The following is a 57,671-nucleotide window of genomic DNA, read 5'->3' as shown; positions in this document are numbered from 1 at the left end:
ATCTTTAAAGACCTGTTTTGGAAGAATATGCCCAGAGCGACTCGTTGGGTAATCAAGCAGCCCTATTTTTTTGTCTAAAAAATAAGACTTTGAAATAATTGGTTTTTCTTTTGAAGATATAAAAAATGCAGTGTAATCAGAAAAACCAACAACGGGCATATAATCATAGGTAGATTCAGCTTTAAAAGCCGCCATAATGTTGTTTTTTGCGAGTATAAGGTCTGCAATTCCTTTACCTACAAACTCTAAACTGTCTGATGTTTTATACCCCCAATACCCTACAACCACCCCGTACTGTTTAGCAACGACATTATCATCACACAACTTCTGTGTAAGTTGCACTGCAATATTTTTAGAGGGTGTAAATACAATAAGCTCACTGTCGTTTGCGGTCGCTGTTGTACGACATGTTGTTGATGTTTCAATAAGTACAGGAAAAGCGAGTTCATCGTCATTTACAATTAATTGACCACACACCCAAGCAAAAACTATTACTATAAACAAAAATGTAACAATTGAAGTTTTTTCCAATACCGTATTTTTAATATTCAAGCTAAAGACATCCTAAAATACATTACTTATCCATTTGAACAATTTTAATTACTTATTACAACAAGTAATTTTACCTATAGATGCTAAAGCACTGATTTATAACAAATATGAATAAGAAATTATGAATTTTATTGAGTCCTTCCTAATTTCAACAAAAGTAAGGACAATTGACCTTATTACAACGCAGCAACACCACTCCAAATTAATTAGGGAACCTTAATGCGTATCAATGTAAAATATTCGATAACGTCAGCGCTTTTAATAGGTGCCATTTTTACAAGTAGCGATTCACTTGCTTGGGGCCAAAACGGTCACCGGGTTGTAGGTAAAATTGCTGAATCTCATATAACAGACACCACAAAGTCAGCTATTAAACCATTCTTAGCGGGTGAATCACTTGCACAGGTTTCAACTTGGCCTGACGAGATGCGCTCAAACCCGGGGAAATTTTGGCAAAAGCAATCTTCTCGCTGGCACTACATTAACGCCTCACCTAACAAGTCCTTCACAATCAATCACGACCATACAAACAACAAAGAGTCGGTTAGCAACATTCTAGAAGGCATCCACTATTCTATAAAAACACTCAAAGATAAAAACAGCAGCCTAGATGCAAAGCAATTTAGTTTACGTTTTTTAGTTCATTTGGTTGGTGATAGCCATCAACCCTTCCATGCAGGAAGAAGCGAAGATAGAGGCGGAAACCGTATTAAAGTGTCGTTTTTTGGTCAAGATACAAACTTACACAGCTTGTGGGATACTAAATTAGTTGAAAACGAAAACTTATCATTTACTGAGTACGCGCAGTTTATAAATACTAATAACAGTGAACTAATTGCAGAATATTTAGAAAGTACACCAACTACTTGGATTGAAGAATCTCATAATTTAGCAAATGCACTTTATAAATCTACAAATGAAGAAGTTGGCTACAGCTATGTTTATAAAAATACACCTATCGTAAAAACACGTCTGCTACAAGCAGGTGTTCGATTGGCTGGTTTGTTAAACGCTATGTTTGACCCTTCAGCTAAAGAGCTAGAAACAGCGTTAAAAAAAGTATCTATGTAATTTGTGACACATAAAACCTACACACGGGGATTTTTTGTAAAAGCTTGTTTTACATTTCACAAGTTTGTCATAAAACATCGGTAGTATGAGCTCGCTAATAGAGTGATTACTCAAAAAAAGGTAAAAATAGTCAAAATTTGTACTATTTATTAAAAAAACATTGCAGTTGTATTTTATTTGTAACAAACAATTGGGGTACAATAGCGATGGTTTTTAAAATATAAACCTGCATTTAGTTTATTTTTTGAAAACCAAAAAATAAAAATATAAAAATTTAATTATTAACTACACGGGAAAATTAAATGAAAACTCAAATACGCAAAACGGCCCTATCACTTGCTATCGCAGCATGTGTTGGTGTTAGTGGCGCTGCAATTGCAAATGAAACAACATCTGCAATTAAAGGTCAAATCACTGGTCCTAACGGCAACCCTGCTGCTGGCACTAAAATTACAATTTTACACGTTCCTTCAGGCTCAGTTAAAACAACTGAAACTAATGATGCTGGTTACTTTACAGCTAAAGGCCTGCGTGTTGGTGGTCCATACAGAGTAGTTGTAGATTCTGACACTTATGCAGACCAAGAGTTCAATAACATTATTCTTAACATTGGTAACGATTACCCGGTAAATGCTTCTTTAGAGAATATCTCTAACATCGAGCAAATTGTAGTTACGGGTGCTCCTATCAGTGCTATGTCTGGTGGTACAGGTCCTGCGTCTACTTTTACGCTAACAGATCTTGAAAACCAACCAGCCATCAACCGTGATTTAAAAGATATCATCCGTATTGACCCACGTATCACAATTGATGATAGCCGTGGTTCAATCAACTGTGGTGGTGGTAACCCACGTTACAACAGCTTAACGCTTGACGGCGTTCGCATGAACGATAACTTCGGCTTAAGCTCAAACGGTTACCCTACTATCCGTGCCCCTTTCTCTTTCGACTCTATTGAACAAGTTTCAGCTGAACTAGCACCTTTTGACGTTCAATACGGTGGCTTTACATCGTGTAATATTAACGCTGTAACTAAATCTGGTGGCAACGACGTTCACGGTGGTGTTTTCTTCGATTACACAAACGATTCAATGAAAGGCGACGAAATTGAAGGTAATGAAGTTGATAACGGTAACTACACTGAAAAACGTTACGGTTTCAACGTAGGCCTTCCGCTTGTTGAAGATACATTATTCTTGTTCACTTCATACGAAAAACTTGAAGGTGTTCGCCAGTTTAATTACGACGGCCTTAGCAGTGGTAGTGTTACAGCTGATGACGTATCTCGCATTCAGAGTATTTCTCAATCAGTTTACGGCTACGATGCAGGCGGTATGCCATCAAGCATGCCTGTTGAAGATGAAAAAATCTTAGTAAAACTAGATTGGAACATCAACGAAGATCACCGTGCAAACTTAATTTATAACTACAACGACGGTAACACAATTTCTCAGTCTGATACTGGTTCTAGCCGCGTTTCTTTATCAAACCACTTCTACAATCAAAGTGCTGAGTTTACATCAATCATTGGTTCTGTATATTCTGATTGGTCAGACGATTTTTCTACTGAAATTCGTTTAGGTAAATCAGAGCTAGATGCAACGGTTCAGTCATTAGATGCTGCAAGCAGCTTTGGTGAAATGCAAATCCGCACTGATAATGGCGGTACTGTATTCATTGGTCCAGATGATTCTCGTCAATCAAACGATCTAGATTACGACACAACTACATTTAAAGTTGCTGGTACTTATTACCTAGATCAACACACAATTACTGCTGGTTACGAGTTTGAAGAGCTATCTGTTTTTAACTTGTTCGTACAGCAAACAGAAGGTGAGTGGCGCTTTGACTCAATTGACGACTTTGAAGCAGGTCAAGCAGCGCGTATCTACTACAACAATGCTGCAGGTACTAATAACCCGAATGATGCGGCTGCAAGCTTTAAATATGCGCAGCATACATTCTATGTCCAAGATGAATACGCATTCACTGACTTAGATGCAACCATTCAGTTTGGTTTACGTTACGACAAGTACACAAGTGATGACGTTCCTAACTTTAACCAAAACTTCACTAACCGTTACGGTTTCAGCAACCAGTCTACATTCGACGGTATTGACTTACTGCAGCCACGTGTTGGATTCCAATGGTATGCAACTGACGAACTTGAAGTGCGCGCTGGCTTAGGCTTGTTCTCTGGTGGTAACCCGAACGTATGGCTGTCTAACTCTTACTCTAACGATGGTATTACAAACATTAGTACGCAGTTCCGTGGTGTAGATTTATTCAATACAGCTAACGTAAACGGCGGTACACCTGGTTTTGACGTACCACAAGGTATGTTTGACATTGTTGCAAATACAGAAATTGGTGTAGGCGATGCAACAGTTAATGCTGTAGACCCAGATTTTGAAATCCCTTCAGAGTGGAAATACTCTCTTGGTGCTACATACACAACTGAAGACGAATACGTAATCTCTGTAGACTACCTATACTCGAAGAAGAAAGATGCTGCATTGATGCGTGATATTGCACTTCAAGATAGCGGCGAAACTACGTTTGATGGTCGTCCTATTTACGAGTCAATCGAAGGTCGTAGTAATGAGTATTTATTAACAAATGTTAGTGGCGATAGCGGTGATTCTTCAGTTATCTCTGCAGCAGTTAGCAAAATGTTCGATAACGGCATCAACTTTAGCTTTGGTTATGCATACACAGATGCAGACGATGTAAACCCAATGACTAGCTCTGTAGCTGGTTCTAACTATGGTAACATCGCACTTACTAACCCAGGTAACCCAGGTGTTGCGTCTTCAGATTATGAAATTCCGCATCGTTTTACTATGACGCTTGGTTACAAATATGAGTTTGTAGATGGCTTTGAAACACGCTTTAACCTTTACGGTGAAGCATACAAAGGCCTACCTTACAGCTTCACGTTTGACGGAAGTGACCGTAATGTATGGGGCGATAACAACTGGAATGGTAACCGTCAGTTATTATACGTTCCACTTGAAAACGATCCTAACGTTGTATACGACATGTCTGCAGCTGAAATCAATGAGTTCAACGACTTCATTGCATCTGAAGGGCTTAAACGTGGTGAAATCGCAGGTCGTAACCAACAAAATGCTGACTGGTTTGTTAAGTTTAACTTTAAAGTTACACAAGAATTACCAGGCTTTATGGAAGGTCATAAAGGTGAAGCATTCTTTGTAATCGACAACCTTACAAACATGCTAAATGATGACTGGGGCGTTCTTAAGAAAGGTCCTTTCGTAGGTGCAAGCATGATCTCAACATCTTTAGATGACCAAGGTCGTTACGTTTATTCAGGCTTTAACGGTAATAACGCTAATACTTCAGTACAAACTGGTGCTTCAGTATGGGAAATGCGTGTAGGTGTACGTTACACTTTCTAATCTAAATTGTCAGATTAGTTAAAATTATAAAAGCCCATCATTTGATGGGCTTTTTTATGCCTGTAATTTATTTTTTAGCTTATTAAGTACACTTATTAATAAACCTTGTTCATGTGTGTTTAACGAAGCCAATAGTTCTTTTTCCCACTTTAACGCCTCGGGTACTATTTTTTTATACATATCTTTTCCAGCTTCACTTAATGAAAGTATGGCTGCGCGCTTATCCTCTGAATTAATTTGAGTCATTAGCAACTTTTTTTCTACTAATATTTTTATTGCACGCGACACGGTCGATTTATCCATATTTGCCTGCGTACATAAATTTTTGGCATTACTTTGACCAAATTGCGCTAAATTCGCCAAAATTCGCCATTGAGGTATCGTTAAGTCAAATTTGCTCTGGTATACCTTAGCAAGGTCATTACTTACCAAACTTGCTACATTAATTAGTTGATATGCTAAAAAAGTGTCTAAATCCAGTTTCATTGTTATCCCGTTAAATAGGTTTACTAGCTGTTCATTTATATTTACATACACATTCATTGAGCAATTTGAAATTACTCTCGCTTGAGAGTATCTTAACTTAAATAAATAAAACATAAAACTAGCCTTCTCTCACAGGAGTCAGTAATGGCAGAACAGTTAAAGTACATGACCGGTTTTGGTAATGAATTTGAAACCGAAGCGCTACCCGGTGCCTTGCCTATAGGGCAATTTACTCCTCAAAAAGTTAAGTACGATCTTTACACTGAACAATTTAGCTCTACAGCATTTACCGCGCCTAGAGCAGCTAACCGCAGAACATGGCTGTATCGGTTACGCCCTTCGGTAGTGCAAGGTGATTACACCGCTGTTGATAACGGCTTGATTCGAACTGCGCCTATAACTGAAGCCGTAACACCTCCGACTATGCTTCGCTGGAACCCCGTTGAAATTCCTACAAAGCCAACTGATTTTCTAGATGGACTCATAACAATGGCTGCTAACGGCAGTGCTAATGGGCAATCTGGCATCGGTATTCATGTTTATGTTGCTAACAAGTCTATGGTTGACCGCTACTTTTACAACGCTGACGGTGAAATGCTATTTGTACCCCAACAAGGCGAGCTACTCCTGCATACAGAATGCGGTAAGCTCTGTGTAAAACCAGGTGAAGTTGCAGTTATACCCCGAGGAATGAAGTTTTCTGTTGATTTAATACAATCAACGGCCCGTGGTTATATCTGCGAAAACTATGGTCATGCTTTGGAGCTTGCAGAGCGAGGCCCGGTTGGTGCAAACGGCTATGCCAACGACCGTGACTTTCAATACCCAGTTGCGGCTTTTGAAGATAAAGAAGGTGATTTTGAACTAGTGTCAAAATTTAATGGCAACTTATTCAGCTGTGAGATTAAGCATTCCCCGTTCGATGTTGTTGCATGGACAGGTAATAGCGCGCCTTATAAATACGATTTATCGCGATTTAATGTAATGAATACAGTAAGCTTTGACCATCCGGATCCGTCTATATTTACCGTTTTAACCTCGCCATCAGCTACTGAAGGGATGGCTAATGTTGATTTTGTCATTTTTCCACCGCGTTGGATGGTTGCTGAAAACACGTTTCGTCCGCCCTACTATCATCGTAATATCATGAGTGAATTTATGGGGTTAATTGAAGGTGTATATGATGCAAAAGAGCAAGGCTTTGTGCCAGGTGGCGCAAGTTTACATAATTGTATGTCTCCGCATGGACCTGAAGCGGATGTGTTTGAAAAAGCATCTAATGCGGAACTGGTTCCACAAAAATACGAAAATACCTTAGCGTTTATGTTTGAATCTCGCTACATCATTTCACCGACTAAATACGCATTAGAAGGTAAAGAGCGCCAACCAAATTACACAGATTGTTGGCGAACAATTAAAAAACACTATTCAGCCAACAAGGATTAATTATGAAGCTATACAGTTATTTTCGCTCATCAGCTGCATACCGAGTGCGTATTGCGTTAAACCTAAAAAAAATTGACCATGAGTTGGCAATTGTAAATCTTTTAAAATCAGAGCAGCTTGAGGAGGATTACTTAGCGCTAAACCCACAAGGGCTTTTACCAGCCCTTGAAACAGATGAAGGTGTACTTGGTCAATCATTAGCTATTTTAGAATGGCTTGATGAAACATACCCACAGTCACCATTAATTAGCGGCTCTGCTTGGCAAAAAGCCCAAATAAGAAACTTAAGTTTTGCAATAGCGTGTGATATTCACCCAGTGAATAATTTGCGAGTACTTAAGTATTTATCGAATGAATTAAAAGTAGACGATGATGCTAAAAACACTTGGTACAAACATTGGGTTGAAGTAGGTTTTGATAAAATAGAAATACTACTTGGAGACGACGATTACTGTGTTGGAAACAAGCCAAGCCTTGCTGATGTTTGCTTGGTACCTCAGGTATTTAATGCTATTCGTTTTAATGTAGATATGAGTCGTTATCCAAAAATTGCAGCCATTTATGAACGATGTAATAAATTAGCTGCGTTTAATGATGCCGCACCGCAAAATCAACCCGATGCGACCTAAATACTGCCGAGCTTAATTTTTGAGCGCGCTATGAATAATCGTAACGTGCTCAATTAAATCTAAACCCAAATCCGTTAAGTAACCGCCATCAGGGCTATCTATAACACCTTTATCAAATAATCGTTGTGCTGCTTCTATCAAGCTTGCTTCTGCGTCAGAATGTAATTTGATACCCTGCATTTTGCTATCAAGCGGAAACTTTGCAAGTAATGTGAATTCATCTATCATCAGCTGGTTAAATTTCATGTGTGTGTACCTTTTATTGTTCTGTTTATTTCTTAGTGTGTAATATTACACTAGCATGTTTTTTAGCATTACGTACTATTTTTAAAGTCAATTTTAGGAGAATGTTATGCGCCCATTAATAATTCTATCCGCCTGTTTTTTAAGCTTATCACTCTCGTTATTTTGTAATGCCGAGCCGCATAACAGCCGCACTTTTGTGAACGCAAGTCAGTTAACTCAGCACCAAACAATGTGTTGGTACGACGACAAACGCTATAGTGAAGGCGCATTAATTAGCGTTGATACGTTCAATTTACTGTGCGGTGCCAAAAACCCCAACCAAACCAATAGCGCATTAATGTGGCTTAAGCTCAATGAGCAAGGGAAAGTTATTTACCCAAATCGACCTAAAAAGATTACAGTGAAATAGCCTGCTTATTGTATTTAAGCTACAATAAGCATAGTTTAAATAAGCAGTATGGCTATGGATAATCAACCTAAAAACCCACTACATGGGATCACACTAGAACAAATATTGGTCGAGTTAGAGCAGCGACTTGGCTGGAAAACGCTGGGGGAACAAGTAAAAATTAAGTGTTTTACGGATGCACCAAGCATAAAATCTAGCTTAAAATTTTTACGCAAAACCCCTTGGGCCAGAGACAAAGTTGAAGCGTTATATATCCATACAATAAATAACAAACCACTTCGCAAACCAAAAAGCGCACCTCGTAAAACAACAAACAAGGCTCCAGATACAACTGACTTTGTTTGGCCATCAATAAAAAAGTAAAATATAAATAAAGGCGCAGTTTATTGCGCCTTTATATTTTAGATTCGCTAAATTTCTTTACTGATCACGTTAAGCGATGCTGGCAGTATTTCAATCACAAGCCTATTAGCCGTTTTCACCTCGCCATCGATGACATATTTAATCCCATTATCTGAAGATATTTCGACTTTTTTAGCATTTGTGTGTTGAGAGTTAATGGCTAAATGACTTTGCGTTATACTGCTAAACATAAGCTCGGCAATACTCAGTACCGTAGTGGAATTTTCTTTATTGGGTATAAGCCAATTTATATCAAGTAGCCCATCACTGTGATTAGGCTGCCCTCCCCCTTGAGCAAGTAGCGTTGTAAACGGTGCTGCATTAGCAACAACAAAACTGCTTGTTGTGATCATCATTGGGTCGTTATCGTCCAATTTTACGTTGAGCTGTTGCGATTTTTGTTCCGAAAACGCCTGAAGAAATCCTGTTAAATAAGCGAGTTGCCCAAATTTATTTTTAAATTCGCGGTCAGCTTTTTCAATCATTGCATGTTCAAAACCTATCCCGGCTAAAAGTAGCATTAAATCGTCATTACAATATGCTGTATCTATTAACGTAGATTGACCATCAATAATTAAATCACACGCTTGCTCTACAGGTATAAATTTTGAACTTATTCCCATTAAAACGTGAGCAAGCGCATTAGCAGTCCCGAGCGGAATAATACCTAACTTACAGGGTGTATTAACTAATACGCTCGCAACTTCCGCTACTGTTCCATCGCCACCGCAAGCAATAACAATATCAGGATTTTCACCAAGCGCTTGTTTGGCAAGCTCTATACCATTAATGTCTGGGCTTGTGGTCCTTACGGTTAAATCGTAATAAGTTGACAAGCGTGCAATGATAAATTGCTCTTTTTCTTGCCATATTTTTGTACCCGATACGGGATTTGCAATTAAAAATGCACGATTTTTAATTACTAGTTCGCCACTTTTATGTCGCTTTGCTAGGTGGCGCAGTTGGCGTTTATTTAGATTAGCGGTTTCACGTGTTTCTTTAATTTGGGCAAGCACATCATGCACGTCGGCGTGTTTATTTTGACTAAGTAAGTAAGCAGCCATTACAAACACTGAACGTCCGCGGCCCAACGCACAATGCACAACCACTTTATTGTTTTTTTGGATTTGATGATGAATCCAATTTATTGCCTGGTTAAGCTGAGAGCGTGTTGGCACGCTATGGTCAAGTACTGGAATATTTAAATAGTTAATACGCTCTTGTGTCGAGCTCCACTCTAAACCGTCAAACTCACAAGTAACATCTAATATAGCGGTAATATTATTGCTTTTTAACGTGTCTATATCCGAGGGAAATAAGCGGCATGCTAAAAAAAGGTTATCGTTAATTTGCTGAATTGGTGGCACTTTATCATGCTTACGCGACCATGCGTTGTACACTTGCGCCCCCAATAAAAAAGGAATAAACGCCCAGCGTATGTAAAATGGAATAACGCCGTTTTCTCGCTTTCTGAAAATTTTACCTATATTAAAAATGTATGCCCCACTGACCAATGACAGTGATAGCGCGGTCCAGTAAAAAAATAACGAAAAGTAAATTGAATTTATTTCCCACCCTATAAAAATAAGTACACACGCTAATATCAAATAACTAATTGCAGCCCACATAAAATCTCCATTTATATTTATTGCTATTCATTAATTAACAAACAGCTTTTATAATTGTGTTTGCAATTTACAAGCCACAAAACAGTAAAACGTACGGCACCACTTTTTTACTTATATTATTGATATTTAATAGCTATTTAAATACCGTATTTTTGGGGTTGTATGGACTTTGCTCTTTTTACACAATGGGTGTGTTAATTTTTCACACGTATCACAGTAGAAACTCACTAAGTCTTAGCTCCATATTAGTAAATCTGACTCACCAAGCTAATTTATTTTAAGTGTAACTTAGCGTGGCGACTCTGCTATAAACAAAAATCGGCTCAACCATTACAGATGCTTTTCTCTAATATAGTTTTTGAACTCACAGAATTATACCTAATAATAAACACAGATAGTCATTGCAAAAAAGAGCGAAAAGTATACTGTTGCAAGCTACTTAACTTTTTTGCATCCAAGTTCTAGCCTCAACCGTTTTTAAAAAGAGAATAAAAATAAATAGGATATTTATGGAAAACGATAATTTACTGTCTCTGTTATACGATACATCACAGGGTGATAAGCATGCATTTTCAACCTTGTATCAACAAACAAGCGGAAAGCTTTTTGCCATTAGCTTAAATATGCTTTCTAACAGAGCGCACGCCGAAGAAGTGTTGCAAGACGCATTCATTAAAATATGGCATAACGCTTCAGAATACAATGCTTCTAAAGGCACTGTCATAAGCTGGATGATAAGTATAGTAAGGTATAGAAGTCTGGATGCGTTGCGTTACAACAAAGTAAGAAAAGAGCAAACAATGGGAGATGATGACTTTGATATTCAGAGCGTAGATGTCAACTATGACGAAAATACTAAATTAGTAAACTGTATAGAGCAGCTTGAACCCCAGCAAAAGCAGGCCATTCATTTAGCTTACTATAAGGGGTTTAGTCACAGCGAGCTAGTAGACCATATAGAGTCGCCATTAGGCACAGTTAAAAGCTGGATCAGACGCGGGCTTACACAACTTCAGAGGTGTTTAACATTATGAATTATACAAAACCCGAGCTGTTAGACGCGCTAGCAGGACAATATGTACTTGGCACACTCAAGGGGCTGGCACGAAAACGTTTTCAGCGCTTGTTACTTAGCTCAAGCAAAGCACGTGAGGCAATTTTTATGTGGGAGCAAAACCTTAATAATCTAGCAAGTGCAATTACACCACAAGCACCTAGCGATTCTGTTTGGGAAAACATTTTGCAAGGTATTGAGTCAAAAACAGTGCCTAGTCAAACAGTGGTGCAAACTAAGCCGTCGATTTGGCAGACATGGTCGTTTATAGCCACCGCCGCGTGTATTGTGTTGGCATTTTTAGTCATTCAACCGGCCAAAGAAGTGTCGCAATATCAGCAAATTGCACTCGTGCAAAACCAAGATAAACAGTCGTTATGGTTTATTGAAGTAAACGAAGAAGCATTAACTATTAAAGCCAGTAGTCAATTAGTTGCCCAAAGAGATAAAGATTATCAACTATGGATGATTTTAAAAGGGCAAGATTTACCTGTTTCGTTGGGTATATTACCTAAACAAGGCGGTAAATTTTTGCTAAAAGATAAACGCTTTAACGCTGACGATATCTCACTACTAGCAGTCAGTTTAGAGCCTTTAGGTGGTTCGCCAAACGGCTTACCTACCGAGGTACTTTATACAACCGAACTCGTGCTTCTTTAATCCCTTGTATGGCTGCTTATATAAGCAGCCATTTTTTATTTAAATAAAATTTAACTTTTTTGCATCCAATCTAAATTCCCCCCCGTTATTAGCTATGACTTCTATTTAAAACTAAAGGAAAAAGTCATGAAAGCTTTAACACCATCAATACTCGCAGTAGTAATATGTAGCACTTTTATTAGCGCACCAAGTAACGCATCAAGTCACCGAGAAGCGCCAAATATTAGTCGCTTTCCGACCTTAGATTCTACCGACTTTTATGTATTTAATAGCTATGAACAAGGAAAAGAAGAGTACGTCACACTAATTGCAAACTATATTCCATTACAGGATGCCTACGGCGGCCCTAATTATTTTGCAATGGACCCAGATGCAACTTACAGCATACACATAGATAACGATGGCGATGCCGTTGAAGACATTACTTTTGCATTTGATTTCCAAAGCATGCTACCAAACGATAATCAAGGTGTGCAATTAGCTGTAGGCCCAGAAGGCAACCAGCGTACTGTTTCTGTGCCACTTAAAAATGTGGGTGGTGTATCAGCCGGTGATAATAGCGCAACTAATTTCAGTGAATCATATACTCTGAGTATGATTAATGGGCCGCAGCGCACAGGTGTTGCAACCTCATTAAATAATACCACTACGGGCACATCTACATTCAGTAAGCCACTTGATTATATTGGTAATAAAACATTTACCTCTAAAGCTGACTATCAAACTTACGCAGATCAATTTGTATATAATGTGTCAATCCCAGGTTGTGAAAGCATGGCACAAGTATTTGTTGGCCAAAGAAAAGATGCGTTTGTCGTTAACCTTGGTAAAACGTTCGATTTAGTAAACTACGTACCGGTAGAGGGCGACAGCGCTCCGGGTGCTGGTGATGCAGGTGGCTTCCCTGGAGGTATTACCCAATCGGCTGACAATGACGACCTTGCAGATAAAAACGTGACATCAATTGCTATTGAAGTACCAAAAAGCTGTATTGTAGGCGAAGGTAATGGCGTTATTGGTTCGTGGACCACTGCAAGTTTACCTCAAGCTCGCATACTAAACCCGAATGCTAAATTCGCTAATAATGCAGTTAATGGTGGTGCTCTTACTCAAGTATCACGTTTGGGTAATCCACTTGTTAATGAGCTTGTTATTGGCATAAAGGATAAGGATACTTTCTCGACAGCACACCCTAAAGACGATGGACAGTTTTTAGATTATGTATCTCATCCAGCCCTTCCTGAACTTTTAAATATTTTATTCAAGGATGCAGTTAATACGACACTTGGCGCTAACCTCGAAACATTAGCCCCAACAAACTTTCCTCGTACCGATTTAATTACTGCATTTTTAACTGGTTTTGCTGGTGTTAACCAACAAGCAACCGTCACTCCCTCTGAAATGCTTCGTTTAAACACAAACATCGCGGCAACAGCGCAAAGTGAGCAGTCTGCATTTGGTGTTGCAGGAAACGATTTAGCTGGCTTTCCAAACGGCCGACGCCCTGGCGATGATGTTGTTGATATTGCTCTGCGCGTAGTAATGGGTCGTTTATGTCATCCTATTCCTGTTGCAGGCGTAGATACTGACCTAGGCTTGTGTACTCCCGAAGATGCAAGCGTTGGTACAGTACCATTTACCGATGGCGCACCTGTTGATGCAACAATGATGGACTCAACCTTTCCGTACTTAGCTACCCCACTTGCGGGCTCTAAATAAGGAGTAAACTAATGCAACACTTAAAAATAACGCATATAGGTATTCTGCTTAGCGCATTAACGCTAGGAGCGTGTAGCAATGATGACGACAATAAAAAGCCGTTGCCTGAGGTTAATACAGCACCCTCAGTTAGCGACATCATGTTAACAACGCAAACGGAGGTGAATATTACCGACTCACTGACAGCCATAGATAAAGAAGGTGATTCACTTACTTATTCATTGGTCAGTGAGCCTTCATTAGGCATGGTAAATATTGACGCTGATGGCAACTTTACTTACACACCAAATAAAGAGGTTACGGGCACAGATAGCTTTACTTTTGGCGTATCTGATGGCGTTAACAGCCAAGTAAGTGCAATGGTTAATATCACTATTGAAGCTTTGCAAATCGACTTTGCTCAGTTTACTAGCGATGCATTTAACCAAGCACCGAATGCAGAGCCACTCTCTGTAAATGGAAGAGAGTTTACAAATAAAGACACAGATATTAATAATTTAATTAGTAATCAGTAAATAAGCTGACTGGCCATGGATGGCTATTTTAAGGATACAAATATGAAATCACCTCTAGTAAACCTGATGATTACATTAAGCTTAGTGTGCTCATTTGAGCTTTTTGCAGCGGCTTATACACCTAATGACAACGACGTAATAGCAGTCACTAAATCGGATTTAACTGCCTCACTATCGATAAATGAAATAGAAAATCTAGTCAATAAAAGTCAATTCGTTGGACAAACGGAGCATATGCAAGGGGTACTCAAAAACAGGCTCGCAGAAATATACTTAAATGAGCCAACGCCACAGGTAGGCTATTTATATGCACGCGTTTTACAAAAAGAGCATTTGTTTAATGATGCGATAACCATTGCTAATAGTGTTTTAAAAATAACGCCTGATCACAGCAACACTCATCTATTGCTGGCTAATTTGTACATGACACAAGGCCAGTTTGAACTTGCTAAACAGCATTGCTTAGCACTAATAACAAGGGTAAGCACATTAACGGCCAGTACTTGTGTATTAGATGTGCAAAGTCAGTACGGTAATTTATTAAGAAGTTATCAATCTTTAGTAAAGCTAACGAACAATAAGCCTATTGGACTCAATACAAAACATGTCCTAGCTGAAATGAGCTTTAGATTACAAAACTACACAAACGCATTAAAGCACCTTGAAAATATAAATTTAGTAAACTCTCCAGTAAGCCTAATTGCTTTATGGGCAGACATACAACTGGGCTTAAACAAGCCACAGCAAGTGATAACCAAATTAAGTAATTTATTAAAAGAATCGCACGATCTAGAAGATGCGCTTTTGCTGCGCTTAGCCATCGCAGAAAAAAACTAAACACAACACAATACAAATGGCAAAACGCCATGAAGCAACGAGTAGAGCTCAGAGAAATTCGCCACGACAGCTTTCACGCAAGTGACCTCGCCAACTATTATATTCACGTGCAGCCAAACAAATCTAAAGCCTTGTATTGGGCCAATATTAACTGGCAACAAGCTAAAATGAATATCGACCAAGCGCTGATTGTTCAAGCAAAAAGGATGTAAATGTTATGAGAATATTAATACGCGTATTTTCTATTATTTTGTTAAGCTTATTATTTTCAACAGCAGCTTTTGCGCACCAGTTAAGCACCGGCTACATTACGCTTAATAGCAACAATACAGCTCAATACAGCGGGAATTGGGAAATCAATGTTGCAGATTTAGAGCACGTTATAGCACTCGACTTAGACCAAAACGCCAACATTACCTGGTCTGAAATAAAAGCAAAACGCGACTCAATTAACGCATTTATAAAAAACAATCTTATCGCAGAACAAACTTGCGCACTCACTGTAAATAACAATTACCAGCTAAGTGAGCACTTTAATCAGCCTTACTTGGTATTACCTGTGTCATTTTCGTGTTTAACAAATAACGAGATTACGCTTAAGTATTCAGCCTTTTTTCAAGATGACGCAAATCACAAGGTCATTGTTAATGTGAATAACATAGCACGTGTGTTTAGTATAAATGAGCCTAGCCAAACCTTTAATACTAAGCAGTCGAGCTATTTAGATACCTTTACAGAATATGTGTATCAGGGCGTATTACACATTTGGATAGGCATCGATCATATTTTATTTTTAATTGCGCTATTACTAACTTGTGTTTTAACCCGTGATAAAAACACCTGGCAGCCCATTAGCTCTAAAAAACACATTATCAAACACACTGCCTGGATTGTTACAGCATTTACACTTGCTCATTCTATAACGCTTACAGCAACAGCGCTTGATTTAGTATCTCTCAATACTCGCTGGGTTGAACTAATTATTGCAATTTCTGTATTGTTTGCAGCCCTTAATAATGTTTGGCCCGTTGTTTTGCGTTTAGGCTGGCTGACATTTGCTTTTGGGTTACTTCACGGAATGGGATTTGCGAGTGTACTTGGTGAATTAGGTTTGTCGAGTAACTATCAATTAATGAGCATATTGGCATTTAATTTAGGGGTAGAGATAGGCCAACTAAGTATTTTATTAGTAGCGTTGCCTTTATTAATTGCATTTAGAAAAACCGCCTGGTACGTAAAATGGTTAATGCCAGCAGGGTCTATAGGTATTGCTGTTGTGGCTCTAAACTGGTCTATTGAACGCTTTTGAACATAACTACACCTATTCGATTACTTAAATGATCTATTTTGAAGATGGAAAAACGTCTTGATAGCTAGGAAAAGAATTCGCTATTTAGTTGTTATCGGCAATTGCTCCTGCATTGCTCTACCTTCTGCATTCATGCGGTCTTAAATGAGAGTTTTTTAACGTAAATAGCGAGACATTTAGCCCCACAAAATGATTAAGTATTATTGCGGGTTGGTATTACTTTAAACGGTTGTTAATACTATAAACCCGCTAATATAGCGGGCATATAGTTTATGCATTTTAATAGCACTATTTTAATCTTCAAACGGCATTAACAACGTTTTCATCGCTGGGCGAAGCGCAATTAAAACTGTCTCTTCGGTAAGTTCGGGGTAAAGCACTTTTCGCAAAAGTAAGCCTGCCATTACTGAAAAAATAACATTAATACGGCTATCTAGCTCTACCTCATCTATGTCTTTTATCACACTGCGCTCACTTATTAGCAATTGGCGCATTCTATTTCGCGCTTGCGTGTCAGCATCACGTAATAGTTTAGCTACCTTTACGTTTCTACCAGCTTCAGCGAGCATTTCTAAATCAACCGCACATTCACCGGTATCCATATGCCTTTGAACGCCGATATTTAAACCGTTCAATAATACTGTGAGCGTATCTTCTGGTTGCCCTTCAAAATGCTCAAATATAGAAAACATTTCTTCCATATCTTTTTCAATAATACTTTCTATAATGGCTTCTTTACTTTCAAAGTAGTTATAAATATGCCCGGCACTCATTCCTGCTGTTCTGGATATTTCAGCCATACCTGCAGCATGAAAGCCTTTACGACGAAAGCATTCAGCCGCCGCAGTTAAAACCTGATCACGACGCGCTTTGGCTATCGCTGGATCAGTCTGTCTTTTAGTTTTCATACAAAGCTCCACTGCCAAGTGATTAGACTCGACAATAAGGCAAATACTTAATCATTTTGAAATACGCCTTTCACTCATAAATAAGTATTTAGCCCTATATAAATCTAGTTAATTAGCTGCAAGAAGGTGTTTACAGCTAAAGCCCTTACTTAGTTGGTTTGATCGCTTTTCTCCCAGCCACCGCCCACTACTTTATAAAGGCTAATTTGGCTAGCTAACAAAGCCTGTTGACCCAAAATTTGCTGTTGCTGTGCACTGTACCAGCTGCGTTGTGCATCAAGGACTTGTAAATAGCTATCGACACCTTTATCGTAACGCGCCTTTGATAGCGAAAACGTAGACTCTCGGCTTTGTAGTAACATATCAAGTGCGCTTAATTGCGCTTGATAGCCTTCGTTGTCTGCTAACGCATCGGCGACTTCGCGAAATGCTTGCTGAATTTTTTGCTGATAAGTAACTACAGCAATTTGTTGGTCGGCCTTAGCAACATCTAGCTGAGCTTGGTTTCTGCCCATATTAAAAATAGGTAAAGTAACTGATGGAATAAAACTCCACGTACCCGAACCTGCATCAAATAAATCACTTAAATCGTTAGAGGCAGTACCCGCATTAGCGGTTAAGCTAATACTGGGATAAAAAGCAGCACGCGCTACACCAATGTTGGCATTAGCGGCCAATAACTGATGTTCTGCTGCTTTAATATCTGGGCGTTGAGTTAATAAATCAGAAGGTAAACCAACCGGTATTTTAGGCAACGCTAATAACGAGTCCAGCACCTTATTTGGCAGAAGCTCAGGACTTACTGGTTTTCCTACTAATAAATCAAGTGCGTTTTTATCGCGCTTTAATAAACGTTTATACGTTGCAATATCAACCTTTGCGCTGGCAACGGTACTTTTCAATTGCTCTAACGTAATTTTAGATGCTGCGCCTAAATCAAAACTTTTTTGAGTAAGCCCAAGCGACGCTTGTTGCGATTTTAACGTTTCCTCAGCAAGCCCAAGTAACTGTTGATCGGTTGCATAATTAAGCCACGCATTAGCCAGCTCTGCTACCAGCGACACTTGCGTACTGTATTGAGTAAGCTCAGTAGAGTATAAATTTTGCAGTGCTTGTTGAGTTTGGTTACGAACCTTACCCCATATATCTAATTCGTAAGAGGTAATACCTACAGTAGCACTGTATTGCGAGCTTATACTCGCCTCATCAGTACTTGTTAAACTTGCAGGCAGACGCTGGCGAGTGCCCGAACCATTAACATTTAAGGACGGATACAATACTGAGTTTTCTATTTGATACAACCCACGTACCCGCTGTACATTGAGCATCGCAATTTGCAGATCTTTGTTATGCTCAAGGCTTTGACCTATAAGCACCTGTAATTTTTTATCGCTAAAAAACTGCTGCCACTTTAATGTGTTAACTGTGGCTTGCTCTGTTTGAACTGAATACGTTTCGGGTACTGGCAGCGCCAAATCTTGCTGTTCAGGTGCCAACTGGCATCCACTTAAAGCAGCCAACGTAAGCACACTCAACGAAAAAGTTTTTATATGCATTATGCTGTCTCCTCGTTAGTGTTTTTTTCTTTTGCAGGGAATACACGGCGTACTAATACAAAAAACAGCGGCACAAAAACAACAACCAAAATAGAAGATGCGAGTGTTCCACCAATAATTGAAATGCCTAATGCGTTTTGCGCACCAGAGCCTGCACTTGATGCAATGGCGAGTGGAATAACACCACAAATAAAGGCCATTGAAGTCATTAAAATTGGGCGTAAACGCAGCCTTACTGCAGCCACAGCCGCTTCAACTAAATCAAGCCCTTCGTCCATTTTATGGATAGCAAATTCCACAATTAATATGGCATTTTTAGACGCTAACCCTATCGTAGTTAATAAGCCCACTTGCAAGTAAATATCGTTTGATAATCCGCTACCCAATGCAGCCATAGCAGCACCAAATATACCTAACGGAACAATCATCATAACCGCAAACGGTACCGACCAACTTTCATAAAGAGCCGCTAAACATAAAAATACAAATAACAACGACAAACCATACAATAAAGGTGCTTGGCCGCTGCTAGAGCGTTCTTGAAATGAAATACCGGTCCATTCAGACGAAATACCATTTGGCAGCTGTTTTACCAAGCGCTCCATTTCATCCATTGCTTGTCCTGTGCTGTAACCAGGTGCAGCGGTTCCTTGTATTTCCATTGCTGAAAAGCCATTGTAACGCTCTAAACGCGGCGAACCATAAGTCCAATAGGCCGTTGCAAAGGCAGAAAACGGAACCATATCCCCCTCATTATTACGTACATACCACTTATTTAAATCTTCAGGCACCATTCGAGATTCAGCATCGCCTTGCATGTATACTTTTTTAACACGCCCACGGTCAATGAAGTCATTTACATAACTACTACCCCAAGCCGTAGCAAGGGTGTTATTAATATCGGTTTGCGACACACCCAATGCTTGTGCTTTAGCTAAATCGGTATCGAGTTGTATTTCTGGCATATCTTCTTGACCATTAGGGCGTACACCAGCCAATATTGGGCTTTGGCTTGCTAAACCTAATAGTTGATTACGTGCTGCTAAAAGCGCATCGTGGCCCAAACCTACACGGTCTTGTAAAAATATATTAAAACCATTTGCTGTTCCCAGTTCTACAATTGCTGGTGGTGGAAAAGCAAACACAAACGCTTCTTTAATACTGGAAAAGTACCCCATAGCTTTACCTGCTACACCTTGTACAGATAAATCATCACGTTGGCGTTCATCCCAATGCTTAAGATTAACAAACCCTATTGCTGAGTTTTGGCCAGAACCTGCAAAGCTAAACCCGGTAACAGTAAAAATACCGTTTACTGCTTCAGATTGTTCGTTCAAGTAGTGGTTTTCTACTTTTTTAACCACTTCAAGTGTTTGCTCGGTTGTAGAACCCGCAGGTAACGAAACTTGGTTAAATAATATGCCTTGGTCTTCATCTGGTAAGAATGCGGTTGGTAAATTTGAAAACACATAAGCCATTCCACCTACAATTAAAAAGTATATAACAAGGTAGCGTTTAGCATGTTTGATCATACGGCTCACAAAGCTTTGCGCACCCGAATTTGTTTTGTCGAACCCGCGGTTAAACCCTGTAAAAAATTTACCAAATAACGACTTATCATTATGAACATGGCTAGGCTTCAAAAGCGTTGCACACAGTGCCGGCGTAAGTATAAGCGCCACAAGTACCGATAACCCCATAGCAGAAACAAGGGTAATTGAGAACTGACGATAGATTATGCCCGTCGAGCCGCTAAAAAAGGCCATCGGGATAAATACAGCAGAAAGCACCATTGCAATACCAACAAGCGCGCCTTTAATTTCGTCCATTGATTTGCGGGTTGCATCAAGCGCTGAGAGTTTTTCTTCGGTCATCAGTCGCTCTACGTTTTCTACAACAACAATGGCATCATCAACTAGTAAACCGATGGCAAGCACCATGGCAAACATGGTCAATGTATTAATTGAGTAACCAAAAGTGTATAAAATACCAAACGTACCCAGCAATACCACTGGCACTGCAATTGTTGGAATAAGCGTTGCTCTAAAGTTTTGTAAAAACAAGTACATAACAACAAACACCAACACAACCGCTTCTATAAGCGTATGAATTACTTTTTCAATTGAAAGCGCCACAAATGGTGTAGTGTCGTAAGGCACAACCGCTTCAAGTCCCTCAGGAAAAAATGGCTCTAATTCAGCAATGGCATCTTTTACACCCTGCGCAGTATCAAGCGCGTTGGCGCCACTGGCCAATTTAATCCCTAAGCCAGAAGCTGGTTTTCCGTCATAACGCGCGACAACCCGGTAGCTTTCTCCTCCTAGCTCAACACGGGCAACATCACTCAACTTTACAAAAGAGCCATCTGCATTGGTTTTAACTAAAATATCTCTAAATTGCTCAGGAGTTTGTAAGCGGCTTTGCGCAGTCACAGTCGCGTTGAGTTGCTGTCCCGCAACTGCAGGCATAGCACCTAATTGCCCAGCCGACACTTGTGCATTTTGAGCACTGATAGATGCACTTATATCTGCAGGCGTTAATTTATAGTTTTGAAGCTTAGCCGGATCTAACCAAATACGCATTGCATACTGCGAGCCAAATAACTGTACTTCACCCACACCTTCAACACGCGAAACAATGTCTTGCACGTTTGATGACACATAGTCGCCAATATCAATGTTGGTCATGCTGCCATCTTTAGACATAAACGCATAAACCATCAAAAAGTTACGGGCTGACTTTGCAACCACAACACCTTGCCTTTGCACGGCTTCAGGTAATAGTGGCGTTGCAGTAGCTAACTTGTTTTGTACTTGAACCTGAGCAATATCAGGGTCGGTTTCAGCGCTAAACGACAGTGTGAGCGTTGCTGAACCGCTAGACTCTGACGTTGACGACATGTATAACAAGCCATCTAAGCCTTTCATTTTTTGCTCTATAACTTGTGTAACAGTATCTTCGAGCGTACGCGCCGATGCACCTGGGTAGGTAGCCGTAATACTTATTGCTGGCGGCGCTATAGACGGATACTGCGCAATAGGTAAACTTTTAATTGCTAATATACCTGCTAGCATCACTACTATGGCAAGTACCCAAGCAAATATAGGTCTATCGATAAAAAATCGTGACATGTAAATTCTCCGTTATTGCGCTTTAGCAGTTTGAACTTCAGATGGGCTAACTGGTGCGCCTGGGCGAATTTTTTGCAGCCCTTCTACGATCAGTTTATCGCCTTCCATTACACCATCGGTTACAAGCCAATTAGATCCAATGGTGCGATCTGTTATCAAAACGCGGCTCTCTACAGTATTGTTTTTGCTAACAACCATTGCGGTAGGTTCACCTTTCGAATTTCGACTAACACCGCGCTGTGGAACTAAAATAGCGTCGTTTTTAACACCTTCAACAATTGAGGCGCGAGCATACATCCCTGGAAGTAGTAACTTTTCAGGGTTAGGAAATTTAGCGCGTAATGTAACCGAGCCTGTACTTGGGTCAACTGTCACCTCAGAAAACTGTAAAGTGCCTTTATGAGAATATAAAGAGCCATCTTCCATAGTGAGTTCAACATCGGTTTGACTGGTTGAATCCACACTTAGGTCGCCCGAAACAATCGCTTTTTTAAGCTTGGTTAATTCGCTACTCGACTGCGTTAAATCAATATAGATAGGATCAAGTTGTGTAACTGTTGCCAAAGAAGTGGCTTGGTTGGCACTTACTAACGCACCTACGGTGACATTCGATTTACTAATTTGCCCACTAATAGGCGAAGAGACATGACTGTATTCTAAATTAATTTTTGAGGTTTGCAGCTGCGCTTGAGCAGTAAGGAGTTCTGCTTTTGCTTGCTTGTAGGCTGCATCAGCCTCATCGTAATCTTGCTGGCTAACCGCTTTAATTTTTAATAATTCACTATAACGAGACGCTTTAGCTTTACTGCTTGCAATGCTTGCTTCAGCGCGGGCAACAGCAGCTTCACTTGCCGCTAAGTTAGCCTCAAATGTAGCAGGGTTAATTTGATAAAGCGCTTGGCCTTTTTCTACTTGAGACCCTTCGGTAAATAAACGTGATTGCACAATACCGCTTACTTGCGGGCGTATTTCTGCAATTTGAAATGCACTAATACGTCCAGGCAACTCTTGCCTTAAAGTTAGCGATTGTTTTTTAAGCGTAATAACCCCTACCGGCACAGCTTTAGGAGCAGCTGCCTGCGACTGCTCTGTCACTTGGTCACAACCAGTCAACGCAACTGAACCTAGGAGAACTGAAAATACAAATAAAGCGGTGCTAGAACGCTGCATGTTAAATACCTTTAATTTAGAATGAACGATCATTCTAAATTAAATTTTAGTGAGAATACATCTTAATAAGCCGATCTTTACACAAAATTACACTCAACTATGCGGCCTCATACTTAATCACCAAGTAATGTTAATAAGGCTTTTATAATAAACATTTACACCTACAAGCTAACTATAATGCTCAGCGCACTGTATTTTTTAAAAATAGAAAAGTGCTTACGCAAAAACCTACTTTGTTTAAATTAAAGCCTAGAAGTACATAGTGAAGAGATTTTAATATTATATTTCAGTTAATTAGAGGTATGAGTCATTTAGCCAGATACCCATTAGGCCATAGCCAAATACAATTGTTGTAACAAACAATTTGATAAACTTTTATTAAACAAAAAAGCCAAGGCGAGCTTGGCTTTTTTATTCATGACGTGGTTAAGCGTTTATAAAGTGATTAGGATGGCAAGCTTTAAACTAATCTAGATACAAGCAATTGCTCTACACGAATACCTTCAACATCAACAACTTCAAATTTAAAGCCCGCATAACTAATGTGTTCAGCGCGTTTTGGTATACGCTTCATTGTGTAAATTAAAAAGCCTGCCACCGTCTCAAAATGTATTTGCTCTGGGAACTCCTCTATATCAAGCACTTTAGCTAAATCGGTAATTGGCGTCAGTCCGTCAACTAACCACGAGCTTTTATCTCGCTCGATTATTAGTTCATCCCCTTGGTGAGTTATTAAATCTCCCATAAAGCCTTTCATTAAATCTTTTACAGTAACAATACCAACAAGCAGCGCGTATTCGTTTACTACAATAGCAAATGGTTTAGCGGCGCTTTTAAATGCATTTAACGCCTCTGATAAACTTAAGGTTTCTGGTAAGTAAAATACATCGGTATCAACTAATTCGTCATTGATGTTAGCAGCTTCACCTTTGAGCACTTGGCGTAAAATATCTTTTGATTCAACAGAGCCATGTAATTTGTCTAAGTTACCCGTCACAACTAAAAAATGATTATGCGGGTGATCAATAATTTTGGTCGCAATGTCATGGCTACTTTCGTTTAAATCAAAGTACACAATTTGATCCCGCGGCGTCATTACGCTTGATAAAAAGCGTGCTTCTAAATCAAAAACATTACCTATTAAATCATACTCTTGTTTTTGCAAACTACCATACTCAGCGCCAGCTTCCATCATAGCAACAATGTCTTCTGTGGTTACATTATCTTCACGCTCTGCGGGGACTTTAAACAGTCGCAGTACAAAGTTAGTTACGCCATTAAAAAACATCACTAAAGGCGTTAATGCAAATGTAACCCAACGCATTATGTTAACGACCTTAACGGCGACAGCTTCTGGCATGATCATCGCTAATCGCTTTGGCATTAAATCGGCGAATAAAATAAATAACGAGGTAATAGTAAAAAATGAGAATAAAAAGCTAATTTTCTCTACATATGCACCCTGATAAAATAAAACCAATACTTTTTCAACGTATGGCGATAATGCTTGTTCACCTACAATGCCACCTAATATAGCGATAGCATTAAGTGCTATTTGTATCATGGCGAAGAACGCGCCCGGATTTTCTTGCAGTTTTAATACCGCAGCTGCATTTAAACTGCCTTCGTCTGCCATTACGCGAAGTTTTATTTTTCGTGACGCTGCAATTGCTATTTCCGACATAGCAAACAACGCACTGATCAAGATCAAGAGACTAATCCCGATTAAATCACCCATTTAACGCTCCAAAAAGTTAGCGCTTTTTATATAAAAAGCAGCTGATTATAGTCGCTTTTTTAATCGCAGCAATTGATATTTTTACTTTATATTTTAGTAATTATTATTCAAATAGTTAGGCAGTTTTAAACGATTAATTTAGAGGGTTATTGAGGTCAAATGCGTGGGCTAATTTCGTAATTATTTGTGGATCCATATTTGCATTACAGGCAAAGTACAAAGGAGCTTGCGTAGTATTTAAGTCAAATACCGGTTCGAGTAAATTTAACTTCGGTTCTGTTTTAAGGCGGTAATTAAATTGTTTTTTACTAAGCACCACAAAATCAAGAATTTCACGGCGTGTGCTTATCAACTTATCTATCTTATCTAGGTTATCGATAAGTAACAAATGACGGTTTTCATTAAAGCCGCGTTCTCGTAAGTAGTGGTGGCTAAAATTGTCTTTGAGTACAGCAATTTTATAACGCTTAGCGTCATTTAATGTATTGAGTTTGATGCCACGAGATTTGAGGGCAAATATTGCTGACTCGAATGGTTCAAGCTTTGAAACCCATACAAACTTGTCTTCTCTTTGAGGTAACCGAACAATCGAAAATATACAGGTGTTTTTATCTCGCAAAGCGGCGTTGTATGACACAGTCCAATTATTAGCAGATAAAGAATAATTAATATCGGTCTTATCTAGTGCATTTTTTACTTTTTCAACAGAGCGACCGGCCAACTTATTATTTGCATCAATATACTGAAAGTCAGGAAACACCTCCGTCACTATGTTAATTTCGTGTGCTTTTACCGTCGAACACAACACGCAAAGTAAAAAAACAAATCCCTTCATTGGGTAAAAGCCTCAACTAAATTAGTGCAACTATTCAATAAATATAGTTGAGGCTTTGTAGACTGCTAGTTTTGAGTATTTAATAAAATAAGATTAAGCCAATAGCATTAGTTTTGAAGCACTTATTTATTCATCGCATTAATTAAAAACGCTGAAATTTTTGCGCCTTCTTTTAATGTTGTCTCAGAACTTGCTTGGCCCACAAGTGAACTGTCGGTAAATGGTGCTATTTCCATCATATCAGCGCCCGTAATTGGAAATTCATCGGCAATGGCTGATAAAATGTCTAGCGCGTGCTTTGGTGTTAAACCGTTATCTTCAGGTGTACCGGTTGCAGAAGCAAATTCGGCATCGAGTGCGTCAATATCAAAACTTACATACACTTCATCAACATTATCCGCTTTTAGTTGCGCGATAGTCTCTGCAGCAACAGCGGCTGCACCGCATTCAATAATTTCATGCGCCCAATGTTGCTTAACCCCAAATGTGTTTTCCCAGTGTGATTTTGGTTTTCCACTTGAACGTATACCAAATTGAATTAAGTGATGGGGTGCAGGTAAAAACTCTAAAATATGTGTACACCAAGAGCCAAAACATAAATCTATACCCAAACGCTCCACAAGCAAATCGGTGTGCGCATCAAAGTGAATAATAGCTGTGCGCTTACCTTGCTCACGCTTAGCTTTTAAATACGCTTTGGTTAATGGATAACTAATAGAGTGGTCGCCACCAATACCAAAAATACCCTTATCTTTGAACGTCGCGTAAAAGCTGTCGCACACATCTTCAGTAATTGATAACGGACTTACGTAGTAGTCGTTATTTTCGTTTCCGTATAGCGCTTTTTGGCAATTAGAAATAGTTGTGTCGTTTAGGTATTTGTCATGTAACAAATGCGGAATAACACGCACATCACCTAAGTCGAACGAATGACATTCAGGGTGCTGATCAATTAATGCTGAGCGAACAAACAAAGGCCCCCAATTGGCACCACGTAAAATACCGCCACCACAATCAGAACTAATTCCAAGCATTACCGCTTTATGGGGAGAGTGTGGCAACTCATTTAACGATTCGCGCCATAGCGTATCTACATTTTCGGTTTGACCATACAGTTTATTTCGAAGCGCCGCTTTTCGCTCTTTTGCAGTATTAACGGTAAAAACACCATCGCCAGGAGCACATAAGCAGTGCTCTACTTTACTATTAAATGCTTGAATTTCTTGACTCATAATAAATCCTTATGAATTATTCTGTGCGTATTTTAGTGATTATTTATGCAAAACGATTAAACAGGCCTAAACTTTAAATAATTAAAAAATTAAAAATTATCTTTGTCTGTATCATTAAAAACCCTTTCAAAATCAACTTAAAATAAAATAATAAGCAACTGATATTTAACAAATTTTAATTAATACAGGCAATCATCATTTATGACTAACCACTTGGTTGAGTGATACTTATAATGCCTGCGCACACAAGTCAACCGCACAAGTAAACCAGCAATCCATGAGTGTGCTTGAATATTCATAGTTAATGAATAAAATACGCCAAGGCCCTATTTTACTGGCCTAGACAAGCACTCAATTTTATTAATACGGACATACGTCCTGTACTTAAGAAAGGTTTCTAGCAATTATGCTAGATTGATAAAAATTATTTTTAAAAGGCTTAGATATGGAAAAGGTATTTCACTTAGGACTATGTATTGACGATCTACAAGGTGCAAAGCTTGCAATCGTGCCCGGTGACCCAGATCGCGCTGCACGTATTTCTCAACTCCTAGACAACCCAACCTGCCTTGCTCAAACACGTGAGTTTCATGTTTATCTAGGTCAATTAAATGGCCACTCTGTGGTTATATGCTCAACCGGTATTGGCGGCCCATCTACATCTATTGCAGTAGAGGAACTTGCTCAATTGGGCGTGCGTCAATTTTTACGTATTGGTACTACGGGTGCTATTCAGCCGCATATTAATGAAGGTGAAATTTTAATTAGCCAAGCGTCTGTACGTTTAGACGGTGCAAGCCAACACTTTGCACCACTTAGTTACCCTGCTGTGTCTGATTTTTATGCAACACAAGCCATGGTTGAAGCTTGTAAAAACTTAAACATTGACTTTCATATTGGTATTACTGCATCTAGCGATACATTTTACCCGGGCCAAGAACGCTACGACACACACTCGGGTTATGTACCAAAAGCATTCCAAGGTAGCTGTGAAGAATGGCAAAAGCTGGGCGTAATGAACTACGAAATGGAGTCGGCCACATTATTCACTATGTGTGCAGCTCTTGGCTTGCAAGCTGCCTGTGTTGCCGGTGTATTAGTTAACCGTACTCGTCAAGAAATTCCTAACGTTGACCACGGTGAAATAGAAAGAAAATCAGTGGCTGTTGTATTAGAAGCCGCTAAAGTGTTGCTAGGTTAACTTTACTTAATAAGTAAAATTGATATGTAAAAGCACAGCTTATTAGCTGTGCTTTTTTGACTCTACTTAAGCGCAGCGCTAATTATTTTTAGCTCTGGCAAATCAGTAAATCCCGATAGTACCGCCTTCGAAACACCTGCTTGATTTTCGTGCCCTTTAGTTTCTAAAAGTGTGATGCCTTTCACCGTCTCTTTATCAAAACTAAGGCCAGCTAAAAAGAACTGACTCAACGCGCTTTGCAGAGGCGATAAACTTGGGCTATAGGCTGCGTTTTCTGCATAACTGCCGTAAAAATCCCCATTATTAAATGTACTTACCTTGACCGCACTAAAATTTTGGCTGTACGGTACATACGAATTTAACGCAAAGCCAGCAAAAGCCTCTTCGATCTGTTCGTCATCAAAAACCGCAAGCTGAGGCTTTGGGTTAAACAAGCTAAATTCGTTACCCAAATCGGTTGGTCCAAACGAGTGAGGTAAGAGCTCTGCCAATTTAAAATGTTGACTTGGAAGTAAAATATCAAACTCTTTCGCATCGGCTATTTCATTCATAAATTGGCGACAGTAGCCACACGGAGCGTCGCTTATAGCAATTTTAAGGATTTTTTTAGCGCCATTTAACCAAGCGTTATTAATGGCTGACTGTTCTGCATGAACAACTAAACTCAATGCTTGGTGATCAAACTCTACATTAGCGCCAAAATAAAAATTAACTTGTTGCTGATCATCTAGAGCTTTGACAATAGCACCCACATGAAAATGTGATACTGGAGCTACTGAAAACTCAGACGCTAAAGGTACTAAACCTTGTAACAGTGAATCGACAGAAACATTAAACTCTTTGCAAAGCTGTTCAATGTTGTTTGTGTTTAATATGCCGCGCTGCGACTTTAATTGGCTACGTAAGGACGCTGTTTGCGCTACGTTTAACGTGATATGAGAATTTGTAAGGGCTGTATCTTCTTGTACAGTAAAAGTTGCTGAAGCCATAATGTATTTTAATTATTCAATGGCTAAGTAGTTTAAAAGTTTAAGACCCAAATTGCTAGGGCCTGTTGACCTTTCAGGCTTAAAACTTGTTCAAACTAGAGACGATTTAATCGTGGCGCGAGGTTTGTAACCTAGTGAGCTAAGTAGAACCGAGCAAAACTTCCTCGTCCTGCTCATGCCCCTTACCTTCACCCATGTAGGCAACAAAGAGTTAACGCACCTAGGGCGAACCTTCGGGCAACGCGTGTTTGGTATTCATATTGCGTTATCGCCTATTTATCGGGAATAAACACACTACATAGGCGCTGTCTTGCCTAAGCACCAAATACACTGCTGAAAATTTAACCGCGAAAGGTAAATAGACCTTAGGTTATTAAACACAAAAAAAGGGAACACGCCGTGTTCCCTTTCTAAATAACAAACGTTAACGATTAACCAGTATTACGCATACCCGCAGCAATACCTGTCATGGTGATCATTAATGCATTATCGATATCACCTTCATTGTGCTCCTCGTTAGAGCGAGCACGGCGAAGCAATTCAACCTGCAATACATTGAGCGGATCGGTGTACGGGTTTCGTAAACTAATCGACTCTTTTATCCAAGGCTGAGCAGCAAGTAAGCTTTTTTGCGGGCTTAACGACTGCACAAGCTCAATGGCTTCTTCAAGCTCTTTTCGCAACGTTACACCTAATGGCTTGTACATATCTTCCACCAGCGCATTATCATAGTGCTCACTTAACCAGCTATCGGCTTTACTAAATACCATTTCAAGCATTTCTAAACGAGCTCTAAAAAATGGCCAATTGAGGCTCATTTCGTTTAGTGTTTCTAAGCCATATTGGTCTAGTGCCTTTTTTAAGCCTGTTAACGCACCTAACCAAGCAGGCAACATTAACCTGTTTTGACTCCATGCAAAAATCCATGGAATAGCACGTAAACTTTCAACGCCCCCATTAGGGTTGCGTTTTGCAGGGCGAGAGCCAAGCGGAAGTTTAGAAAGCTCTAATTCTGGCGTTGCCATTCTAAAGTAAGGAACAAAGTTTTCGTCGTGGCGAACAACATTGCGGTAATGCTCACACGACTGCTCACTAATAAGCTTCATAACTTCGCGCCATTGTGGCTTAGGCTCTGGCGGTGGTAATAAGTTACTCTGCAGTACTGCCCCTGCATATATATTTAGGCTTTGTAGTGCTACATCTGGCAAACCAAATTTAAAGCGTATCATTTCGCCTTGCTCTGTTACCCGTAAACCGCCTTTAAGTGAGCCTGGCGGTTGCGAATGCAGTGCTTGTGCAGCCGGTGCACCACCTCGACCAACAGTCCCTCCTCGGCCGTGGAATAACACAAGCTCAATGCCGCGCTCGTCTGCAAGCTGCACGAGTTTATCCATTGCTTCGTATTGGGCCCAACCTGCTGCCATCATACCGGCATCTTTAGCCGAATCTGAATAACCAATCATTACATTTTGCGTATTTTGAATATGGCCGCGGTACCACACGTTATCGAGTAGCGTCGTGATCACGTCGCTACCATTATTCAAATCGTCTAATGTTTCAAATAATGGGGCAACTGGCAATTCAAAACTACAGCCGCTTTCTTTAAGAAGTAACTGTACAGCTAAAATATCGGATGCAGTGCGTGCCATTGAAATAATATACAAACCAAATGTTTTTTCATCTTGCTTTGCAATTACATCGAAGGTGTCGAGCACTTCTTGTACATCAGGGCTTGGTTGCCAATGCTTAGGGATAAGCGGACGACGCGAATTAAGCTCCGCTAGTAAAAATGCTTGCTTGTCTTGCTCTTGCCACTGGTTGTAGTCCCCTAACCCTAAATAACGCGTAAGTTCAGAAAAAACGTCGCTGTGGCGTGATGAATCTTGACGTACATCCAGTTTTGCCAAACGCAGGCCAAAACTGTTTAAACGATGCATTAAATCAAGTAGTAAGCCATCGGCAACGACTTTCATGTTACATTTTAATAATGAACGATAGCACACCTCAATTGGGTGCTTAAGCTGGTTAATATCAGTAACAAGATCTTGTGCGTCAGTGCGTTTGTGCTTAATTTTTGCACCTAGATGCGCCACTGTTTCAGACACTTCGCCTTTAAGCTTTTTAAGCACAGTGCGGTAGGGTTCAAAATCTTGGCCTGCCAACTCAATGAGTTCGTCGCTAGCGTCAGACATAGATAGCTCAGCGCATAACGTATCAATATCTCGGCTATATAAATCAAGTGCCATCCAGCGACCATGGTCAAGAACTTGCGAAGTAACCTGTGCAGTAACAAATGGGTTACCGTCTCGGTCTCCACCCATCCAAGAAGTGAATTCAATAGGACTGTAGTCAATGGGCAACTCTAGACTTAACTGCTCTTTAGCATGCTCCGAAAATTCACGTAAAAAACGCGGAACAGCATGCCAAAGACTATTTTCAATAACTGCATACCCCCATTTGGCCTCATCAACAGGCGTTGGGCGCGAACGACGAATATCGTCTGTATGCCACGCTTGGCTTATTAACTGAGCAATTCTATTTAAAATAGCTTCGCGCTCATGCTCCAAGTTATCTTTTCGCTCAAGCGATGCTAAACAATCGCTCAACTCTACGTGCTTGTTGATAATGGTACGGCGTGTAACCTCTGTGGGGTGTGCCGTTAGTACTAAATTAATGTGGAGTTTTGAGAGTGTGTCAGCAAGGTGGTTAGAGTCTAGCTGACCTTCTTGTGCTTTAGCGGCTAACGTTTTTAATGTTTGAGTGAGAGGGTTTTGCTGGCCAAGACCAGCGTCATTAAAACGCGATACAGTATGAAACTGCTCTGCCACATTGGCTAAATTTAAAAAATGATTAAATGAACGGGCAACCGGTAAAAGCTCTTCATCACTAAGCGCATGTAATACTTCAATTAACGCCTTGCGATCGTCTTCATTACCACTGCGAGAGGATTTTGATAAAGCGCGAATTTCTTCTACTTTATCTAAAATTGCTTGGCCTTGGGCATCTTTTATAGTTTGACCTAATAATTGCCCAAGTAGACCTACATTACCTCGCAAGGCGGCATATTGTTCACTCATTTCTCAGTCTCCTTTGTTTCATGGAGGACTATTAATATCATTAAGAGCGCATATTTAATAGATCCATTTGCAATGTCATGTCGTAAAAAAGTATAGATAAAATAATCACAAAGCACTGGTATGATCATTTTTTACGACGGTAACTGCCCACTTTGCAGCACTGAAATGCAACAGTTAAAACAAGCAGATAAACACAGCTTAATCACCCTTGAGGATTTAAATGCTGCTGATTTTAGCGAGCGCTACAGGCATATAAACAAAAACCAAGCACTTACATACCTGCAAGCGCAACTAAAAAATGGCGAGTTAATTTATGGGCTAGACGTAACATACCAAGCGTGGAAAACAGTTGGAAAACACCGCTGGTTGAAAATTTTTCGCTTGCCGGTTATTCGTATTTTTGCAGATTGGAGCTATATTTTTTTTGCAAAACACAGGCACTCTATAAGCAGGTTGTTAATGCCTAATACCCAGTGCAACAACGGCCAGTGCGCTATAAAATCAAAAGGAAAAAAATGAAGACAATTATTCTTTTTGGCGCTAGTAGCGCGATTGCTAAAGCCTACGTGAAGCACCTTCAAAACCAAACAATTGAATTTAACATTGTATGTGTCAGTTCAAGTAACCATGTTCCACAACACAGTAACAACATTACTTTTTACAATACTGATTACTCTACTGACAGTTTATTTGGCCTTACTCAACATTTAAAAGATGAGCAAGCCGACATACACCAAGTAATAATGTTCAACGGTAAGTTACATAACTCCGAGCACATGCCAGAAAAAAAGCTTGAAGACATCAACGCTGATTATTTTAATTTGTTACTAAACGCAAATACGCTCACCCCATTGCTCTGCTTACAAAGCGTTTTGCCTTTAATCAATCATAAAACGCACTGCACTATAACCGCGCTAAGTGCACGAGTAGGTAGTATTAACGACAACAAAATGGGAGGCTGGTACAGTTATCGAGCATCTAAATCAGCCCTTAACATGTTATTTAAAACTGCTGCAGTAGAGCTTGCTCGTCGTGCAAAGAACACCAAGCTTGTGCTATTTCATCCTGGTACAACTGACACTGACCTGTCTAAGCCTTTTCAAAAAAATGTACCCGAAGGCAAATTGTTTACACCTGAATTTGTAGCACACCAACTTTTTGACTTAACAAATAACAACCCTGATTTAGAACTAAATGGCGAGCCAGCTTATTTAGATTGGCAAGGCTCAACTATACCGTGGTAAGGATTTAAAATGCATTTTACTAAAGCGCGTATCGACGCACTTGAAAAACGTACTCGTACACATTTAATAAACTCGTTATCTGGGTTTAAAAGCGCAAACCTAATAGGCACACAAGACCTACTAGGCAACACTAATTTATCGATTGTTAGTTCGGTTATTCATTTGGGTGCTCACCCTCCCCTCGTAGGTATGATAATGCGCCCACACAGTGTACCGCGCCATACGTTTGAAAATATATTACAAACAGGTGTTTACACTATCAATCAGGTAAATAAGTCTATTTATAAACAAGCGCATCAAACCTCAGCACGCTACGACAAAGACGAATCCGAATTTGAGGAAACAGGGTTAACAGCTGAGTACTTAAATGAGTTTTCGGCCCCTTTTGTCAAAGAGAGTCGCTTAAAATACTCAGTAAAATTTGTTGAAAGTAAACATCTTGAAATTAACGGAACTGAACTAGTGATTGGTGAAATTGTCGATGTGTATTTAGATGAAACCGCTCTGCAAAGCGATGGATTTCTAGATTTACAAGCCATTGATACTGTTGCGGTTACAGGCCTTGACAGCTACCACACAGCAAATAAATTAACGCGCCTTCCCTACGCAAAAAAATAACTTTTAGGGGTGCATGTCACCCCTTTGTCATGACAAACGCACAACCCAACTTAACCCCAACGCACTAAAAACCTCAATCGATGTTGCTGATCGCAGAACATTGAATTTTAAAAATGCATTGCGCACAATAGCGAAAATTCCAAGGAGAATCCCATGAGCACAATCGGTATTGGCACGCAAACCCCAGAGCAAGCATTGGCCAGCTTAAGTAATATGACCCAATCGTTAACACCTATTCAGACTGACGAACACATTGAACGTATAGCAAAAGCACAAGCTTATATGACAGCTAATAACATTGATGCAATTTACCTAAATGCAGGGACCAACCTAACCTACTTTACGGGTATGAAGTGGTATGCGAGTGAGCGTATGGTTGGCGCAATTTTACCTGCGATTGGTGAAGTACAGTACATAGCACCTTATTTTGAAATTGGTACTCTAGATGGCTTTAAAGTGGTTGAAGGGCCAATACACGGCTGGCAAGAGCACGAAAACCCTTATGCGCTATTTGTTAGCGTATTAAAGCAACTAAACATTAGTGACGACGCCACCATCGGCATCGATGAAAGCGCACAGTTCTTTATATTCGATGGTATTAACAAAGTGCAAAAAGGCTTGAATATTATCAATGCGCAAAGTGTTACTGCACATTGCCGTATGCACAAATCGGTTAACGAATTAGCACTTATGCAGTGCGCAATGGACATGACCTTAGCCGTTCACCAAGCCACTGCGAGTATGCTTTACGAAGGTATTACCACCACAGAAGTAGAAGCCTTTATAAAAAAAGCGCATCAAAAAGTAGGTGCTCCGGGCAACTATTTTTGTATTGTACTGTTTGGCGTAGCAACGTCGTTTCCACATGGTGTTAAAGATGCGCAAGTGCTTAAAAAAGGCGATATGGTATTAATAGATACCGGTTGTAAAGTACACGATTACCTTTCAGATATAACCCGCACCTATGTATTTGGTGAACCAACACCGCGCCAGCGCATGTTTTGGGATCACGAAAAAGCAGCGCAACTGGCCGCATTTAACACCGCAAACATTGGTACTACATGCGAAGATGTTGACGCAGGTGCTCGTAACTATTTAGCGGCTCAAGGGCTGGGCCCGCAGTACCAAACACCGGGTTGCCCGCATCGAACTGGCCATGGTATTGGTTTAGATATTCACGAATGGCCATACTTAGTTGGCGGTGATAAAACCCCACTTGCCCCAGGCATGTGCTTTAGTAACGAGCCAATGCTAGTGATACCCGATGAATTTGGGGTGCGTTTAGAGGATCATTTTTATATGACCGACAACGGCCCTCATTGGTTTACAGAGCCTAGCCACAGTATCGACGACCCATTTGGGCTTAACGCTTAATTCCTTCAAGAGCAGCTGTTTAGCTGCTCTTTTTATTTTATTCGTTGATAAAGTCCAGTTCATCCCAATATCCCTTTTATACAAAAGCAATCCGCAAAAGGATGAATATGAAAAATTTTAAAATTGATATCGTGTCAGACGTAATGTGCCCATGGTGTGTAGTAGGTTATAAAAATCTTGAGACAGCACTTGGCCAACTTAAAGACGAAATGAGTGCAGATATTACATGGCATCCTTTTGAGCTAAATCCAGATATGCCAGTTGAAGGTCAAGACTTAAACGAGCATTTAATGCAAAAGTACAACCTAACTGAAGAACAAGGCGATGAAAATCGTAAAAACATGTTCGAAGCAGGAAAGCGTGCTGGATTTACGTTTAACTTTGATGGCAAACGTATCATGATCAACAGCTTTAATTTGCATCGTTTATTAATGTGGGCACGCGAAGAAGGTAAGCAAACCGAGTTAAAACTCGCCTTTTTTGAAGCGCACTTCACCGATTTAAAATACTTAAACCAAGAAGACGCTCTGCTTGATGTTGTCGAAAGTGTTGGCCTTGATAAAGAAGAAGCCCGAAATATTTTGCACTCAGATAAATACGTTCAAGCTGTACGCCAAGAGCAAAATAACTTTAAACAAATGGGTATTACCTCAGTCCCTACGTTTATCATAAACGATAAATACGCACTCACTGGCGGACAACCAAGCGACTCATTTATTCAAGCACTAAAACAAATTAGCGAAGAAGAAGCCAAGCAAGACGCTTGATATACAAATAAATTTTAAAACAAAAAAAGGCTGCACATTGCAGCCTTTCTTATATATTTATGAGTTCAAAAATAATACAAACTTGTTATTTACCTTCGTTCTCTTTTGGTGTCATTATAGAAACTAAATTTAACAAATCAATAATAGTACCTATAAAGGGATTTATAATGAAATATATAATTACAACACTAACTTCACTGTTTCTTTTAACTGCATGTTCGACAATACCTCTAGCTGATAGCCCTCACTCTACGCTTATAATGCCGAGTCCTCCGGAATATCCAATTAAAAACGCCCGTGAAAAGATAGAAGGTAGCGTGACAATGTCTTTTGATGTAGATACATCTGGTAAGCCAATTAATATTAAGGTGATCAAAGCTGAGCCTGTTAAAACTTTTGATAAAGCTGCAATTCGCTCTCTTTCTAAATGGCGTTACGCACCTAAAGTAGTTAATGGTATTGCAGTAGTTGATGAAGACTTAGAAATGACTATAGATTTTAATTTAGAAAAATAATAACTAACTAAAACAAAAAAAGGCTGCACATTGCAGCCTTATTTATATACCCAAAGATACATCTTTAATTAAAATAAACTAAGTACGATAAAGTACTTTAATAACATGCCAGCCAAATTTAGTTTTAACTAGGTGTGGCTCTAAAATAGCGCCATTAAAGGCTATTTTGTCAAACTGCGGAACCATTTGCCCGCGTCTAAATTCACCTAAGTCACCGCCTTTTTTACCCGATGGGCACGACGAATACTTTTTAGCTAAGGTTTGAAATTTTGCACCTTTACCTAATTGCTTAATAATGTCTTCTGCTATTTCTTTGTGCTTAACCAATATGTGGAGTGCGTGCGCTGTACTTGCCATTTCAAAGCCCTAGTAATTTAAAACGCGGCGATTTTAGCACAGCCCCTGTTTGAGAGCATCTAATTGATTTTATAAATAGTGAAGTTCATCACATTTAGAGGGAATACGGCAATACTGATATTTTCCAAATAAGGTATAGCGGTTTAAAGCTATTTTATCGTACAGCCAATTATTAAAGGTATTTGGTAAAACACTAAATACAGTGGCTAGTTTATAGGGGTAACCTAGCTGCTTAACCACTTCAAAAAAAGCATGACTTTGTGTGAACACTTTGCCGTTTTGTAAGTACACCATCGAGGCGTATTGGGTAGTTGAAAAACCAAAGTGAGTTAATAGCACTTCACCTTTTGGAGATTGCACGCTACATAATTTAAAAATGGCATTGGTATCGTTACTAATTATAAAATTACACCACGCACTACATAATTTACATTTTGAGTCGAATAATATAATTTTGCGATTACGCATTAGTGTGACTGCATTTTCACTCATTTATTTTCCTTAAGCGATTAGTGCTGGACCGGCTTTTTTTGTAACTTACGTTGCAATGTGCGTCTATGCATATTTAACTGCCTAGCTGTGACCGATATATTGCCATTATTACTGTGTAGCACTTGCTGAATATGCTCCCATTCTAAGCGTTCAGGCGACATAACAGCATCATCAATACTCGTTTGAAGCTCACTTTTTTCGTTATTAAGTGCTTTTAATAATGTTGCCATATCAATAGGTTTAGTTAAATAATCGTTTGCCCCTAAGCGCATTGCTTCAACCGCAGTGGCAATGCTAGCAAACCCAGTTAATAAGACTATATGTGTATTTTCTAATAAGTTGCGCAGTGGCTTTATAAGCATTAAGCCATTGTCGTCCCCGAGTCTCATGTCTAATAAAATAGAGTCGGGTACTAATTGGCGCGCACGAAGTAACGCATCACTTTGGTTATGCGCAACATCACAGGTGAAGCCTTGCTTAGTTAAACGCCTAGCAAGCGTACTGGCTAAATTTATATCATCTTCAATTATTAGTAACTTCATTATGCTGTCTGCTCGTTATTAATAATGGCTAACTTAACCTTTGCTACGGCACCGCCTTCTTTATGGTTAAATAAGGTTAGTGAGCCATTTAGTCGCTCAAACGTGACGTTAGATAACAACACGGCCAAACCCATGCCTTGTTCGCTAGGCATTACCTGCCCCCCTAGTTCAGCTAGTTGTGAGGGCGTAAACCCATCGCCAAAATCACGGATTAATAAATCTATACATTGATCTTGCTGGTCAAGCTCCCAGCTTAACTCAAGCTCTGTTTTACCTTGTTTTTGATTTGCTATAGCCGCATTTTGCAACAAATTTAATATAGCTGGTAACAACATTGCGTCACTTAAAAGAATCGCATTAATGGAAGGTGTAGACCATTTAATATGTTGACCGGGGTACTGTAATACAAAGGTATCGTTAATGGCTGTTTGTAATTGCGTTATGGTTATTTGATCTTTAGCATTGTTAACCCGTATTTGCTCCGATAGCGCTCTAAAACTATTAAGTTGCTCTCGACATTGCTCAAGTGGGGTTTGCATCTGTTTAACTATAATATTGTTTGGTTGCTCCTCTAATAGCTCTTCAAACAACAGTTGTAAGTTAGCTATCGGTGTTGCTAACTGATGAGTTATTTGTGCTGCTGCGCCATCAAGCGTTACTAGTTGCTCATTTCGTAGTTGTTTTTCTCGGGCTTTGGCAATGACGCGTTCGCGTTCTTTTAGTGCACGGCTCATGGCCCCTATCACAAGCGCTATTACACTGGTACTTAAAACAAAGTTAACCCACATGCCAACAAAGTGACCGCTCATGTTCATTTGATGCATACTGTGATTGGGCATGTTTATTAACAAAAAGCTGTATGCAGCAATGGCAAGCAAAGCTATATAGGCTAAGCCTTTTTCACGTAGCGTTACCGCTGCTATCATAATAGGCAGTAATAATAACGACACAAATGCATTAGTTGCGCCGCCACTTAAAGAAAGCAAAACAGTTAAAAACAAAACGTCAGCAGTGAGTTGCATCAGCATAACCGAGGGTTTAGCGTGGCTAACGTGTCGGTAAGCAAATAGACTGACTAATTGAAACGCAGCTTCTAAAGCAATAACACCAAGTAAGGGCAGTAATGCCAATTGGTAATCAAGTAAAAAATAAACACTTAATACTGCAATTAATTGTACTGCAATGGCGCCGCTTCGTAGCATAAGTAAACGGCTGATAGTGGGATCAGTTTGCATTAACAAAACAATGATTTTCCAATTTAATATATAAAAATGAGTTGAGGTAAAACGTTACTCGTCGTCCATTGAAATTGTAAAAGCAGCGCACGGTGTGCCTTGATGAAACACCATTTGCCATTGCTGTGCGCTATTTTTACGCCATAACGACATGCGAAGTGAATAATTAAATTCGGCACGTGCCGAACGTCTATACGCTGCTTGATAACTTATTTGCGCCACATCTATACTCAACATTCGGCCTTTAAAATGCTGATTATAAAACTGCGGCACCACCTCTGTGGGTAGGCGTGTGAGTACTTGGTATTTATTAAACGACGTGCCATTAGCAGCAATTTCGATAAACTCATCATCGAGTAAAGCGTCGAGTGCACGCTCTGATTGGCGAACTTCAGGCTCAAGTAATTGACGCTCAGCCTCAATTAAATGATTAAACAACGACGCTTTAATTTTGCTGCTCATCTGCTTCCCTATTGCTTGTAAATTTGCCCTGCTTTCATAACAAATTGCACGTTTTTAAGTACGTTTATGTCTTCAAGTGGCGAACCATTTACGCTGATAATATCTGCTTGCTTACCAACACTCAAGTCGCCTAACTGATGGCTTTGCCCTAATAATTTAGCAGCATACACTGTGGCTGACTTTATTGCATGCGCCTCACTCATTCCATTATCAACCATTAAACCAAACTCGTTTGCATTAAGACCATGACGCGATACACCCGAGTCGGTACCAAAGGCAATGTTTACCTTGTTTTTAAGCGCTAACTTAAACGATGCCTGCATTTTAGGCGTTACTTCTCGCACTTTATTCGCAATTGCCGCTGGCATATTAGGATTAGTAAGTACCTCTTCACTTACCGTGGCACCAGCAAGCAGTGTGGGAACTAAATAGGCCTGCGTTTTGTTGAATAAATCGACTGTTTTTTTATCTAAATAAGACCCGTGCTCTATTGAGTCAACCCCAGCTCTAAGCGCTGCTTTAATTCCTTCTGTCCCGTGGGCATGCGCTGTGACCTTACGCCCTAAATGATGTGCTGTATCTACAATAGCTGACAGCTCATCATCAGTAAGTTGTTGATTCACTCCCGCTGCGGTATTACTCAACACACCACCCGTTGCAGTAATTTTAATTACATCAGCACCACTTTTAATAACTTCTCTCACAGCACGGCGGCAATCGTCAGCGCCATTACAAATGCCTAATGTCGTTTTAAAAACATCGGTTATGTCTTTTCTGTAGCCATGCATATCAGCATGACCGCCGCTTGGCGATATTGTATTACCCGCTGCAAAAATACGAGGTCCTGCAATGTCTTGTCGTTCAATTGCGCGTTTTAACGGAAAAATAACTTGATAGTCGCTGCCTAAATCACGCACCGACGTAAAGCCGGCATCAAGCGTACGCTGTAAATATTTAATAGAACGAAGCGCATAATCGGCTTCATATTCTGTAGCCCAACGGTGTGGGTTTGCTTTAGCGTCACGTTCAAAAGTTACATGCACATGCATATCAATCAAACCTGGCATAACAAACTGGTTTTTTAAATTAACTATTTCAGCATCGGGTAAATTAAGTACTGACTTTGATACATAACCGTCTTTAATAGCCGTTATTTTGTCATTGGTAACAACTAAGGTTTGTTCTTTTTTTAATGCCTGCTCAGGTGCTACAAGTAAACTACCTGCGTAAATGATTTTAGATTGTGCTGCGTTTACATTATTAACGAACATTGCCAATACAATTGACGATAATGTTGTGAGTGCTGTTTTCATACATGCTCCTTTTTTATACTAGCTTTACTCTAAAAAACCTTTAATAGCGAATATTTACGATACAAAGCATGCTATAAACTAGTCTTATAAGTCGAATTTTGGTATAACTTGCCGGTAATAAATTGAAGTTATACCACCTTAAGAGAACACACTATGCCATACGCACATATCACTGGTTGGGGCAAATGCATACCACCAGCAAGTATTAGCAACGATGAAATTAGCGAAATAGTTGATACCACCGACGAGTGGATCACCACGCGTACTGGCATCAAATCTCGTCGTGTAAGCCATGTAAGCACGGCAGAGCTGGCAACTGTTGCAGCAAAACACGCACTTGCTTGCGCAGGTATTGACGCAAAAGACATTGATCTTGTCATACTTGCAACCTGTACGCCTTCAACAGTTGTTGCAAATACGGCATCCCAAGTGCAAAAAAATATTGGCGCAACAGGCGCAGCCGCCATGGATACGAATGCTGCGTGTTCTGGCTTTTTATACGCATTACAAGCTGCTACTGCGCAAATTCAAGCAGGCATGATCAAAAAAGCGGTCGTTATTGCTGCTGAACGAATGACTTGGTATGTAAACTGGGCGCGCCGCGACAGTGCTGTACTATTTGGTGATGGCGCTGGTGCTGTTGTACTGGAAGCTGCAGAAACACCGGCAGGTTTACTTGGCACTAAAACAGGGTGCGATAGTGAAGACCGCGACATTCTTCATATTACTAACTTTGGTAGTGATTTGAACAAATATGAACCCATTGGCCCGTCTGATCTGCTATTTGAAGGCAGAGAGATATTCAAACGTGCCGTAAAAGGTATGAGTGAAGCCTGTGACGACGTCCTCGAACAAGCTAATCTAAGCCTAGATGACATAAACGTACTAGTACCACATCAGGCTAATTTACGCATAATTCAGGCAATCCAGCACCGTTTAAAAGTACCTGATGAAAAAGTAATGGTTAACATTGCAGATTATGGCAACACATCAGCTGCAACCATTGCTATTGCGCTATGTGAAGCAGTTGAACAAGGGTTAATAAAGCCTCATTCAAATATTATGTCTGCGGCTTTTGGCGCGGGTTTAACATGGGCTGCAAGCTACATAAAATGGGGCGAACGTGTAACTCCAATTAGCGTTAGCGACGCACAATTAGCACCTTGCACCCAAACAGGTTTAGAGCTTGTGGCGCCAGCTGTAAAAGCATGTAAAGACGCTGAATAAGCTTGCTTTAAAAACGTATAATTAAAACGCACTTTTTAGTGCGTTTTTTATTTAAGGAAGATAAATTTATGGAGCTTTTAGGTATTCATCATGCTGCAATTATTTGCAGTAATTATCCTCGCTCTAAACATTTTTATAGTGAAATTTTAAAACTCAACATTATTAACGAGCATTATAGGGAAAAGCGTAATTCGTATAAGTTAGACTTAGCAATGCCTGATGGTAGTCAAGTTGAGTTGTTTTCGTTTGAGGGTGCGCCCTCAAGGCCTAGTTACCCGGAAGCACAAGGCTTACGCCATTTAGCGTTTAAAGTCGACAATGTAACTAAAGCAAAAGAATATTTAGAAAGTAAAAGTGTGGCAGTTGAAGAGATTAGAATTGATGAAATTACAGGTAAAAAATTTACTTTTTTTGTCCGACCCAGATGATTTACCGCTAGAGCTATATGAAGTTTAAGCTTCATATAGCGCTAATGTTTTACGGGTAATTAATGATTAAAGCGGTTTTGCAAATAGTTAAACACGGCTCTAATGCCAAGTGCTTCACCGCCAGCAGGGCGACCTGGCAGCGCACGTAAATTCCATGCCATCACATCAAAATGCACCCAAGGCGTGGTTGGCTCTACAAATTCTTTTAAGTAAAGTGCGGCGGTAATTGCGCCACCAAATGGTGTACTTGCACTATTAGCCATATCTGCGACATCACTTTTCAAAAATCCACGATACTGCTCAAATAAAGGCAACTGCCAAACAGGGTCATTCACACTGATTCCTGCATCAATTATACCATTTGCTACATCACGCTCTGTAGAAAAGAAACCAGGTAACTCAGTACCTAACGCTACACGACATGCCCCTGTTAATGTTGCAAAATCAATAATAAGCTCCGGATTATCGTTTTGTGCTTCACTTAACGCGTCACACAAAACTAAACGCCCTTCAGCATCAGTGTTATCTATTTCAACCATAATACCTTTGCGCGTTTTTACAACATCGCCCGGGCGAAATGCATTTCGCGACACCGCATTTTCAACTGCCGGTACTAATACTCTCAAACGGACAGGCAATTTAGCAGCCATAATCAGCTGAGCTAATGCAATAACATGCGCTGCACCGCCCATGTCTTTTTTCATATTACGCATACCATTGCTTGGCTTTAAGTCGAGCCCGCCAGAGTCAAAACACACACCTTTACCAACAAGCGTTATTAGTGGCGCATCATCTGCTCCCCACTTTAAATCAAGCAAACGCGGTTTATTTTCACTTGCACGGCCAACCATATGGATTGTTGGGTAGTTTTGCTCTAACAATTCATCGCCTATCCATTGTGAAAAATCACCGCCATGAGTTGAAGCCAAATCTTCCATCACTTGCGATAAATGTTGCGGCATCATATCGACGGCAGGCGTGTTTACTAAATCACGCGCTAAAAAAATAGCTTCCGCTTGCTGTTTGATACGCGTGTATAGCTGTTCATCGCCAATACACAACTCGGCCTTAACTGTCGGTTTTTCTTTGTATTCACTAAATTCGTAGCCACCAAGAACAAATCCTAATGCCACAAACTCTATAAACGTATCGTCACCTTGAATTTGATAACTACCCACTGGTAACGTATTGGCCAAATTGCCAGCAGCCCAAAAGTCGTTTGGGCTTTGCATTAAACAAATTACTTGGGACAACTCCCCGGAATTGCTATCGGGAATTAACGCTAAAGCTTGCTTTTCAAAGCCTGTATTGTTTAGCCAATTTTGAATAAATGTTGGCTGCTTTGATTGCCAATCAGAGAGTTCGCTTTTAAGAATAAATGATAAAGGAATACCAGAAGATGTATTGCGAAGTAATGCACTCATTAAATAGCTCATAATTTGTAAAAATTGTTCATACGAGCATATCAATAAGCACTATTAAAAGGTATCGCTAATTGTCGAGTTTTTAGTGTTATTTATTGTGTATATTTTTTTTAACTGATTCTTGATGCGATTGTTCTATTTCGTTATCAAGTTCTTTTATTGATTTATTAATGCTAAACGAGCTGGGCAATACATCCACCCCCACTAACCGCCCTAACTTAACAACAAGTGGAATAGTAACGGGTGAAAAAGGAAGCACAGCAAATACTCCCAATCCAAGGCCTTTTAAAATATCGACAAACTGCTCATTCGCTCGTTTAAGCTCTGCACTATTTGTTTGCCCTTGTGTGTAACGCTTGTATATGGCCAACATCTCTTTAGTTTCTTGTTTTTCTTGTGCAAGTGCAATTTTAAGCGCCACCATAGCACGACGAAAACGAAGCTGTTGACGCTTTTTACTAATTTTTACTACACGCCAAGGAGCACGGTGAATAACTTTATATAATCGCATTTCTATATTTTCACACATGCTGTTGGGTTAACAAAGAATAATTTACTTGATTATGACTATACTTTATCCTTCGCACCAAACTAGTGCCAAAAAGTATTAACTATGACTGATTTCACAACTCAAATTCCACAAAAACCTGAAAAACCAAAATCTGATGAATGTTGCGGCAGTGGCAATTGTTATTCATGTGTGTGGGATGAATATAGAGAAAAATTAGCAACATGGAAATTAACAAATTTGCAAACTAAAACAAAAAACAGGATGACATTTAAAAAGCCAACCTCGAAAACCCCTTCCCCACCTGCATTAATATTCCCAATTATATCTTAACCTGCACACAAATTGTTATAAGTAGCACTAAAATGCACCACCTTTGGATTTTTTTACCTAATTAAAGTTTTGTTATTTAATAGTTAATTAATAATTGCTCTTGTTGTTTTTTATGTATAGTCTGTATTCAGGAATTAACAGAAGGTGAGTATTTACGCTCTTTTGATTCGATATTTCAATCGCGTAAAACCACTCTGTTCGTTCCACAATTATGATTAAGGCGTGCTTTAAAGTACGACTAAAACAAAATTATTCTAACTGGGGAAATTTAGAATGAAATTAAAAAATAATACGCTAAACCAAGCGATTAAATTTGCATTAGCCACAACCACCGCCGGATTATTCATCTCGGGCTCTGCAATAGCAGCAGATGAACAAAGCGAAGTTAAAGTTAATAAGAATGTAGAGAAAATTGCTGTAGTAGGTACGCGTTCAGCTCCACGTTCAATTGGTGATTCACCCGTTCCTATTGATATCATAGGTGGCGAAGAGCTAGAAAAGTCAGGTAACACTGACATGCTAGAACTTCTTAAAGGCTCAGTTCCTTCTTTCAACGTTCATCAAAACCCTATTAGTGATGCAGCATCACTAGTTCGCCCTGCTAACCTTCGTGGTTTGCCATCAGACAGCACGTTAGTACTTTTAAACGGCAAACGTCGTCACCGTGCATCTGTAATCGCCTTTTTAGGTGGTGGTATTAACGATGGTGCACAAGGCGCCGATATTTCAGTTATTCCTAGCATTGCAATTAAACAAGTAGAAGTACTTCGTGACGGTGCAGCCGCTCAGTATGGTTCTGATGCTATTGCAGGTGTAATGAACTTCCAATTAAAAGACGCTTCAGAAGGCGGTAAGTTTGAAGTTCGTAAAGGTCAATATTTTGAAGGCGACGGCGATACAACTCAAATTTCTGGTAACGTAGGTTTACCGTTTACAGACAGTGGTTTTGCAAACTTAAGCTTCCAATACAAAACAGCAGATGCAACGAGTCGTTCAGTTCAACGCCCAGATGCAGCAGGTTTTGCAGCAGCAGGCGTACCAGATGTTTCGTCTCTTGCTCAAGTTTGGGGTGCACCAGAAGTTGATGACGATATCTCACTTTTTGGTAATGTAGGCCTAGACTTAACAAACAACTCACAATTTTACATGTTTGGTAACTACTCTGAGCGCGATGTACGTGGTGGCTTTTACTACCGTAACCCGCATACTCGCTCTGGTGTATATTCAAACGATGATGGCGCAACACTTCTTGTTGCAGACTTAACTGACGACATGAGCGCCAACTGTCCTACTATTTCAATTACAGACGGTAATGTTTTAGACGACCCTGCTTACATTAACGGTGTAGCTAACAATCCAGATTGTTTTGCATTTAACGAAATGATCCCGGGTGGTTTTACACCAAACTTTGGTGGCAACATTACTGATACCTCTTTAACCATTGGTACTAAAGGTGAATTTACAGACGGCTTCATGAAGGACGTATTGTATGACCTGAGTGGTACTGTGGGTTTAAATGAATCACGTTACTTTATTTACAACACGGTGAATGCATCTTTAGGTCCAGATACACCGCGCGACTTTAGCCCTGGTAAATATGAGCAGTTAGAGAAAAACTTTAACTTAGATCTATCTAAAGGCTACGACTTTGGCCTAGCATATGATGTGAACGTAGCCGGTGGTTTAGAATGGCATGAAGAAACATTTACAATCATCTCAGGTGATGAAGCATCATACACTGCGGGCCCATTAACAGCGCAAGGTTTTGGCATTGGTTCAAACGGCTTCCCTGGATTCAAGCCGTCGCAAGCAGGTGAGTTTACACGCCGTAACTACGCAGCATTTGTCGACGTTGAAGCACCATTTACAGAAGACTTCTTAATGGGCTTAGCGCTTCGCTTTGAAGACTACGACTCGTTTGGTAGCACAACAAACTACAAATTAATGGCTCAGTATCATGTAACTGAAGATCTAAATATTCGTGGTTCAATTAGCACAGGTTTCCGTGCACCAACCGTTGGTCAAGCAAACGTTAGTAACGTTCAAACAAACTTAAGTGACGGTGTGTTAAGAGATTCTGCATTATTACCACCAACTAACCCAGTTGCTGTTCAACTTGGTGGTACGGAGCTACAACCTGAAGAATCGCAAAGTTATACATTTGGTGCAGTTTATACAATTGGCGATTTGTTCCTAACTGTTGATTACTACAACATTCAAGTTGAAGACCGTATCAGTCAATCTGAAAAAATTACGCTTAGCCAAGCTGATAAAGATACACTTTCAGCTGCGGGTGTACCTAATGTTGAAGGTCTTGCGCAAGTTAGTTTCTTCACTAATGACTTTGATACAACAACTCAAGGTGTTGATGTTGTAGCTAATTACACAGCAGATATTTTAGGTGGCAGCTCTACATTTAGCCTTGCTTACAACTGGAATGAAACTGAAGTAACTAAGTTCAGTGATATTACGGGTGAGTTTAAAGTTAAACGCCTAGAAGAAGACTTACCTAACCACCGTGCAACACTTACGTGGGCACAACAGTGGGAGTCAATCTCTGCGTTTACTCGTCTTAACTACTATGGCGAATATCAAGGTGTTCACGTAGATTACGATGCAACAGCTAAAACAGCAGACGCATCTGTAACGCTTGATGCAGAAATTACGTACTTTGTGAACGATTCAATCAGCTTCTCTGTAGGTGCACAAAACTTACTTGACCAAGATGCTGAAAAACTTGATTTCCAAGGTGCAACGGGTATCCCAAATAATAACTGGGGTGGTAAATACTACGAAACATCTCCTTACGGTATTAACGGTGGTTTCTACTACGCTAAGGCCACGTATACTTTCTAATTTTTAGAATGAAAGCATTAAGGCGAAATGTTAAGACATTTCGCCTTTTTTATTTTATAGTAAATAAAAAATAAACTGCCCCACTATGCTACTAGATAAAGCCAACAAACTACTCGAACAAAACAAGCTCAAAGAAGCTGAATTTCATTACAAAACGATACTTGCTACTGAGCCCGAAAATGGCGAAGCCTTATTTGGTTTAGGTAAAATAGCACTAAGACTAGAAAAGTTTGATGCCGCAGTTTATTTACTACAAAAAGCCTGCGAACGTTTACCGCACATGTTAGAACCGCTTCACGCATTGGCAGACGCTTTTAATGGTGTTAATTCACCACAGGACGCACTTACCGTATTAGAATATGCAAAAAGCCTAGCAAGCCATAACCCTGAACCACATTATTACTTAGCCCAGCATTATTTAACACATGGTGATTTGGATAAAGCGCACACAACATTTGCACACGCATTGAGTATGGGCTTATACCCTGTCACAGCCTATATTTTATTTGAATTAGTACAACTTGGCCGTTTTAATAAAGAACACAATTACATTAGTAATTTGCATCACTTAGTAACTCAAACTAACAACCTACGTCTTAAAATGGTGTGTTACTACGCATTAGGCAAAAGTTACGATAAACTAAACGATACAGATCAAGCTTTTAACTATTTTGAGCTAGCAAATACGCTACAATATAAATTAAGTACGTTTACAACCAAAGAGCTTGACCCTTTTTATGATCAGATCATTAAATTCAATACTCTTGATTTATTGGCTACACGTGAAGAAGACTTTTCCGCAACAATCACGCCTGTATTTATAATTGGCATGCCAAGAAGCGGGTCAACTCTACTAGAGCAAATGCTTATAAGTCATAGCCAATGTTCAAGCCTAGGCGAAAACACGAGTATTAGTAATAATGTTGTTGCCTTTTTAGAGCAAAAAACCAAAACTCCGTATCCTCAGTGCTTAGCCAATTTAACGCCTAGCCTAATTAATCAAGCTCGTAATATTTATATTGATACACTAAAAACAGCGACACCGTTAAGGCCGATTATTATTAATAAGCTACCAAGCAATTATCAATCGCTCGGGCTGATTTATATTTTATTTCCAAACGCTAAGTTTATTAATTTATCACGTAACGTTAATGCCACAGCATTTTCTGTATTTAGTAATTATTTTGCTGAGAACGAGCCATATTTTTGCTCTTTAACTGAATTTAAGCACTACCATGGCTTATATGAAAAACTAATGACACATTGGAATACTTTAAGATTACCTGTGTTTAATTTAGCCTATGAAGACTTAGTAAATAATCCTAAAGACCAATTAAATACTCTTTTTGAGTTTTTAGGGTGTAAATATGAGCAAAACTGCTTATCGTTTTACAATCAAAAAAGAGCCGTCACAACACTGAGCAAACAAGCTGTTCGCCAGCCAGTAAATACAAATGCCGTTAGTAAATGGGAACGATACCAAGTCCCCTTGCTCAAGCTAATGAACAAGGGTGACTCTTAAACCATTGAAGTAAATCGTTAAATTGCTCTTTACGGGCTATTGGATGAGTTAACATATTTATGTGGTCGTAATCTATACGGTGTCCATGGCGACGACCATAAATACGCATTTGTTGAATACCAGGGCCAGATTCATCAATAAACCTTTGAATATCAATTGGCTGCGCTAATGCCTTATCTTTAACCGCTGCAATATGTAGCGTAGGTGGTAAATGAAGTGAACGTAATGCTTTTGCGTAATCAAAATTATCATCGGAATCAACCCAAGGCTTTTTTTTAGCCCACTGCATGCTTTGATAATGCGACTTTTGGGTTTCGTCATCACTTCCCCACCTTAAGCGCTTTGCAGGTAAATACCCGTGCTTTTTAGCAAGTAATGGCGCCATAAAATACCAAATAAAATTAGCTTGAAGTAATTTTTTTGGATGATTATTAAACAGTGAGCGTTTTGAACCAAAGTAAACACATGCTTTTACATCATCAATATAATGTGGAAAGCGTGCAAATACGCTATTCATTAAAACGCCACCCCACGAATGGGCCACCCAGTAATCTGGTTTAGAACCTTCGAGCTGCTCAATTTTATTAATAAACGCGGGAATATCTTCTAATATAGCTTCGGTTTGCCCATAGGCAGCAGATTTAGATATAACGGGCTTACTTTCTCCGCGCCCACGCAGATCAGCGACATAGCAACGATATCCGTGCTCAGCTAAAAATGGAGCAAGACCTTTATTACTATGTGTATAAAAAATTTTGCCATTTTCGACTGCACCATGCATAAAGAATACGATGGGACCATTTTGTTGTTCATCGAATATTTTGCGTAAATGCAGTGTTTGTTTATCCGCTAAATTTATAGTTATTGATTGTTGAGAAATGGCCACGCTTAATCCTTATTGTTACCCTCAACTCATCGTACCAGTATTTTTAAATATGCCAAAGTAATTGTCTGCACTTTAATTACGAGGATTTGTTACAATTAACTATTGATATAGATTGCTAAAATAAATTCATGACTAAAAATACACCACGTGCAAAACTACACCCACGCAATCAGCATAATAACGGTTACGATTTTAACTTACTAACAGCTGCGCTGCCGGCTTTAAGCCCTTATATAGTTAACACGCCTACAGGTACTAAAAGTATTGACTTTGCAAATAATAAAGCAGTAAAAACACTCAACCAAGCGCTACTCAAAGCGCACTATAATATTGAATTTTGGGATATTCCCGAGCACAACTTATGCCCACCAATACCAGGGCGAGTAGACTATATCCATCACTTGGCCGATCTATTAAGCGAAGATAATAAACAAACAATCCCTCAAGGTAAGCAGGTTAAAGTACTTGATATAGGTACTGGTGCAAATTTAGTTTATCCATTAACAGGGACGAGTGAATATAACTGGCACTTCACTGGCTCAGATATAGACCCTGTCTCGGTTAAAATAGCCAAGCAGATTGCACAATTTAATGCCTTAAAAATAACGGTTAAGCTGCAAAAAAAACCGGCTAATATATTTAAAGGTGTTATAAACCAAAAAGATTTATATCACTTAACGCTTTGTAACCCGCCATTTCATGCAAGCGAACAAGAGGCAAAAAAAGGAAGTGAACGAAAATGGAAAAACTTAGGAAAAGCGCCCAGTAAAACGCTTAACTTTGGTGGTAACAACAACGAGCTTTGGTGCGAAGGTGGTGAAGTACAATTTATTACAACAATGATTGCAGAAAGTGAAGAATTTGCACAACAAGTGTTGTGGTTTACATCTTTAGTCTCAAAAAAAGACTCACTTAGTGCACTTGAAGCAAAACTAAAAACATACCCAATTGCGGAATATAAAATTATTGATATGGCTCAAGGGCAAAAAGTTAGCCGATTTCTTGCTTGGAGTTACTTTGATAAAGAGACGCGTGAACAAATTTGTAATGAACTTGATTAAATAAGAAAAAGGAAAAATATGATAGATTTTCGTTCAGATACGGTCACCAAGCCAACAAAAGAAATGCGCGATATCATGTACAGTGCACCAGTCGGTGATGATGTTTATGGCGACGATGAAAGTGTAAATAACCTAGAAAACTTCGCTTCTACTCGTTTTAATTTTGAAGCCGCACTTTTTTGCAGCTCTGGAACACAAGCAAATTTACTTGGTTTAATGGCACATTGTGAACGTGGGGACGAATATATTTGTGGCCAAAATGCGCATAATTATAAATTTGAAGGTGGTGGTGCAGCAGTTCTAGGCTCTATACAGCCACAACCGATAGAAAACGAACAAAACGGTTCCATTAACTTCAATAAAATAGCCGCTGCAATTAAACCAGACGATAGTCACTTTGCAAAAACGCGATTACTAAGCCTAGAAAATACCATTGGCGGTAAAGTACTTAGCCTAGAGTACCTCGCCCAAGCACGGGACTTTGTTAATGAGCATAATTTAGCTCTGCATTTAGATGGCGCACGTGCGTTTAATGCATCAGTTGAGTTAGAAGTTGATATTAAACAAATAACGAAACATTTTGACTCTGTGTCTATTTGCTTATCTAAAGGGTTAGGTGCACCGGTTGGATCTTTATTATTGGGGTCGTCTTCGTTGGTAAATAAAGCTAGGCGATGGCGTAAAGTACTTGGTGGTGGTATGCGACAAGCTGGAATGCTCGCTGCTGCTGGGCAATATGCGCTTGAAAATAACATAAGTCGCTTAAAAGACGATCATGCTAATGCGCGCTACCTAGCTGAATGTTTAAGCTCACTTGAAGGCTTTAACGTAGATATGAGTAATACGACCAATATGGTGTATGCATCTTGTGATGAAGATTTTAATATTGTAGATATAGCTGAGAAGCTAAAACAGCAAGGTGTTCTAATAAGCCCAAGTAAACAACTTAGGCTAGTCACGCATTTAGGGATAACTCGAAAAGATATAGACACCTTTATTAACGCGTTATCGGCCAATATTTAAAGCGGCTTTGTAATGTTTGCGGCATACCGATACATAACGATCGTTGCCGCCAATTTCAACTTGATTACCATCGGCAATCGCATCACCATTTTCATCTGTACGTAATACGTGATTGGCTTTGCGCCCACAATGGCACACCGTTTTAAGCTCAATTAATTTATCAGCCCAAGCTAGTAGGTATTGAGAGCCAACAAACAACTCACCTCTAAAGTCGTTTCGTAAACCGTAGCAAAGCACAGGAATGCCTAACTCATCTACTACATCAGTTAACTGCATGACTTGCTCTTTGGATAAAAACTGACATTCATCGACTAATATACAATGGCGCTTTTTTTCATTGTTAAGCAATTGAATCAACTCATACACATCTTTACTTGCATCAAATACATGTGCATCTGCTTGCAAACCTATTCGAGACGAAACCTTGCCAACACCTTCTCTATCGTCAATAGCTGCAGTAAGGATAACTGGCTCCATACCTCGCTCTTTATAATTAAAAGCCGATTGTAATAAGGTGGTAGATTTTCCCGCATTCATTGCAGAATAGTAAAAGTATAATTGAGCCATGATGGTGCCAAGTTACAAAAAGTGCGCTTATGCTACCCTAATATGCACTGAATACCAATTTCAAACGCCAAATAAGCTTATGATTTAAAGTATTAGTTTTGAGGTTGTTTGGCAGAATTTAAATAATCAATGTAGATAGGAGCCGAATCAAATTCACTAACCCACTGCCACATTTTATGACTAAGCGTCGGATGATTTTCATAAAATTGATGCGAAAAAACTAAATAACCAAGCGTAAATTCGTATGGGGGAAATAGTGCTTTTACATCGGTGTCACTATAAGGGTAACTAGACGCTTTAATTTTATCAACTTGGCAAATATCTATGCTTGAGTCCACAACCCCTTTGTTAAGTAGCTCAAATGCACTTTCTTTTGACACCGTCTCGTGAACAAAAAGAGGTTCTTTTTTTAAAACAGCGCTCAAGCCATAACCGCTTGGCACAGCAATTGTAAATGTTTTGGTATTAAACTTATCGCGTGATTGCCATTGCGATCGAAATATATCACGACCTAACAAGCAGCTGCCAAACCTGCTAATAGCAAAATGAGCATTAGGTTTTGCATCTTCATCCATTGGGTAAACGGCTATTTGCTCTCTGCCTTCTCTGAAGCTAGCAATAACTGCATTTACTTTATTTGATTCAAGATCCTTCAAGCACCTTCGCCAAGGTTTTCTCACAAACTCAATATCAACGCCATCAACCGCATCATCTAATAGCCGGAGTACGTCTGCCGAAGCTCCGGGCCTTTGAATCGGAATCTCTTGCCCTGTACCTAAAAACATTGGCGCAATTTCCTTGTCTTCATAGCAAAAAAGCAACTTTTTAGCAGCGGCGTTTGCAACATTAATAGGTACGATGCATAAAAAGATAAATATATTAAATAGTGTATTAAATTGCATAGCTATTTTTTATTAGAGTATTTTTTATAGTGTAACCTTCATAATATATGATACAAACCTTAAGGCTACTAATTCACAAAACTCCTTCGTGTTTTAGGAGCCAGCGTTTTCTTTCGAGTCCACCAGCGTATCCAGTTAGCGTTGCATTTGCGCCAATAATTCTATGACAAGGCACGATAATGCTAACTGGGTTTTTACCGTTAGCTGCCCCCACCGCTCTTACCGCTTTTGGGTTATTTAATGCGTGAGCAATATCACCATACGTATTGGTTTTACCGTAAGGGACATCCAGAAGTGCGTTCCATACACTTTTTTGAAATTCAGTCCCTTTAGTATCCAATGGAACATTAAATGTTTTACGCTTTTTATTAAAATACTCTTTTAATTGCAGCGCACAGCTTAATATCGGTTCATTAGTTACTTTAGCAAGAGGCACATGTGGGTAGGTTTCAAGCGGATAAAAGCCAACGTAACTCACCCCTTTTTCAGTTGCTTGAATTATTATATTGTCTATGGGACTTGTTATGTATGTTTGAATAATCATGATAGTTGCTGCCAAAGTTGGAACGTTAAATAGGAACGAAATGGAGTGCACTTTTCACTGTTAAACGAACTAGCCGCAGCTTGTGCTTTTTTAATTCCTAAATCACCCTCAAGTAATATATCGGGTTGGCTTTGCCCTCTTAATTTTGCATAGTTCACAGTCCATGGGCCTATTCCTTTTAAATCAAGCCATAAATCTAAGTCGCTATTGCCGGGATTATTGGTGCAAAACAAAGCTAAATTATGTAGCGCATTTTTGCGCGCTTGTGGCATTTTAAAAAAATCAAAGCTGCTTTGTGCTACCTGTTCGGCACTCGGAAAATACACATGGTTTACGTCTTTTTCTCCGAGCTCATCAACTAGTTTAGTGACTAAGCTATGCGCTGCGGCTACGCTTACTTGTTGTCCTAGCACAGCCCTAATACCAGCCTCAAACTCTGACCAAATACCTGGCAACCTTAGTCCGTTACACAGTGTGAATGCATTGTTTATGTTTTTATTTAAATGAGTTTCTATTAAATTAATATCAGCATCTAAGTCTAGAACCCGCCGTATATTATTTATAACTGTTTGCAAATATTGCGTGTCGTCTATCTCTACTTTTACTTTAAAGTGATGTTTACTTTCGATAAATTCGGCAGTGAAACATCCTTTATAAAGCGTATTTGAAAACGTACGCCCGTAGCTATTTTCCGAAATCCATTCAACAGGTTTAATTAAACGTTTTTCTATAAACGAGCGTAAAGCAAGCCAATTATAAGGAGGCCTAAAAGGAAGGGTTAAGGTAAGTGACGTACTTTGAATTTTGGTATTTTGACGCAGTGCTGATGGTGTCATATTTAATTGTTTGAAAAAAGCATCATTAAATCGCCTTGTACTTTTAAAACCTGCCGCGTATGCAATGTCGGTTAGCGATAAATGCGTTTCTTGTATCAGCTTTTTTGCAAAATGACATTGCTTAAATAAACGATATTGCGTAAGCGACAAACCAAAATGTTGTTTAAACAAACGTCTTAAATATCGGCTACTCACTCCTAACCTTTCAGCTAACTTTTCGCAATCATGTTCATCGTATTGGTCAATGAGCTGCTTTGCCCTCAAAGCGGTTGTTTTGACCCCTTGCCAAGCCGCACTTCCCGGTGCACTGTCTGGCCTACAACGAATGCAAGGCCTAAAACCGTCTTGCGCTGCATTATGAGCAAATTCATAATAAATAACATTTTTTTCAAGCGCAGTAGGCGCTGGACAAATAGGCCTGCAGTAAATACCCGTACTTTTTACCGCAATATAAAAAAGACCATCAAATCGGTGATCGCGACTTTGACGTGCTTTTTGCCAGTAAGATGAAATCATAAATAGCTCTTTTAATAAGTGACTAGCACAAAGTTTAAATAAATTTTTAACCATTGCTAGCCACAATCGGAACTTAACTATTTAGCAAAATCTATTAACTCTTGACCCGTTAAACGATAAATAATCCATTCAGTTTGGGGCTTTGCACCTATACTGTCATAAAAATCTATAGCAGGCTTATTCCAATCCAAAACAACCCACTCAAAACGACCACAATTATTGCTCAACGCCTTATTAGCTAAATGCTTCATTATGGCTTTACCAGCACCTTTACCACGACTATCTGGGCTTACGTATAAATCTTCAAGATACAAACCGTTTTTACCTAGCCAAGTAGAATAATTGTAAAAATAAACTGCAAAGCCTATCGGTTCATCGCCATCTAAACATATAATACTGTGCGCTGTGGCGCCTTCGCTAAATAATGTATCTAAAATAGCTTGCTCATTTGTTTTGACCGCATCTGGCTCTTTTTCATATATCGCAAGCTCTGTAATAAAATTTAAGATAATTTTGGCATCGCTTGGCTTCGCATCGCGAATTATAATTGACTTGCTCATAGTAGTGACCCTAAGTGTGCTGCACTATTGTTAAATTAAAATATGTGTTCAGTAAGTATTTATGGTGCTGATAATGTATTACACACCATGAAATTAATGTGTGTTTGAGTATGCCATACATTAATTAGCTTAATTGATTAATAAACAAAAAATATAATTGAATTAAAAACTATTAATGTGGTTTGCTATTTTTTGCACCTGAGTTCAGCGCTATAAAGTTAATTACGACACCCGTATTACCTAAGCTGTTTTAAATATATTCAAGCTACTCTTATTCAAGCAAAAATTGATTGTGTGCCCAAAACGCAGAGAGCCTATAAAGCAAGCAACAATGCAAACTTAAATAAGAATCAAAACCAATAGTAACACAATGATTTTTATAGAGAAAACTTGCAATTACTTGGTTTTACACTACACTAGCTATAATTAACAAAGCTATGGTGGCATATCATGAAAGGTAATCAAAAAGTAATCGACGCATTTAATGCGCTACTCGCCAACGAGTTAGCTGCAATCGATCAGTATTTTATACACTCTCGCATGTATGATGATTGGGGTTTAAATAAACTTTATGAGCGCCTTAATCATGAAATGGAAGAAGAAAAAGACCATGCTGACTGGTTAATCAAACGTATTTTATTTTTAGAAGGTGTCCCAAACCTTACCAAGCGTCGTGATTTGCTTATTGGAAACGATGTTAAAAGCATGATGCAAAATGATTTAACACTCGAATTAGAAGTTGTTGCCTGCGTAAAAGATGTAATTGCCATCTGTGAAGAACAGCAAGACTACCAATCTCGTGCAATACTCCAAAAACTATTGTTCGATACAGAAGAAGATCATGTTTACTGGTTAGAACAACAACTTGGCCTAATTGAAAAAATTGGCTCAGAAAATTACCATCAATCTCAAATGGGTTAGCAGGAGCTAAAGTTATGAAAGGCGACTTAGAGGTAATTAAAGCGTTAAATAGCGTACTTGCTAATGAACTTGTCGGAATTAATCAATACTTTTTACATGCACGTATGTTTAAAGACTTTGGTTTTAGCCAGCTTGATAAAGCAGACTACAAAGTGTCAATTCAAAAAATGAAAAACGCCGATCGTTTAATTGAGCGCATTTTATTTTTAGAGGGTTTACCAAACCTACAAGACTTAGGCCGTTTACGTATTGGTGAAAACAGCGAAGAAATGATTGCTGCTAACATGAGCTTTGAGCTTGATACTATAGACGAACTTCGCGCTGCGGTTAAATTAGCTGAAAGTAAAAAAGACTACATTAGCCGAGAAGCACTCGACCATATTTTAAACGAACAAGAAGAGCAAATGGACTGGCTG

At 39.4% G+C, this 57,671-nt stretch carries 54 protein-coding genes and 2 pseudogenes (1 of these 56 running past the window's edge); 29 read left to right on the top strand and 27 right to left on the bottom strand.

Translation table 11 applies throughout. The features are described from left to right. Window positions 1-552 carry the 5' portion of a type 2 periplasmic-binding domain-containing protein gene (locus P20480_RS17160; RefSeq protein ID WP_008126266.1) on the bottom strand. The gene continues 345 nt to the left of window position 1, outside the view, so the window shows 552 of its 897 coding nt (coding positions 1-552); its start codon is at window positions 550-552; the stop codon falls past the left edge of the window. A gap of 219 nt (window positions 553-771) precedes the next feature. On the opposite strand from P20480_RS17160, the gene P20480_RS17165 reads away from it, so the two are divergent. Then, a complete protein-coding gene (locus P20480_RS17165) occupies window positions 772-1,623 on the top strand; it encodes a S1/P1 nuclease (RefSeq protein ID WP_008126264.1) in 852 nt (283 codons plus the stop codon). Between the two features lie 302 nt (window positions 1,624-1,925). Then, a complete protein-coding gene (locus P20480_RS17170) occupies window positions 1,926-5,045 on the top strand; it encodes a TonB-dependent receptor (protein WP_008126261.1) in 3,120 nt (1,039 codons plus the stop codon). 54 nt (window positions 5,046-5,099) lie between these two features. Here the strand turns inward: P20480_RS17170 and P20480_RS17425 are convergent, their stop codons facing one another. Next, entirely contained in the window at window positions 5,100-5,531 is a 432-nt protein-coding gene (locus P20480_RS17425; protein ID WP_033024862.1) for a MarR family winged helix-turn-helix transcriptional regulator, read from the bottom strand. A 144-nt stretch (window positions 5,532-5,675) separates the two neighbouring features. Here P20480_RS17425 and hmgA point away from each other — a divergent pair, with 144 nt between their 5' ends. Together hmgA and maiA are read left to right on the top strand one after the other, a co-directional pair. Then, complete coding sequence (gene hmgA, locus P20480_RS17175) at window positions 5,676-6,977, top strand: homogentisate 1,2-dioxygenase (RefSeq protein WP_008126257.1); 1,302 nt, start codon at window positions 5,676-5,678, stop codon at window positions 6,975-6,977. Between the two features lie 2 nt (window positions 6,978-6,979). Further along, window positions 6,980-7,606, top strand: coding sequence for a maleylacetoacetate isomerase (gene maiA / locus P20480_RS17180; protein ID WP_008126256.1), 627 nt, complete (start codon window positions 6,980-6,982; stop codon window positions 7,604-7,606). Window positions 7,607-7,618: 12 nt separating this feature from the next. Here the strand turns inward: maiA and P20480_RS17185 are convergent, their stop codons facing one another. Then, entirely contained in the window at window positions 7,619-7,852 is a 234-nt protein-coding gene (locus P20480_RS17185; RefSeq protein WP_008126254.1) for a TIGR02647 family protein, read from the bottom strand. 106 nt (window positions 7,853-7,958) lie between these two features. Here P20480_RS17185 and P20480_RS17190 point away from each other — a divergent pair, with 106 nt between their 5' ends. Then, window positions 7,959-8,261: a DUF1496 domain-containing protein gene (locus P20480_RS17190; protein ID WP_006791676.1), complete on the top strand. Its 303-nt coding sequence runs from the start codon at window positions 7,959-7,961 to the stop codon at window positions 8,259-8,261. A 54-nt stretch (window positions 8,262-8,315) separates the two neighbouring features. Then, window positions 8,316-8,624 (top strand): VF530 family protein, encoded by a 309-nt coding sequence (locus P20480_RS17195; protein ID WP_008126252.1) that lies wholly within the window; start codon window positions 8,316-8,318, stop codon window positions 8,622-8,624. Window positions 8,625-8,671: 47 nt separating this feature from the next. On the opposite strand, the gene P20480_RS17200 is transcribed toward P20480_RS17195, so the two are convergent. Then, window positions 8,672-10,291 (bottom strand): diacylglycerol kinase family protein, encoded by a 1,620-nt coding sequence (locus P20480_RS17200; RefSeq protein ID WP_008126249.1) that lies wholly within the window; start codon window positions 10,289-10,291, stop codon window positions 8,672-8,674. Window positions 10,292-10,800: 509 nt separating this feature from the next. Between P20480_RS17200 and P20480_RS17205 the strand changes: the two genes are divergently transcribed. The 7 genes from P20480_RS17205 to P20480_RS17225 all read left to right on the top strand — a co-directional run bounded on the left by P20480_RS17205 (window position 10,801) and on the right by P20480_RS17225 (window position 16,385). Continuing rightward, window positions 10,801-11,325, top strand: a complete 525-nt coding sequence (locus P20480_RS17205; protein WP_008126247.1) for a sigma-70 family RNA polymerase sigma factor — start codon at window positions 10,801-10,803, stop codon at window positions 11,323-11,325. Beyond that, window positions 11,322-12,005: an anti-sigma factor gene (locus tag P20480_RS17210; RefSeq protein WP_008126246.1), complete on the top strand. Its 684-nt coding sequence runs from the start codon at window positions 11,322-11,324 to the stop codon at window positions 12,003-12,005. The genes P20480_RS17205 and P20480_RS17210 overlap by 4 nt, the downstream gene beginning before the upstream one ends. A 126-nt stretch (window positions 12,006-12,131) precedes the next feature. After that, entirely contained in the window at window positions 12,132-13,724 is a 1,593-nt protein-coding gene (locus tag P20480_RS17215; protein ID WP_008126244.1) for a DUF4331 domain-containing protein, read from the top strand. A gap of 11 nt (window positions 13,725-13,735) precedes the next feature. Continuing rightward, window positions 13,736-14,239, top strand: coding sequence for an Ig-like domain-containing protein (locus tag P20480_RS17220; protein ID WP_008126242.1), 504 nt, complete (start codon window positions 13,736-13,738; stop codon window positions 14,237-14,239). 42 nt (window positions 14,240-14,281) lie between these two features. Beyond that, the gene (locus tag P20480_RS17420; RefSeq protein ID WP_008126239.1) at window positions 14,282-15,076 is read left to right on the top strand and encodes a tetratricopeptide repeat protein; all 795 of its coding nucleotides are present in this window, start codon (window positions 14,282-14,284) and stop codon (window positions 15,074-15,076) included. 29 nt (window positions 15,077-15,105) lie between these two features. After that, window positions 15,106-15,288, top strand: coding sequence for a hypothetical protein (locus P20480_RS19685; RefSeq protein ID WP_008126237.1), 183 nt, complete (start codon window positions 15,106-15,108; stop codon window positions 15,286-15,288). Window positions 15,289-15,293: 5 nt separating this feature from the next. Then, window positions 15,294-16,385, top strand: a complete 1,092-nt coding sequence (locus tag P20480_RS17225; RefSeq protein WP_008126235.1) for a HupE/UreJ family protein — start codon at window positions 15,294-15,296, stop codon at window positions 16,383-16,385. A 293-nt stretch (window positions 16,386-16,678) separates the two neighbouring features. Here the strand turns inward: P20480_RS17225 and P20480_RS17230 are convergent, their stop codons facing one another. From P20480_RS17230 to P20480_RS17260, 7 genes are all read right to left on the bottom strand, one after another. Next, entirely contained in the window at window positions 16,679-17,293 is a 615-nt protein-coding gene (locus tag P20480_RS17230) for a TetR/AcrR family transcriptional regulator (protein ID WP_008126233.1), read from the bottom strand. Between the two features lie 149 nt (window positions 17,294-17,442). Then, complete coding sequence (locus P20480_RS17235; protein WP_008126231.1) at window positions 17,443-18,849, bottom strand: efflux transporter outer membrane subunit; 1,407 nt, start codon at window positions 18,847-18,849, stop codon at window positions 17,443-17,445. Continuing rightward, a complete protein-coding gene (locus P20480_RS17240) occupies window positions 18,849-21,980 on the bottom strand; it encodes an efflux RND transporter permease subunit (RefSeq protein ID WP_008126229.1) in 3,132 nt (1,043 codons plus the stop codon). The genes P20480_RS17235 and P20480_RS17240 overlap by 1 nt, the downstream gene beginning before the upstream one ends. Before the next feature lie 12 nt (window positions 21,981-21,992). Then, the gene (locus P20480_RS17245) at window positions 21,993-23,150 is read right to left on the bottom strand and encodes an efflux RND transporter periplasmic adaptor subunit (protein WP_008126227.1); all 1,158 of its coding nucleotides are present in this window, start codon (window positions 23,148-23,150) and stop codon (window positions 21,993-21,995) included. A gap of 460 nt (window positions 23,151-23,610) precedes the next feature. Then, on the bottom strand, window positions 23,611-24,888 hold the full coding sequence (paeA, locus tag P20480_RS17250; RefSeq protein ID WP_008126225.1) for a polyamine export protein PaeA: 1,278 nt from the start codon (window positions 24,886-24,888) through the stop codon (window positions 23,611-23,613). Between the two features lie 133 nt (window positions 24,889-25,021). Then, window positions 25,022-25,723: a substrate-binding periplasmic protein gene (locus tag P20480_RS17255; protein WP_008126223.1), complete on the bottom strand. Its 702-nt coding sequence runs from the start codon at window positions 25,721-25,723 to the stop codon at window positions 25,022-25,024. Window positions 25,724-25,845: 122 nt separating this feature from the next. Then, window positions 25,846-26,955 (bottom strand): arginase family protein, encoded by a 1,110-nt coding sequence (locus P20480_RS17260; RefSeq protein ID WP_008126220.1) that lies wholly within the window; start codon window positions 26,953-26,955, stop codon window positions 25,846-25,848. 445 nt (window positions 26,956-27,400) lie between these two features. Here P20480_RS17260 and udp point away from each other — a divergent pair, with 445 nt between their 5' ends. Beyond that, window positions 27,401-28,156, top strand: coding sequence for a uridine phosphorylase (udp, locus tag P20480_RS17265; RefSeq protein ID WP_008126218.1), 756 nt, complete (start codon window positions 27,401-27,403; stop codon window positions 28,154-28,156). Window positions 28,157-28,218: 62 nt separating this feature from the next. On the opposite strand, the gene cdd is transcribed toward udp, so the two are convergent. Both cdd and ppc read right to left on the bottom strand, forming a co-directional pair. Then, window positions 28,219-29,145 (bottom strand): cytidine deaminase, encoded by a 927-nt coding sequence (gene cdd / locus P20480_RS17270; RefSeq protein ID WP_008126217.1) that lies wholly within the window; start codon window positions 29,143-29,145, stop codon window positions 28,219-28,221. 431 nt (window positions 29,146-29,576) lie between these two features. Then, the gene (gene ppc / locus P20480_RS17275; RefSeq protein WP_006791658.1) at window positions 29,577-32,222 is read right to left on the bottom strand and encodes a phosphoenolpyruvate carboxylase; all 2,646 of its coding nucleotides are present in this window, start codon (window positions 32,220-32,222) and stop codon (window positions 29,577-29,579) included. Between the two features lie 120 nt (window positions 32,223-32,342). Here ppc and P20480_RS17280 point away from each other — a divergent pair, with 120 nt between their 5' ends. The 6 genes from P20480_RS17280 to P20480_RS17415 all read left to right on the top strand — a co-directional run bounded on the left by P20480_RS17280 (window position 32,343) and on the right by P20480_RS17415 (window position 36,740). Then, a complete protein-coding gene (locus P20480_RS17280) occupies window positions 32,343-32,741 on the top strand; it encodes a thiol-disulfide oxidoreductase DCC family protein (RefSeq protein WP_008126213.1) in 399 nt (132 codons plus the stop codon). Next, complete coding sequence (locus P20480_RS17285; RefSeq protein WP_008126211.1) at window positions 32,738-33,466, top strand: SDR family NAD(P)-dependent oxidoreductase; 729 nt, start codon at window positions 32,738-32,740, stop codon at window positions 33,464-33,466. The genes P20480_RS17280 and P20480_RS17285 overlap by 4 nt, the downstream gene beginning before the upstream one ends. Before the next feature lie 9 nt (window positions 33,467-33,475). Beyond that, the gene (locus P20480_RS17290; RefSeq protein WP_008126208.1) at window positions 33,476-34,084 is read left to right on the top strand and encodes a flavin reductase family protein; all 609 of its coding nucleotides are present in this window, start codon (window positions 33,476-33,478) and stop codon (window positions 34,082-34,084) included. Between the two features lie 153 nt (window positions 34,085-34,237). Further along, the gene (locus tag P20480_RS17295) at window positions 34,238-35,458 is read left to right on the top strand and encodes a M24 family metallopeptidase (protein ID WP_008126205.1); all 1,221 of its coding nucleotides are present in this window, start codon (window positions 34,238-34,240) and stop codon (window positions 35,456-35,458) included. Window positions 35,459-35,565: 107 nt separating this feature from the next. Next, a complete protein-coding gene (locus P20480_RS17300) occupies window positions 35,566-36,225 on the top strand; it encodes a DsbA family oxidoreductase (RefSeq protein WP_008126203.1) in 660 nt (219 codons plus the stop codon). Between the two features lie 167 nt (window positions 36,226-36,392). After that, entirely contained in the window at window positions 36,393-36,740 is a 348-nt protein-coding gene (locus P20480_RS17415) for an energy transducer TonB (RefSeq protein ID WP_033024855.1), read from the top strand. 78 nt (window positions 36,741-36,818) lie between these two features. On the opposite strand, the gene P20480_RS17305 is transcribed toward P20480_RS17415, so the two are convergent. From P20480_RS17305 to P20480_RS17330, 6 genes are all read right to left on the bottom strand, one after another. Continuing rightward, window positions 36,819-37,097, bottom strand: coding sequence for a peptidylprolyl isomerase (locus P20480_RS17305; RefSeq protein WP_004588770.1), 279 nt, complete (start codon window positions 37,095-37,097; stop codon window positions 36,819-36,821). 69 nt (window positions 37,098-37,166) lie between these two features. Then, window positions 37,167-37,589 carry a thiol-disulfide oxidoreductase DCC family protein gene (locus P20480_RS17310; RefSeq protein ID WP_008126195.1) on the bottom strand — a complete coding sequence of 141 codons (423 nt, stop codon included), beginning with the start codon at window positions 37,587-37,589 and terminating at the stop codon, window positions 37,167-37,169. Window positions 37,590-37,606: 17 nt separating this feature from the next. Then, window positions 37,607-38,131, bottom strand: a complete 525-nt coding sequence (locus tag P20480_RS17315) for a response regulator transcription factor (RefSeq protein ID WP_008126193.1) — start codon at window positions 38,129-38,131, stop codon at window positions 37,607-37,609. Next, window positions 38,131-39,366, bottom strand: coding sequence for an ATP-binding protein (locus P20480_RS17320; RefSeq protein ID WP_193371870.1), 1,236 nt, complete (start codon window positions 39,364-39,366; stop codon window positions 38,131-38,133). The genes P20480_RS17315 and P20480_RS17320 overlap by 1 nt, the downstream gene beginning before the upstream one ends. Window positions 39,367-39,420: 54 nt before the next feature. Further along, the gene (locus P20480_RS17325) at window positions 39,421-39,828 is read right to left on the bottom strand and encodes a nuclear transport factor 2 family protein (RefSeq protein ID WP_008126189.1); all 408 of its coding nucleotides are present in this window, start codon (window positions 39,826-39,828) and stop codon (window positions 39,421-39,423) included. An 8-nt stretch (window positions 39,829-39,836) separates the two neighbouring features. Next, window positions 39,837-41,141: a metal-dependent hydrolase family protein gene (locus P20480_RS17330; protein ID WP_008126187.1), complete on the bottom strand. Its 1,305-nt coding sequence runs from the start codon at window positions 41,139-41,141 to the stop codon at window positions 39,837-39,839. A gap of 153 nt (window positions 41,142-41,294) precedes the next feature. Here P20480_RS17330 and P20480_RS17335 point away from each other — a divergent pair, with 153 nt between their 5' ends. Together P20480_RS17335 and gloA2 are read left to right on the top strand one after the other, a co-directional pair. Further along, complete coding sequence (locus tag P20480_RS17335) at window positions 41,295-42,368, top strand: ketoacyl-ACP synthase III (RefSeq protein WP_006791646.1); 1,074 nt, start codon at window positions 41,295-41,297, stop codon at window positions 42,366-42,368. A gap of 68 nt (window positions 42,369-42,436) precedes the next feature. Beyond that, window positions 42,437-42,824 (top strand): annotated as a pseudogene (gene gloA2 / locus P20480_RS17340) (SMU1112c/YaeR family gloxylase I-like metalloprotein). 31 nt (window positions 42,825-42,855) lie between these two features. Here the strand turns inward: gloA2 and P20480_RS17345 are convergent. Beyond that, window positions 42,856-44,220, bottom strand: a complete 1,365-nt coding sequence (locus P20480_RS17345; protein WP_008126183.1) for a leucyl aminopeptidase family protein — start codon at window positions 44,218-44,220, stop codon at window positions 42,856-42,858. A gap of 88 nt (window positions 44,221-44,308) precedes the next feature. Continuing rightward, window positions 44,309-44,731 (bottom strand): hypothetical protein, encoded by a 423-nt coding sequence (locus P20480_RS17350; protein WP_033018928.1) that lies wholly within the window; start codon window positions 44,729-44,731, stop codon window positions 44,309-44,311. Window positions 44,732-44,833: 102 nt separating this feature from the next. On the opposite strand from P20480_RS17350, the pseudogene P20480_RS19680 reads away from it, so the two are divergent. From P20480_RS19680 to P20480_RS17360, 3 genes and pseudogenes are all read left to right on the top strand, one after another. Beyond that, window positions 44,834-44,989: pseudogene (locus tag P20480_RS19680) on the top strand (oxidoreductase-like domain-containing protein); the annotation flags it as partial. 345 nt (window positions 44,990-45,334) lie between these two features. Continuing rightward, a complete protein-coding gene (locus P20480_RS17355) occupies window positions 45,335-47,917 on the top strand; it encodes a TonB-dependent receptor plug domain-containing protein (RefSeq protein WP_008126179.1) in 2,583 nt (860 codons plus the stop codon). Between the two features lie 85 nt (window positions 47,918-48,002). Beyond that, window positions 48,003-49,439 carry a tetratricopeptide repeat-containing sulfotransferase family protein gene (locus tag P20480_RS17360; RefSeq protein WP_008126177.1) on the top strand — a complete coding sequence of 479 codons (1,437 nt, stop codon included), beginning with the start codon at window positions 48,003-48,005 and terminating at the stop codon, window positions 49,437-49,439. Here the strand turns inward: P20480_RS17360 and P20480_RS17365 are convergent. Further along, window positions 49,411-50,325, bottom strand: a complete 915-nt coding sequence (locus tag P20480_RS17365; protein WP_008126174.1) for an alpha/beta fold hydrolase — start codon at window positions 50,323-50,325, stop codon at window positions 49,411-49,413. The genes P20480_RS17360 and P20480_RS17365 overlap by 29 nt on opposite strands. 128 nt (window positions 50,326-50,453) lie before the next feature. On the opposite strand from P20480_RS17365, the gene rlmF reads away from it, so the two are divergent. Then, the gene (gene rlmF / locus P20480_RS17370; RefSeq protein ID WP_008126172.1) at window positions 50,454-51,386 is read left to right on the top strand and encodes a 23S rRNA (adenine(1618)-N(6))-methyltransferase RlmF; all 933 of its coding nucleotides are present in this window, start codon (window positions 50,454-50,456) and stop codon (window positions 51,384-51,386) included. Between the two features lie 18 nt (window positions 51,387-51,404). Beyond that, window positions 51,405-52,409, top strand: a complete 1,005-nt coding sequence (gene ltaE, locus P20480_RS17375) for a low-specificity L-threonine aldolase (RefSeq protein ID WP_008126171.1) — start codon at window positions 51,405-51,407, stop codon at window positions 52,407-52,409. On the opposite strand, the gene P20480_RS17380 is transcribed toward ltaE, so the two are convergent. From P20480_RS17380 to P20480_RS17400, 5 genes are all read right to left on the bottom strand, one after another. After that, a complete protein-coding gene (locus P20480_RS17380; RefSeq protein ID WP_008126169.1) occupies window positions 52,392-52,976 on the bottom strand; it encodes a thymidine kinase in 585 nt (194 codons plus the stop codon). The genes ltaE and P20480_RS17380 overlap by 18 nt on opposite strands. A 92-nt stretch (window positions 52,977-53,068) precedes the next feature. Further along, on the bottom strand, window positions 53,069-53,878 hold the full coding sequence (locus tag P20480_RS17385) for a hypothetical protein (protein ID WP_033024852.1): 810 nt from the start codon (window positions 53,876-53,878) through the stop codon (window positions 53,069-53,071). A 73-nt stretch (window positions 53,879-53,951) separates the two neighbouring features. Then, the gene (locus P20480_RS17390) at window positions 53,952-54,422 is read right to left on the bottom strand and encodes a methylated-DNA--[protein]-cysteine S-methyltransferase (RefSeq protein ID WP_008126165.1); all 471 of its coding nucleotides are present in this window, start codon (window positions 54,420-54,422) and stop codon (window positions 53,952-53,954) included. Further along, on the bottom strand, window positions 54,419-55,774 hold the full coding sequence (locus tag P20480_RS17395; RefSeq protein WP_033024860.1) for a DNA-3-methyladenine glycosylase 2 family protein: 1,356 nt from the start codon (window positions 55,772-55,774) through the stop codon (window positions 54,419-54,421). Before P20480_RS17395 ends, P20480_RS17390 begins: the two co-directional genes overlap by 4 nt. 77 nt (window positions 55,775-55,851) lie before the next feature. Continuing rightward, window positions 55,852-56,334: a GNAT family N-acetyltransferase gene (locus P20480_RS17400; protein WP_008126160.1), complete on the bottom strand. Its 483-nt coding sequence runs from the start codon at window positions 56,332-56,334 to the stop codon at window positions 55,852-55,854. Between the two features lie 450 nt (window positions 56,335-56,784). Between P20480_RS17400 and bfr (P20480_RS17405) the strand changes: the two genes are divergently transcribed. After that, window positions 56,785-57,255: a bacterioferritin gene (bfr, locus tag P20480_RS17405; RefSeq protein WP_006791631.1), complete on the top strand. Its 471-nt coding sequence runs from the start codon at window positions 56,785-56,787 to the stop codon at window positions 57,253-57,255. A 14-nt stretch (window positions 57,256-57,269) separates the two neighbouring features. After that, the coding region (gene bfr, locus P20480_RS17410) for a bacterioferritin (RefSeq protein ID WP_033024849.1) at window positions 57,270-57,671 on the top strand (402 nt) is incomplete at its 3' end.

The sequence above is a fragment of the Pseudoalteromonas sp. BSi20480 genome, assembly GCF_000241365.1.
GTDB lineage: Bacteria > Pseudomonadota > Gammaproteobacteria > Enterobacterales > Alteromonadaceae > Pseudoalteromonas > Pseudoalteromonas marina.
Note: the sequence above shows the minus strand (reverse complement) of the source record. Positions and strands in the feature narration are given on the sequence as shown.

Coding starts and splice junctions, on each gene's coding strand:
- P20480_RS17165 (WP_008126264.1), top strand. CDS start 772: ATGCGTATCAATGTAAAATATTCGATAACGTCAGCGCTTTTAATAGGT.
- P20480_RS17170 (WP_008126261.1), top strand. CDS start 1,926: ATGAAAACTCAAATACGCAAAACGGCCCTATCACTTGCTATCGCAGCA.
- P20480_RS17425 (WP_033024862.1), bottom strand. CDS start 5,531: ATGAAACTGGATTTAGACACTTTTTTAGCATATCAACTAATTAATGTA.
- hmgA (WP_008126257.1), top strand. CDS start 5,676: ATGGCAGAACAGTTAAAGTACATGACCGGTTTTGGTAATGAATTTGAA.
- maiA (WP_008126256.1), top strand. CDS start 6,980: ATGAAGCTATACAGTTATTTTCGCTCATCAGCTGCATACCGAGTGCGT.
- P20480_RS17185 (WP_008126254.1), bottom strand. CDS start 7,852: ATGAAATTTAACCAGCTGATGATAGATGAATTCACATTACTTGCAAAG.
- P20480_RS17190 (WP_006791676.1), top strand. CDS start 7,959: ATGCGCCCATTAATAATTCTATCCGCCTGTTTTTTAAGCTTATCACTC.
- P20480_RS17195 (WP_008126252.1), top strand. CDS start 8,316: ATGGATAATCAACCTAAAAACCCACTACATGGGATCACACTAGAACAA.
- P20480_RS17200 (WP_008126249.1), bottom strand. CDS start 10,291: ATGTGGGCTGCAATTAGTTATTTGATATTAGCGTGTGTACTTATTTTT.
- P20480_RS17205 (WP_008126247.1), top strand. CDS start 10,801: ATGGAAAACGATAATTTACTGTCTCTGTTATACGATACATCACAGGGT.
- P20480_RS17210 (WP_008126246.1), top strand. CDS start 11,322: ATGAATTATACAAAACCCGAGCTGTTAGACGCGCTAGCAGGACAATAT.
- P20480_RS17215 (WP_008126244.1), top strand. CDS start 12,132: ATGAAAGCTTTAACACCATCAATACTCGCAGTAGTAATATGTAGCACT.
- P20480_RS17220 (WP_008126242.1), top strand. CDS start 13,736: ATGCAACACTTAAAAATAACGCATATAGGTATTCTGCTTAGCGCATTA.
- P20480_RS17420 (WP_008126239.1), top strand. CDS start 14,282: ATGAAATCACCTCTAGTAAACCTGATGATTACATTAAGCTTAGTGTGC.
- P20480_RS19685 (WP_008126237.1), top strand. CDS start 15,106: ATGAAGCAACGAGTAGAGCTCAGAGAAATTCGCCACGACAGCTTTCAC.
- P20480_RS17225 (WP_008126235.1), top strand. CDS start 15,294: ATGAGAATATTAATACGCGTATTTTCTATTATTTTGTTAAGCTTATTA.
- P20480_RS17230 (WP_008126233.1), bottom strand. CDS start 17,293: ATGAAAACTAAAAGACAGACTGATCCAGCGATAGCCAAAGCGCGTCGT.
- P20480_RS17235 (WP_008126231.1), bottom strand. CDS start 18,849: ATGCATATAAAAACTTTTTCGTTGAGTGTGCTTACGTTGGCTGCTTTA.
- P20480_RS17240 (WP_008126229.1), bottom strand. CDS start 21,980: ATGTCACGATTTTTTATCGATAGACCTATATTTGCTTGGGTACTTGCC.
- P20480_RS17245 (WP_008126227.1), bottom strand. CDS start 23,150: ATGCAGCGTTCTAGCACCGCTTTATTTGTATTTTCAGTTCTCCTAGGT.
- paeA (WP_008126225.1), bottom strand. CDS start 24,888: ATGGGTGATTTAATCGGGATTAGTCTCTTGATCTTGATCAGTGCGTTG.
- P20480_RS17255 (WP_008126223.1), bottom strand. CDS start 25,723: ATGAAGGGATTTGTTTTTTTACTTTGCGTGTTGTGTTCGACGGTAAAA.
- P20480_RS17260 (WP_008126220.1), bottom strand. CDS start 26,955: ATGAGTCAAGAAATTCAAGCATTTAATAGTAAAGTAGAGCACTGCTTA.
- udp (WP_008126218.1), top strand. CDS start 27,401: ATGGAAAAGGTATTTCACTTAGGACTATGTATTGACGATCTACAAGGT.
- cdd (WP_008126217.1), bottom strand. CDS start 29,145: ATGGCTTCAGCAACTTTTACTGTACAAGAAGATACAGCCCTTACAAAT.
- ppc (WP_006791658.1), bottom strand. CDS start 32,222: ATGAGTGAACAATATGCCGCCTTGCGAGGTAATGTAGGTCTACTTGGG.
- P20480_RS17280 (WP_008126213.1), top strand. CDS start 32,343: ATGATCATTTTTTACGACGGTAACTGCCCACTTTGCAGCACTGAAATG.
- P20480_RS17285 (WP_008126211.1), top strand. CDS start 32,738: ATGAAGACAATTATTCTTTTTGGCGCTAGTAGCGCGATTGCTAAAGCC.
- P20480_RS17290 (WP_008126208.1), top strand. CDS start 33,476: ATGCATTTTACTAAAGCGCGTATCGACGCACTTGAAAAACGTACTCGT.
- P20480_RS17295 (WP_008126205.1), top strand. CDS start 34,238: ATGAGCACAATCGGTATTGGCACGCAAACCCCAGAGCAAGCATTGGCC.
- P20480_RS17300 (WP_008126203.1), top strand. CDS start 35,566: ATGAAAAATTTTAAAATTGATATCGTGTCAGACGTAATGTGCCCATGG.
- P20480_RS17415 (WP_033024855.1), top strand. CDS start 36,393: ATGAAATATATAATTACAACACTAACTTCACTGTTTCTTTTAACTGCA.
- P20480_RS17305 (WP_004588770.1), bottom strand. CDS start 37,097: ATGGCAAGTACAGCGCACGCACTCCACATATTGGTTAAGCACAAAGAA.
- P20480_RS17310 (WP_008126195.1), bottom strand. CDS start 37,589: ATGAGTGAAAATGCAGTCACACTAATGCGTAATCGCAAAATTATATTA.
- P20480_RS17315 (WP_008126193.1), bottom strand. CDS start 38,131: ATGAAGTTACTAATAATTGAAGATGATATAAATTTAGCCAGTACGCTT.
- P20480_RS17320 (WP_193371870.1), bottom strand. CDS start 39,366: ATGCAAACTGATCCCACTATCAGCCGTTTACTTATGCTACGAAGCGGC.
- P20480_RS17325 (WP_008126189.1), bottom strand. CDS start 39,828: ATGAGCAGCAAAATTAAAGCGTCGTTGTTTAATCATTTAATTGAGGCT.
- P20480_RS17330 (WP_008126187.1), bottom strand. CDS start 41,141: ATGAAAACAGCACTCACAACATTATCGTCAATTGTATTGGCAATGTTC.
- P20480_RS17335 (WP_006791646.1), top strand. CDS start 41,295: ATGCCATACGCACATATCACTGGTTGGGGCAAATGCATACCACCAGCA.
- P20480_RS17345 (WP_008126183.1), bottom strand. CDS start 44,220: ATGAGTGCATTACTTCGCAATACATCTTCTGGTATTCCTTTATCATTT.
- P20480_RS17350 (WP_033018928.1), bottom strand. CDS start 44,731: ATGCGATTATATAAAGTTATTCACCGTGCTCCTTGGCGTGTAGTAAAA.
- P20480_RS17355 (WP_008126179.1), top strand. CDS start 45,335: ATGAAATTAAAAAATAATACGCTAAACCAAGCGATTAAATTTGCATTA.
- P20480_RS17360 (WP_008126177.1), top strand. CDS start 48,003: ATGCTACTAGATAAAGCCAACAAACTACTCGAACAAAACAAGCTCAAA.
- rlmF (WP_008126172.1), top strand. CDS start 50,454: ATGACTAAAAATACACCACGTGCAAAACTACACCCACGCAATCAGCAT.
- ltaE (WP_008126171.1), top strand. CDS start 51,405: ATGATAGATTTTCGTTCAGATACGGTCACCAAGCCAACAAAAGAAATG.
- P20480_RS17380 (WP_008126169.1), bottom strand. CDS start 52,976: ATGGCTCAATTATACTTTTACTATTCTGCAATGAATGCGGGAAAATCT.
- P20480_RS17385 (WP_033024852.1), bottom strand. CDS start 53,878: ATGCAATTTAATACACTATTTAATATATTTATCTTTTTATGCATCGTA.
- P20480_RS17390 (WP_008126165.1), bottom strand. CDS start 54,422: ATGATTATTCAAACATACATAACAAGTCCCATAGACAATATAATAATT.
- P20480_RS17395 (WP_033024860.1), bottom strand. CDS start 55,774: ATGATTTCATCTTACTGGCAAAAAGCACGTCAAAGTCGCGATCACCGA.
- P20480_RS17400 (WP_008126160.1), bottom strand. CDS start 56,334: ATGAGCAAGTCAATTATAATTCGCGATGCGAAGCCAAGCGATGCCAAA.
- bfr (WP_006791631.1), top strand. CDS start 56,785: ATGAAAGGTAATCAAAAAGTAATCGACGCATTTAATGCGCTACTCGCC.